A 56372-nucleotide genomic window follows, 5' to 3' on the forward strand; every position below is an offset into this window, starting at 1 on the left:
TCGTTCATCACGGGTTGCAACCGCCGGCCACGTTCCGCGCATTCCGCCGGCGCGCATTTTGGCGAGTCGCCAATTCCGTCGGTCCAGCACGCGCTTTGTGGCGAGTCGCCAAAATGCGCGGGGACTCACGTTCGGCGCCTCGGCCGGGGCGCATTTCGGCGAGTCGCCAGAATCCGTCGGTCCAGCACGCGCTTTGTGGCGAGTCGCCAAAATGCGCGGGGCGCGCGGCCGACCGCGCGGGGTCAGGGGAGGCGGTTGCCCTTCGCCAGGTTCTCGCGGAGCTCGGCCGCGGTCTGGCGTGCTGTGTACGCGGGCCGGTCGCGCTCGAGACGCCACGACTCGCTCAGCGGCCCGGCGCTGACGGTGTCGAACCCGAGGGCGTCGTAGATGCCGGTGACGAGCTCGACGGCGTCCTCATGGTCGCTCGCGGTGCCGAGCGCGCGCCGGTTCGGGTCGCCGGCCGGAAGCCCGGTGGTGTTGATCTCCGAGGCGAGAATCTGGTTGAACGCCTTCACCACCTTGGAGGCCGGCAGATGTGCCTGCACGAGCCCGGAGGTGGTGGCCTCGCCGCGGTCGAGCGCGTCGACATGCCCGTCGCGCTCGAAGTAGTAGTTGACGGTGTCGAGCACGGTCTTTCCGGCGAGGGGCTCGACGGGAACGTCCTTCAGAGCCTTCAGCGGCACGGTCACCACGGCGATGTCGCCGGCGGCTGCCGCGTCGACGGCCGTCGCGGCGGAGACCTTCGGTCCGAGCTCGGCCACCAGGTCAGCCAGGCTCTCGGGTCCGCGTGAGTTGGCGATCACGACGTCGTAGCCGAGTCCTGAGAAGGCGCGCGCAAGCGCGCTGCCGATGTGTCCTGCACCGATGATTCCGATCGTTGTCATGACGGTCGGCAACCGGGCGACCGCCCGGCGCATTCCTCACCCCGACACAGAAGGAGATCTTGACCTCGGCGCCGATCAGGCGCGGGCCGCGCGTTTGACGTGCTCGTACGCGGCGAGCGCGGCCTTCCGCGTCTCTCCGAGATCGACGACGGGTTCCGGGGAGTGCTCTCCGAGATGCTCCGGCGCCCACTCGCCCACGTAATGCCCGTCGGGGTCGAACTTCTTCGCCTGCAGCTGCGGGTTGAAGATGCGGAAGTACGGCGCCGCGTCGGCGCCCGACCCTGCGACCCACTGCCAGTTGAACGGGTTGTTGGCGCCGTCGGCATCGACCAGCGTGTCCCAGAACCACTCCTCGCCGCGCCGCCAGTCGATCAGCAGGTTCTTGACGAGGAAGGATGCCGCCACCATCCGCACGCGGTTGTGCATGTAGCCGGTGTGCCAGAGCTCCTTCATGCCCGCGTCGACGAGCGCGAATCCGGTGCGGCCGCGCCGCCAGGCCTCGAGGTGGGTGGGCTTCAGCCGGGGCCAGGGGAAAGCGTCGAACTCGGGTCGCAGATTGCGGCTCGCGAGATCGGGGTGGTGGAAGAGGACGTGCCACGCGAACTCCCGCCAGCCGAGTTCCGAGAGGAACCTGCCCCCGGCACCGGCCTCGACGGTCTCGTGCCAGACGGTGTGCGGACTGAGCTCTCCCCATCGCAGGCGGGGTGACAGCAGCGAGGTCGCGCCTGCCCCGGGCTCGTCGCGGGCCCGGTCGTAGTTCGCGAGGTCGTCGTGCAGGAACTCGCGCAGTCGCCGGCGCGCGGCCGGCTCGCCCGGCTCCCATGTTTCGCGCAGTCCGCCGGCCCAGTCCGGCCGGGTGGGGAGCAGCCCCCAATCATCGAGCGACTCGGATGCCGGAGCCCGGCGCGGCCCGTCGACCTCCCGCGGCTCGGCCAGAGGCGCGCGCGGCGCGGGGAGCGCAAGACATGCGCGCCAGAAGGGCGTGAACACCGAGAACGGAGTGCCGGCGCCGGTCCGCACCGTCCACGGCTCGAACAGCAGCGAGGCCGCGAACGACGTCACCCCGACGCCGTCGGCGCGCAGCGCCGCCTTGAGGCCCGCGTCGACGTCACGCTCGGGCCCGCCGTAGCGCCGGTTCCAGAAGACGGCGCCGGCTGCGGCATCCGTCACCGTCTCGCTCACGACGCGATCGGCCGGACCGCGCCGCAGCACCAGGGCGCCGCCGCGCTCGCGCAGCCGCTCGCCGAGCGATGCGAGCGAGTGGTGCAGCCACCAGCGCGCCGCCCCGCCGAGCGGGCGGATGCCGGGGCTCTCGTCGTCGAGCACGTAAAGCCCGATCACGGGCTCGCCGCGGTCGACGGCCGCTCGCAGCGCCGGGTTGTCAGCCAGGCGCAGGTCGTCGCGGAACCACACGATAGAGGGGCGAGACACGGCACCATCCTCTCCCCGGGGCTGCGGCCGCGTCAGGCATTGACAACGGGCCCGGTGTGCACTCGGGCGAGCGCTGCAGTTTCCTGCGACCGCTGCGCGGCGCGGCGCAGCGCTCGCAGGAAACTGCAGCAGTCGCGACATGGGATGTCGCGACCTTCGCTTGCGCATACTTGCGTGATCATGCAAGTTCTTGCGTACACTGAGCGCATGTCGAAGCGTCTCGCCGAGGTGGCGCGCAAGGTCGGGGTCAGTGAGGCCACCGTGAGCCGCGTGCTCAACGACAAGCCCGGGGTGTCGGACGCCACGCGCCAGGCGGTGCTGACCGCCCTCGACGTGCTCGGGTACGAGCGGCCCACCAAGCTCCGCGGCGAGCGGGCGCGTCTGGTCGGACTCGTGCTGCCCGAGCTGCAGAACCCGATCTTCCCGGCGCTCGCCGAGATCATCGGCGGCGGCCTGACGCAGAACGGCTACACGCCCCTGCTCTGCACGCAGAACGCCGGCGGCATCACCGAGTCCGACTACATCGATCTCCTGCTGCAGCAGCAGGTGTCGGGCGTCATCTTCCTCGGTGGCAATTACAGCCAGGCGGATGCCGCGCACGAGCACTACGAGCGGCTCCGGCAGGTGCACCTGCCCACTGTGCTGGTGAACGCCCGCATCGACGCCCTCGACTTCGCCACAGTGTCCACGGACGACGGTGCGGCCGCGGAGCAGGCGATCCAGCACCTGCACCAGCTCGGTCACCGCCGCATCGGGATGCTCCTCGGACCGCTCGACCACATCCCCTCGCAGCGCAAGCTCGCCGCCGCCCGCCCGCTGCTGGAGCGCCTGGGCGCACCCCTCGACGACGCCCTTGTGGTGCGCGGCCTGTACTCCCTGGAATCCGGCCAGGCCGGGGCATCCCGCCTCTTCGCCGCCGGTGCCACCGCCGTCGTGTGCGCAAGCGATCCGCTTGCGCTCGGCGCCGTGCGCGCGGCGCGACGGCACGGCCTGCGGGTGCCCGACGACGTCAGCGTCGTGGGCTTCGACGACTCGTTCCTCATGAGCTGCACCGAGCCGCCGCTGACCACCGTGCGCCAGCCCATCGAGTCGATGGGACGCACGGTGATCGACCTGCTGCTCTCGCAGATCGCGGGGACGACCGAGCCGGGCGACGAGCTGCTCTTCGAGCCCGAGCTCGTCCTGCGGGCCTCCACCGGTCCCGCCGCAGGCTGAGGGACGGGGTCGGGGCCGCGCTTCGTCTCGCTCGTTCCTCGCTCGCTCAGCGGCCGGGGGTCGAGGTCGGGGCGCTTCGTCTCGCTCGTTCCTCGCTCGCTCAGCGACCGGGTCCGAGGTGGGGGAGCTTCGTCTCGCTCGTTCCTCGCTCGCTCAGCGACCGGGGGTCGAGGGCGCGGGCTTCGTCTCGCTCGTTCCTCGCTCGCTCAGCGACCGGGAGTGCGGCCCGCACCCGGCGCAGAACTCCCTTCTTCCCTCCCATCCCACTCGGCGTCTTGCGCCGCGCCCCGCACCGGCGCATGCCAGCGGAGCGGGACGATCCGGAGAGCGCGGGCTCGGGAATGGCGTGATCCCGCGTGGCGGGACTGGTCGCCTGATGCACAATCGTGATCTTGCATGTTTCTGTCAAAGACTTGCAGAACGAGCAGCCCCGCAATACATTCGTCGCATCGAGTCCTTCCCCTTCATCGACGACGAGGAGTCACGTGGACACCGAGGTCCTCACCCGCGCGGAGCGAGTCGTTCCCACGAGCGACAACCCGCTGTGGTGGCGGTCCGCCGTCATCTACCAGGTCTACGTCCGCAGCTTCGCGGACGGGAACGGCGACGGCACGGGCGACCTCGCCGGCGTGCGGGCCCGCCTCGGCTACCTCAAGGATCTCGGTGTCGACGCCCTCTGGTTCAACCCGTGGTACCCGAGTCCGCTGGCCGACGGCGGCTACGACGTGCAGGACTACCGCGACATCGACCCCCGGTTCGGCACGCTCGAGGAGGCGGAGCTGCTGATCCGGGAGGCGCTGGCCCTCGGCATCCGCACCATCATCGACGTCGTGCCGAACCACATCTCGGATCAGCACCCGTGGTTCCAGGCGGCGCTCGCCGCGGGACCGGGCAGTCCGGAGCGCGAGCGCTTCTGGTTCCACCCGGGCAAGGGCGAGAACGGCGACGGGATCCCGACGCACTGGGTGTCGAGCTTCCAGGGCGAGACCTGGACCCGCACGACGAACCCCGACGGTACGCCGGGGGAGTGGTACCTCCACATGTTCACGCCGGAGCAGCCCGACCTCAATTGGAATCACCCCGACGTACGTCGGGAGCATGAAGAGATCCTGCGGTTCTGGTTCGACCGGGGCGTCGCCGGCGTGCGGATCGACTCGGCCGCGCTGCTGATCAAGGACCCCGAGCTGCCCGAGGTCGGCGAGAAGCAGGGGCCGGGACAGCACCCGACCGAGGACCGCGACGAGCTGCACGACGTGTACCGGTCCTGGCGCGAGATCGCCGACTCGTACCCGGGCACGCGCGTGCTCGTCGGCGAGATCTGGGTGCCCGACATCGTGCGCTTCACCAACTACCTGCGCCCCGACGAGATGCACACCGCGTTCAACTTCGACTTCCTCGCGCGGCCCTGGGGCGCGGCATCCTTCCGCGAGTCCATCACGGCGACGCTCGAGGCGCACGCACCCGTGGGCGCACCGAGCACCTGGGTGCTGAGCAACCACGACGTCACGCGTCCGGTCACCCGGTACGGGCGTGAGGACACCGGGTTCGCCTTCCTCAAGAAGCGTTTCGGCGTGCCCACCGACCCCGAGCTGGGCCTGCGCCGGGCGCGCGCGGCGGCGCTGCTGGTCGCGGCGCTCCCCGGCAGCCTCTACATCTACCAGGGCGATGAGCTGGGTCTGCCGGAGGTCGAGGACCTCCCGCGCGAGCTCATCGAGGACCCGATGCACTTCCGTTCGGGCGGAACCGATCCGGGACGGGACGGATGCCGCGTCCCGCTGCCGTGGACCGGTGACCGCGCGCCGTTCGGCTTCAGTCCTGACACCGTCTCCACCTGGCTGCCGCAGCCGGAGGGCTGGAGCGCTCTGACCGTCGCCGCGCAGGAGGCCGACCCGGCGTCGACGCTGAACCTGTACCGCGACCTGCTGCGGCTGCGACGCGAGCTCGACGAGCTCGGCGACGGTCCCCTCCAGTGGTGGGAGGACGCCGTGCCCACGGCCGCAGGCGGAATCGACGTTGCTCGCGGCCACGCCGACGTGCTCGCCTTCCGCCGAGGCGACCGCTTCGCGTGCGTCGTCAACACGGGCTCCGACCCGGTCGCGCTGCCCCCCGGCGCGGCCGTCCTCCTCGCGAGCAGTCCGCTTGAAGCCGGACTGCTGCCGGGCAACGCCGCCGCCTGGCTGCGTCTCGAGCCCGCGGCGGGGCCCACGCGCCCGGATGCTCCGCGAAGCGCGCCGGCGCTGCGTCTCGAACCCGCCGCAACCGTCTCCGATCCCCCACGCAACACCACCACCCACACGGAGCAGTCCGCGCCGAGAGGCTGACGCGGAACTCCCCCCAGAAAGGAAAGACGATGAAGTCACCAGCAAGGGTCCTGCTCGCCGGTGTCGCCACTCTGGCGACCGTCGGCGCCCTCGTCGGCTGCTCGGCAGCCGGTGGCGGCAGCGACGACAGCAGCGGAAAGACCGAACTCCGCGTCGCGACGTTCCCACCGGGCGCCGACGAGGCCGCCTACGAGGCGTTCGCCGAGCAGGAGAAGCAGTTCGAAGACAAGCACCCCGACATCGACATCATCGGTGTCGAGTACGAGTGGGAAGGACCCACGTTCGCCGTGCAGCTCGCAGGCGGCAGCCTTCCCGACGTGTTCACCGTGCCGTTCACCGACGCCAAGACACTGCTCGAGAACGACCAGCTGATGGACGTCACGGAGGAGATGGAGGACCTGGGCTACACCGACAGCTTCAACCCGATCATCCTCGACGCGGTCACGGGCGACGACGGCCACTACTACGGCTTCCCGCGGCAGGCCTACGCCAACGCGCTGTCGTACAACCGTCAGCTGTTCGAGGAGGCGGGGCTCGACCCCGACAGCCCGCCGACCACGTGGGACGAGGTGCGCGAGTACGCCCAGCAGATCACCGACGCGACGGGCAAGGCCGGCTATTCGCAGATGGCGGCCAACAACACGGGCGGCTGGCAGCTGACCGTCGGCACCGCCGCGCGCGGCGGCCGCACGCAGATCGACAACGGCGACGGCACGGCCGAGTCCACGATCGACAACGACGCCACCAAGGAGGTGCTGCAGTTCCTCCACGACCTGAAGTGGGAGGACGGCTCGTTCGGGTCGAAGGTGGACCTGGACTGGGGCACGATCAACCAGGAGTTCGCGGCCGGCAACGTGGGCATGTACACCACAGGCTCGGACATCTACACCGCGCTCGTGCGCGACTTCGGCCTCGACCCGGACGTGTACGGGATCACCGTGCTCCCGCTCGAGGGAGAGGACGCCGGTCCGCTGGGCGGCGGCGACATCGCCGTCATGAGCCCGACGATCGACGACGAGACCAAGGCCGCCGGCGTCGAGTGGATCGACTGGTATTACATGCAGAAGCTGCTGAACGAGGACGCCGCCGTCGCCGACGCGAAGGCGCTGAGCGAGTCCGACCAGGCGGTCGGCACGCCGCTGCTGCCCGTGCTGAGCCGGGAGCTGTACGACGAGTCGCTGACGTGGATCGAGCCCTACATCAACGTCCCGCGCGAGCAGATGACGCCGTTCACCGACAACATCTGGGACCAGACGCCGGTGGGTGAGGCGAAGGTCAAGACGCAGGAGGTCTACGCTCTCCTCGACGAGGTCGTCCAGACGGTCCTCACGGACGAGAACGCCGACATCGACGCCCTCCTCGCGCAGGCTCAGACCGACGCCCAGGCGCTGCTCGACGAGTAGCAGACGAGCGGATGCCGCGGCCCGGTCTCGCCGCCGGGCCGCGGCATCCGTCTCACCGCGTTTCGCCTCGTTCGTTCCTCGCTCGCTCAACGATCGGAAGTCTCGCTCGTTCGTCGGAAGTCTCGGTCGTTGAGCGAGCGAAGCGAGACGAAACGCGTCGGACGTCCGCACAACCTTCACAGCAAAGGCCAATGATGACCGCGACCCTCCCCGAGCGCCCGGCCGCCGCGGCGGCGCCCCCACCCGCCGCGCTGCCGGCCCGGCGCAGGACGAGACGCACCCCGCTCACCTGGTACCGCGGGGGCGGGCTGGCGAACCTGCTCTTCGTGCTGCCGATGGTGTTCGTGTTCTTCTTCTTCTCGTGGTCGCCGATCGTGCAGTCGGTGCTGATGAGCCTGCAGAAGACGAACCTCATCGTCTCGGAGTGGGTCGGGCTCGACAACTACGTCGCGGTGATCACCGACCCGGAGCTCGGGCGGGCGGTCATCAACACCGTCTACTTCGCGGTGCTGGCGCTGCTGTTCGGCTTCCCGCTGCCGCTGTTCATGGCGGTGCTGATGAGCGAGGTGCGCCGGGGGAAGGGGTTGTACTCGGCGCTCGCCTATCTGCCGGTGGTCATCCCGCCGGTGGTCGCGGTGCTGCTCTGGAAGTTCTTCTACAGCGCCGATCCGTCGGGCGTCTTCAACACGGTGCTCGGGTGGTTCGGCATCCCGCCGCAGCCGTGGCTCTCGTCGGCGGTGCAGGCGATGCCCTCGCTCGTCCTGGAGGCGACCTGGGCGGCCGCCGGCGGCTCGATCATCATCTACCTCGCCGCGCTGCTGTCGGTGCCGCCGGAACTGTACGACGCGGCCGAGGTCGACGGCGCCGCCATCTGGCGCAAGGTCTGGCATGTCACGCTGCCGCAGCTGCGCGGCATCCTCTTCATCATGCTGATCCTGCAGGTCATCGCGACCGCGCAGGTATTCCTCGAGCCGTTCCTCTTCACCGGCGGCGGTCCCGCGGGAGCGACCAAGACGATCCTGCTGTACATCTACGACAAGGCGTTCCGGAACAGCCTCGGCGGCGACTACGGCGAGGCCACCGCGGTGTCGGTGCTGCTGGCGGTCGTGCTCGCGATCCTGTCCTGGCTGTACTTCAAACTCACGAACCGCTGGAGCACCCGATGAGCGCCCCGATGTCCACCTCGCCGCTGCGCGAGGGCATGCGCGGCTTTCTGTCACGCCGCAACCGGTTCGGGCGGCGCAAGCGGGAGTCGATCGACGATCTCGCCGAGCGAACGATCGTGTCGGCATCGGAACGTCGTCGGCCCGGCACGCGATTCGGGATGGCGGTGACCCACGCCTTCCTGTTCGTCACGCTCGTGATCGCGGGCCTCGGCCCCATCCTGTGGCTCGCGAAGTCCGCCGTCACCCCCACGCAGGACACCCTGCAGCAGCCCTTCGCGCTGTGGCCCAACGGCATCGACTGGCAGAACCTGTCGACCGCGTGGAACGACATCCACATCGACCAGTACTTCTTCAACACCATCGTCATCGCGGCCGGGGCGTGGTTCGCACAGCTGTTCATCGCGACCACCGCCGGCTACGCGCTGTCGGTGCTGCGGCCGAGGTACGCGCCGGTGCTCAACGCGCTGGTGCTGGCGACGCTGTTCATCCCCGGCATCGTGCTGCTCGTACCGCTGTATCTGACCATCGTGCGGCCGCCGTTCCTCGGTGAGGACGCGAGCCTGCTGAACAACTACCTCGCGGTGTGGCTGCCGATGGCGGCGAACGCCTTCAACATCCTGCTCGTCAAGCGGTTCTTCGACAATCTGCCCAGCGAGGTGTTCGAAGCGGCGAAGACCGACGGAGCCGGACCCTTCCGGCTGTTCTGGTCGATCGTGCTGCCGATGTCGAAGCCGATCCTCGGGGTGGTGTCGGTGTTCGCGATCATCGCGGCCTGGAAGGACTACCTCTGGCCGATGCTGGTGCTTCCCGATCCGGCCGTGCAGCCGCTGTCGGTGCGGCTGCCGGCGGTGCAGTCGCAGACCGAGCTGGACGTGTTCCTCGCGGCGCTCGCCATCGCGACGCTCATCCCGATCGCGATGTTCCTGCTGTTCCAGTCCGTGTTCCTGCGGTCGGCCGGTCTGGGCGGAGCCGTGAAGGGCTGACGGATGCCGCGGTCCGGCTCGGCGCGGCCCGGCCCCGTTCCCGTCGGCGACGCCGGGGCCGGCCCTGCCGCGCGGGCGCCGCGCGCGACCGCTGCACTTTCCTGCGACCGCGGCGTCGTGCGACAGCGCGGTCGCAGGAAACTGCAGCGCTCGACGCCGCGGGCTCTGCTCAGAGGCCGTCGGTGGTGTGGCCCTTGGGCACCACCACGAGGAGTGCGGCCGGGGCGACGCGGGTCTTGACCGAGAGGGCCTCGCCGAACTCGTCGCCGTCGAGCTGCACGGGCTGGGCGTCGTGCGTCGCGAGCTCGATGCCGGCACCGCGGGAGTAGACCACCGCGTTGTCCTTGGTGCGCAGCGACAGCACGCGGCGGCCGGTGCGGAAGCGGCGCAGGAAGCTGTTGTCCCACGCCACCCGGCGCCAGACGAACAGCCAGCCGAACGGCCCCTTGGGCTGGAAGATGACGATGTCGAGCGCGCCGTCGGCGATCGAGGCCTCGGGGATGAGGTCGAGGCCGGCCGGCAGCTTGCCGCAGTTCGCGAACAGCACGCTCTGCACGCGTGACGAGTGCAGGCGGTGCCCGGGCAGCTCGTAGACGACGCGGAACGGCTTGGCGCTGGGAAGCGCCCGTGCCGCACCGTCGACGTAGGCAACCCATCCGACCGTCTTCTTCAGCTGCGGGTTGGTGTTGGCGATCATCGCCGCATCCAGTCCGATACCGCCCATGACGACGAACGCGTGCTCCGCGGTGGTGCCGTCGGGTCGCGCGAGCTCGGTCCAGCCGACGTCCATGGCGAGGGTCTCGCCGTCGAAGACGGCACGCACCATGGCGTCCGGCTCGGTCAGCGGCAGCCGCAGGTTGCGGGCGAGGAGGTTGCCCGTGCCGCTGGGAACGATGGCGAGCGGCACACCGCTGCCGCTCATCGCCTCCGACACCGCGCGCACGGTGCCGTCGCCGCCGGCCACGAGGACGGTGTCGACGCCCTCTTCGAGTGCCTGACGCGTCACGTCGTCGCCGAGGTCGTCGACCGTGGTCTCGTAGAAGAGCGGCTCCGCCCATCCGGCATCCGCCGAGAGGCGGGTGACGGTGGCGCGCAGGGCGTCGGCGTCCACCTTGATCGGGTTGTAGACGAGGGCGGCCTTGGGTGAGGGGCGCTCGCCCGCCGTCTGCAGGGGGCGTGTCCGTCCGGCCGGGTCGACCCGGCGCGCGTGACCGGACTCGCCGTCCGCCGTGTCGGGCTCGATGTCGTCCGGCTCCCGGATCACCTCATCGGGCTCGGCCGCCTCGGCCGGGTCGGGTGCCCCAGGCGCGGACGGTCCGGACGGCGTGGCCGTCTCGGCGGCAGGGGCCGTCTCCTCGATCTCCACCTCGGCGAGGTCGAGCTCGGCCGTGCTGGGGCCGTCGGCGTAGATCGCGTCGGCGGGATGCGGGATGAGGTCGTCCTCGCCTCGTGAGTCCTCGGGTCGTGCGTCGTCGCTCGATCCAGATGCCGCCATGTGCTCCAGAGTAGGACCCGAAACGCCGGTGGGGTGCATCCGGGGCGAACGGGTATGCATGGGTGTCCGGCGCTGACGCCCGGGGATCCGTCTCATCTGGCCTCGGGGAGGCGCCGACTAAGCTTGCAGGGTGATCGATCCCGTGCTGCTTCGCGACAATCCCGAGCTGGTCAAGCGCTCGCAGGTGGCGCGCGGCGAGTCGCCCGACACCGTCGACGTCGCCGTCGAGGCGGATCGGGCCCGACGTGCCGCCATCACGACCTTCGAAGAGCTCCGCGCGGCGCAGAACGCGCACGGCAAGCGGGTCGCGCAGGCGCCGAAGGAAGAGAAGGCCGCGCTCGTCGCCGAGGCGAAGCAGCTGAGCGAGCAGGTCAAGCAGGCCCAGCACGCGGTGACCGCGGCCGAGGAGGCATCCGCCGACGCTTTCGCCGCCCTCGAGAACATCGTCATCGAGGGTGTGCCGGCCGGCGGGGAGGACGACTTCATCACCCTCCGCACCCACGGCGAGGTCCCCGCGTTCAGCTTCGAACCGCGCGACCACCTCGAGATCGGTGAGCGGCTGGGAGCGATCGACATGGAGCGCGGCACCAAGGTGTCGGGCAGCCGGTTCTACTTCCTCACGGGCATCGGCGCGCGCCTCGAGATCGCGCTCATGAACCTGGGCCTCGATCGCGCCCTGCAGGCGGGCTTCACGCCGATCATCCCGCCGACGCTGGTGCGCCCCGAGGTCATGCGCGGCACCGGGTTCCTCGGCAAGCACGCCGCCGAGGTCTACCACCTCGACGACGAGGACCTCTACCTCGTCGGCACCAGCGAGGTGCCGCTCGCCGGGTACCACATGGATGAGATCCTCGATCTCTCGCGCGGACCGAAGCGCTACGCCGGATGGTCGACGTGCTATCGCAGCGAGGCCGGGTCGTACGGCAAGGACACCCGCGGCATCATCCGCGTCCACCAGTTCAACAAGCTCGAGATGTTCGTCTACACGACCCCCGAAGAGGCGGAGGCCGAGCATGTGCGCCTCGTCGAGCTGCAGGAGCGGATGCTGCAGGACCTGGGCCTCTCGTACCGTGTGATCGACGTCGCGGCGGGGGATCTCGGATCGAGCGCCGCCCGCAAGTACGACGTCGAGGCGTGGGTGCCGACGCAGAACGCCTACCGCGAGCTCACCTCGACGTCGAACTGCACCACCTACCAGGCCCGTCGGCTCGACATCCGCTACCGGCCCGAGGGCGGCAAGACTCAGCCGGTCGCGACGCTCAACGGCACGCTGGCGACCACCCGCTGGATCGTGGCGCTGCTCGAGACGCATCAGCGCGAGGACGGCTCGGTCACGGTGCCGGAGGTGCTGCGACCGTTCCTCGGCGGACTCGAGGTCATGGAGCCAATCGCGTGACCGACGCCCACCTGCCTGCGACCGGGTCGATCAAGGTCGTCGCGCCGAAGAAGGCGGCGAAGCTCGTCGAGCGGGTGGCACGCGACACCGAGAACCCCGCGGTCGCGACCGAGCAGCTGCTGATCGCCCTCGACATCGACGGCACGGTGCTGCTCGAGGACGAGTCGCTGAGCCCGGGAGTGGTCGACGCCGTCGAGCACGCCCACCGCGCCGGCCACGAGGTGATGGTCGCGACCGGCCGCAGCTGGGAGGGCACGCGCGGCATCGTCCGCGTGCTGGGCATCGCGCCGGAGTTCGTGGTGTGCTCCAACGGTGCGGTCGTCCTCAAGCGGTTGGAGGCAGACGAGCTGCAGTACGAGCGCTGGCACGTCGAGACGTTCGATCCGAGCGCCGTGCTCGAGCAGCTGCGCGAGCACCTGCCCGACGCCCGCTACCTCGTCGAGCTGCCCGACGGCCGGCGGCTCTACACGGAGTACCTCGAGGACTGGAATCTGACCAACGCGCGCCGGGTGCCGTTCGAAGAGCTGGGCGCGCAGGCCGTGTGCCGCATCGTCGTCGTCTCGCCCGACAAGCGCGAGCAGGACTTCGTCGACCTGGTAGCCCGCATCGGACTGAACCACGTCACCTACGCCGTCGGCTGGACCGCGTGGCTGGACATCGCGCCGCAGGGCGTCGACAAGAGCACCGGCCTCGAGCTGGTGCGCACCGCGCTCGGCATCGACCCGGCTCACGTTCTCGTGATGGGCGACGGCCGCAACGACGTCGGCATGTTCCGCTGGGCGCTCGACAACGGCGGCCGCGCGGTCGCGATGGCGCAGGGTCCGCAGGAGGTGCGGGATGCCGCGGGCGAGACCACCTCGTCGGTGCGCGAGGGCGGCGTCGCCGCGGTGCTCCGCGCGCTCTGACGTTTCGACCCGCTTCGCTCGCTCAACGCCCGATGCTCCGGGCTCCGGTCGCAGAGCTGACCCCCGGTCGCCGAGCCTCACCCACCGGTCGCTGAGCCTCACCCACCGGTCGCTGAGCTTGTCGAAGCGCCGTCGAAGAGCTCAGGGAAAACGGCATCCGTCGCGTCCTTCAGATGATTGCCAGGCGCCCTTGGAACAATGAGGCGACAGTGCTGTCGGCTAGACTCGACGCCTGTTCGACGGATGCCTCCCCTCGGGGTGGCATCGGTCGGGAGGGTTGTCCGAGCGGCCGATGGACCTGGTCTTGAAAACCAGTGGGCAGCAATGTCCCGTGGGTTCGAATCCCACACCCTCCGCAGACGATGTGACGGGGGCGAACCGTGAGAACGCAGCATCCCTGAGAGGAACCGAGTGAGCTCGACGCACAAGCCCACGAGGCGTGGCCGCCGCACGGTGGCCCGCCACGGTGAGCTGTCGTCTCCGAGTCCGTTCGCGTTCATCCTCAAGATCGTCGGAATCGTCGCCGCCGTGGTGCTCGTCTCGGGTGTCGGCGTTGCGGCGTATGCCGCCACCGACGTCGTCGCGAGCTTCGCCGACGGTGCCGTCGAGCTCGAGGGCCAGGATGCGGTTCCGCCCGACATCGGTGCGATCGAGGGCGGCGTCGACATCCTCCTCGTCGGCACCGACGAGTGCGAGGAGGAGTACGCCTACCTGTTCGGCGCGCGGTGCACGGGGGCGGATGCCGGCGGTCAGCTCAACGACGTCAACATGCTCGTTCACATCTCCGACAACCCCCGCCGTGTGACGGTGGTGTCGTTCCCTCGCGACCTGATGATCCCGATCCCGTCCTGCACGCGCGAGGACGGCTCGACCACGTCCGCGACGTCGAAGACGCAGATCAACGAGGCGTGGGGTTACGGCGGCCTGTCGTGCGTCGCCAAGACGGTCAGCGACCTCAGCGGTCAGAACATCCCCTTCGCGGCCAAGGTGAGCTTCGGCAACGTCATCAACATCACCGATGCGATCGGCGGCGTCGACGTGTGCATCGGCAACGGCGGGATCAAGGACAAGTACACCGGCATCAACTGGGGGCCCGGCCAGCGCACGATCCAGGGCGTCGAGGCGCTGCAGTTCCTCCGCACCCGGCACGGGCTCGAAAACGGCAGCGACCTGGCCCGTATCTCGAACCAGCAGCAGTACATGTCGAGTCTCGCCCGCAAGCTCGTGAGCAGCGAGGTGCTGTCGGATCCCGCCACGCTCTACAAGCTCGCCACCACCGCTGTCGACAACATCACGCCGAGCGAGTCGCTCGTCAACCCGATGACGCTCGTGCAGATCGCGCTCGCGATCAAGAACGTGCCGTTCGAAGACATCAACTTCGTCCAGTTCCCGGTGAACGAGGACCCCGCCGACCCGAACCGTGTCGTCCCCAACGAGCGCCTGGCGGCGGAGCTCTGGGCCGCGCTGGCAGCCAACGAGCCGATCGAGCTGACGAACGACCAGAACAACACCGGAGGCGTCGTCACCGTCGACCCGCAGCCGACGGACCCTCCCGTCGAGACCGCTCCGACGCCTGACGCCACCGGCACCCCCGCACCGACGGAGACCGCTGTGCCCCTGGATGACATCCCCGGTCAGTCCGCTGCCGACCAGACCTGCTCGGCCGGCAACGTCAGGGCCACCGACTGATGGCGGCTCCGAAGCGGTCCTCGTCAGGGGGCCGGACGCCCGTCGCGCGTCACGGCGTGCTGAAGTCGCGGCATCCGTTCGCCACGATCTTCGCCATGCTGGGTGTCGTGCTCGCCGTCTTCGGGGTGAGCGCGGCCGGCATCGCGGCCTACAACCTGTGGGACGCCACGCAGACGGTCACCGCCAACGCGGTCGTGCTCGACGAGGAGAAGCCGCTGCCCCCGTCGCTCGGGGCGATCGAGGGTGGCGTGAACATCCTGCTCGTGGGCACCGACTCGTGCGAGGGCGAGAACGCCAAGCTCTCGGGCGCCTGCATGAACGGCGACACCGAGGGCGAGCGCAACGACGTCACCATGCTCGTGCACATCTCGGACGAGCCGCGGCGCGTGACGGTCGTGTCGTTCCCGCGCGACATGCTCGTGCCGATCCCTGCGTGCGACAAGAGCGACGGCAGCGGCAAGAAGACCTCCGCGATGTCGTCGCAGATGATCAACGCGTCGTACTGGTACGGCGGACTCGGCTGCACGGTAGACACCGTCGAAGCGGTGATCGACAACGAGCAGATCAAGATCGACTTCGCCGCAGCGATCCGCTGGACCGGTGTGGTCAACGTCTCCAACGCCATCGGCGGCATCGACGTGTGCGTCTCGGGGGATATCAACGACAACTACACCGGACTGCACCTCACCGCCGGCACCCACACGCTGCAGGGAGTGCAGGCCTTGCAGTTCCTCCGCATCCGGCACGGCATCGGGGACGGGTCCGACCTCGGTCGCATCTCGAACCAGCAGCAGTTCATGAGCTCCATGGTGCGCAAGCTCCAGTCCGACGCCGTGCTCGCGAACCCCGCGACGCTGTTCAACCTCGCGACCACTGTGATCAGCCAGGCGAAGGAGGGCCAGCTCGTGCTGAGCTCGGGCCTCACGAACCCGACGCTGATGGTGCAGATCGCCATGGCGGTGAAGGACGTGCCGTTCGAGGACATCGTCTTCGTGCAGTACCCGACCGTCTACGCCCCCGGGCTGAACGGGAACGCGTCCAGTCGAGTGCTCCCGGTGAAGGCAGCGGCCGAAGAGCTGTTCACCGCACTCGCCGCCAACCAGCCGCTGACCCTCACCGGCGAGGCCAGCGGAGGCCACGCGATCGAGGTGACCGGCGAGGTCGAGCAGCCCGCCGTGACACCGACCCCCGCCGCGACCGACACGGGTGCGACTCCTGCAGCCGGCGACGGGACGGATGCCGCAGCCGCCCCCGCCGACCAGGCCCGCGTCGAGTTGCCGTCGGCCATCACCGGCCAGACGGCGAAGGACACCACCTGCACCCGTCCGCAGAAGTGACTTCGGTTCGGTGCAGCCGCCCCGACCGGTTATGATTGCTGGGCGCGTCCGGTTCGCTTTCGAGTGCCGGATGCCTGGAGACGTCGCATAGTCAGGCCTAGTGCACCACCCTGCTAAGGTGGAGTCCTCGTAAGGGGACCGAGGGTTCAAATCCCTCCGTCTCCGCCACATGAAGTCCTGGTCAATGCAATATTTCTGCCGGGGCCATGCCATCTGCGGACTCGACCGAGTAGTCATTCGCCGATGCCGCTCACGCCACCTACCGTGGTCGGGCGCTCGCGATCGTCCGCGGTAGCGACGTCCCTGGCGACGTTCGGTCGACTCCGCTCGCCGGGGATCCGCTTCGCTGATCCTCACCTGCAGCGGCATCATGCGCGAGGGTGCGCCCGCCTGAGGCGACCAGGCTTCAACGAGCTCGGGACTCAGCGCGGGTCGATTCGCGGCGTGGTGGTCTTTCCATTCGTCGATCCTGTGAGGGTGAAGGCGGCCTCGATCACCCGAGTTGTCCGGCGCGCATGGCGGCGATGACGCCACCGTCGATCAGGAGGTCGGAACCGGTGATGAAGCCGCCCTCCGGTCCCAGCAGGTAAGCGGCGATGTCGCCGACCTCGACGGGGGTGCCCATCCGCCCGGCTGCCGAGGTCTCGATCATTGCGGCGTACCCTGCGGCGTTCGGGCCGGACATCTCGTCCTGCGCGAGCGGAGTGGAGATGATGCCGGGGCTGAGGCAGTTCACGCGTGCGCCGCGGGCACCCCAGGTGACGGCGGCAGCCTGCACGCGCAGCGCGTTGGCGCGTTGGCGCGTTTCGCCAGCGTGTACGCCGCGCCGGAGTTCCCCACCGCAGCGGGGTCGAGGGCGTCGAGCTGAAGGAGCTCGGCGGCCGGCGTATAGGCCAGGGCGTGTTCGATGTCTTTCGGATACCCGTCGCCCATGTGCCCGGCCATGCTGGCGATCACGACGCCGGACCCGCCGGCGGCGATCACGCGGCCGAACTCTTCCAGCACGTAGGCAGTGCCGGCGAGGTCGACCTCCAGCACCCGCAGGGTGGTGGCCTGCACGGGCGAGACGCCGGCGGCGATGATCACACGGGTGACCTCGCCCAGTCCCGCGGCGGTATCGGCCAGGGCGGCGACGGAGCCGTGATCGGCGATGTCGATCTGCTGGGTGGTGACGTCATATCCTTCACCGTGCAGCTGTGCGGCCACGGCGGCCATGGTGTCCTCGTTGAAGTCGGCGAGCAGCAGCTTCCGGCCGATCGCGGCGCGACGGCCGATGGCCACGCCGATGCTTCCGGTACCGATCAGAACAGCGATCTCGGTCATGGTGGGTCTTCCTTCTTGGACGCCGGCAGTCTGTCGGCGGGTGGGCCAGTGGTTGACGACGCGCGTATGGGTGGCGGAGGAGGTCGGGCGTCTGGGGAGCGAGAGCCAGTCAACCGGGTCGGCCCCATGCCAGGTAGTTGCTGGTGTTCCGTGTAACGCCAATACCTCCCACGCCGCCGATGTGCGCGCGTAGCGTGGGTTCGTGACCAACAGCAAGGACGTGCAGGAGTTCCTGAAATCGCGCCGTGCTCGGCTCACGCCCGAGATGGCCGGCGTGCCGACCTACGGCGGCATCCGCCGTGTCCCGGGGCTGCGGCGCGAAGAGCTCGCGATGATCTCCGGGATGAGCGTCGACTACTACAACCGCCTCGAGCGCGGCAATCTCTCCGGCGTCTCGGACAGCATCCTGGAGTCCCTCGCCCGTGCTTTGAAGCTCGACGACGCCGAGCGCACGTATCTCTTCGACCTGGCTCGTGCGGCGAACGCCTCCCCACCGCGCCAGCGTCGCCGGGTCACGCAGAAGGTGCGGCCCAGCATCCAGCACCTGCTCGACGGGATGACGGGGATTCCGGCGTTCGTGCAGAATGGGCGCCTCGACGTGCTCGCGATGAACGATCTGGCCCGTGCCTTGTACCACTCGGACGACGACCGGGACGAGCCGGTCAACTTCGCCCGCTTCGTGTTCCTCGACGAGAGCTCCGTCACTCAACTGACCGCGTGGGATGCGATGGCGGAGGACACCGTGGCGATCCTGCGACAGGAGGCCGCACGAGACCCGCACAACCGCGACCTGTCGGATCTGATCGGTGAGCTCTCGACGAAGAGCGAGAAGTTCCGCAAAATGTGGGCGCAACATAATGTGCGCTTCCACCGCACCGGCACCAAGTCCTTCCGCCATCCCGCCGTCGGCCAGTTCGAGCTCACCTTCCAGGCCATGCAGCTGCCCGGAGACGAGGGACTGACCCTCTTCGCGTACACCGCGGAACCGGGCAGCCGCGGCGCCGACGCCCTGAAGCTGCTCGCCACCTGGAGTGCCACAGAGCGGGCGAACCATGCCGACATCCGGAGCTCGGGTCGCAGCGCGAATTGAGAAGACGTGCCGCAGGGACCTGTGTCACGCCTCCGGAATGGTGAAGAACACGTACCGGTCGGCCAGTTCCGCCGACGAGCGCCCCGTGCTCGTGCCCGTGTCGAGGGCGCCGATCCTGCATCTGCGCCGGTCTGCCGTCGCACGTACGATCGAGGGATGACCGAACCCACCTTTGTCCTCGTGGCCAATGCCGGTGACGGCAGCATCAGTACGTTTCGTCTGTCGGACGGCGCACTCGAACGGCTCGCGGTGACGGAAGGGCTCGACGGATGCTCCTGCTTCGCGGTCGACACCTCGCGCGACCTCGTCTACGCCGGCGTCAAGGGCGAGCCCGCCGGGATTGTGACGCTGCAGCTCGATCGCGGCACCGGTCGTCTGGAGCAGCTCTCGCGGCAGGACCTTCCGGACGGCGGGATGAACTACCTCGCCCTCACCCGCGAAGGCACGGGTCTGCTCGGTGTTTCGTACGGCGGCGGCTACGGGATCTCTGCTCCGGTGGCGGACGGGGTCGTGGGGCAGCCGGTCTCGCGGATCGCGTTCCCCAACCTCCATTCGGTGCTGCCGAGTGCCGATGGCCGGTTCGCGTACTTCGTCTCGCTCGGCGCCGACCTCGTGGCGCAGTACGCCATCGACGACGGCTTGGGTCTTGCACCGCTCGATCCGGAGACCGTTGGCGCACCGGAGGGCAGTGGCCCGCGGCATCTCGTACTCAACGGGGCGCAGGACGCCGTGTACGTGCTCACCGAGTTCTCGGGCGAAGTGCTGCACTACGCGCGCGACGTGCGGACCGGCTTGCTCGAGCTGAAGGACGCCGCTCCGGCGTACGACCCGTCCAGAGGGCTCACCCATAGCCGGTTCGGCGCGGATCCGCGGGCCGAGCACCTGATCTGGGGCGCCGACCTGCACTTCGGCGCACAAGAGCGCTGGCTGTGGGCCACCGAGCGCACCGAGAGCACGCTGGCGGCGGCATCCGTCGCCGAGGACGGCTCGGTCTCGGCGCCTACGGAGTTCATCGTGACCGAGACGCAGCCGCGAGGCTTCGCGATCAGCCCGGACGGGGCCCATCTCGTCGCGGCGGGTGAGCAGTCGACCGACGTCGCGCTGTACGCGGTGGATGAGAATCGCCTCGAGCTGCTGCAGCGCGCCGAGACGGGGCACGGCGCGAACTGGGTGCGCTTCGCCTGAACCTCGGTGGCCCGATCGAGCGTGAGCCGCGATACCGCGGGCGCTGGTCGGAATCAGAGCAGTTGCATCGGGGCGAGGTAAGTCGGCTCCACGACGCGGGTGCGCGGCGAGATCCGCTTGATGTCTGCCGTGAGGGCCGCCATCCGGAGACGAGTCTTCTCATCGGTCTTCGGTGAAGTGCCGAGCGGGGATTCGAAGTCGTCCCAGTGCACGAGGATGATCGTTCGAGGATTGTCGAGCGCGCGGAGCAGTCGGCCCGCGTAGTCCGCGGTGAAACCGTTGCTCGGCACCGGCAGCGCTACGGTGTCGACCTCGAGTCCCTGCAGCTCCTGATCGTCGTAGTCGCTTCCACCGAGCAGGAGCACCCCCGGCCGGCCAACGGCTGGTCGGATGACGAACCCGATCGTGTCGCCTTCGAGCAGGTCTGCGATCGTCGCGGGCGGCGGGGGAACCTGCGTGCGCACACCAGGGAACGTCAGACCTCCGGCGCCGTTGCGACTGTGCAACGACCGGACCACTCGTACGACGGCATCGCCGATGTTGAGCTCCTCGCCACCCTTGACGACGGCGAGCTGGGCGGAGGGCAGTCCCATGGCGATTCCGAGCTGGTACCCCGTCAGCGTTGTGTAAACGGTCGACTTCCACCTCGCGGCGATGTGGGGAACGTCTGCGAAATGGTCCCAATGGGTATGTGTGACCAGGATGGCCGACACGCCGGGGCGCCCGTCCCCCGGCGAGCCGAGGGCCGAGGCGATCGCTGTGGGGTCGAGCGTCAGGGGAGTGGTCTCTTTGAACGCTCCCGCAGCCAGGCCGGTGTCGAATCGGCTGAGATACGGGTCCAGCAGGAGGGTCGTCGTCGGGGTGGAGATCCTCCACCCCGCGTTGCCGAGCCATTCGAATGCGGCGAATCCGTGTCCTCCCGTCGGCTGCTGCCCGTCAAGACCTTGTGCGGACGCGAGCTGGGGCGCGGCCGTCTGCATGACGACACCCGCGAGTGCCGCGGCGCCGGCGCCGGTCAGAACGGCGCGGCGGCCCATCTGCGGACCGATGGCCTTCTTCTTCATCGTGTGTGCGGAATCCATCCCCGCAGTTTTCAAGGTCGACATAGTGAGAGTCAAAGACTCTCATTGACCCGACTCGATATGGTTTCGATATCGTCGATTCATGGATCTGCTTCGCCATCTGCATTTCTTCGCCGCGGTGGCCGATACCCGGCATTTCGGCGATGCCGCCCGTGACCTCGGCATGACCCAACCGCCCCTGTCCCAGGGCATCCAGCGGCTGGAGATGCGTCTCGGCATCCGCCTCTTCGATCGGGACGCGCGGGGGGTCCGCATCACTCCCGCGGGGCAGTCTCTCCTTCCGCACGCGCGCGAGCTCCTCCGGCTGGAATGCGAATTCGACGACCTTGCTGCCGGCTTCGCCGTGCCGACGCAGATCAGGCTCGGGCTCGCGGGTGACATCGACGATCTCATCGACGATGTGGTCGGCGCTCTCGCATCGACGGGGCAGCAGGTCGCACCGACGGTGGCCGGGAGCGTGGAGCTGGTGGACCTGCTTCGTGACGGGGCGCTCGACGTCGCGGTGCTGCGCCACCCCGGCATCGTCGACGGCCTCGAGGCGGGACCGGTTCTGGTGGTGCCCACCCGATGGGAGCCTTCGGGGGCGAACGGCATGAGCTCGCTTCCTGTCGCGGTCCCGCCCCGTCACCACCAGCCGCCCGCGCACGACCAGCTGGTCGATGCGCTGCGCCGGACAGGCCACAGCGGCAGCGTTGTCGAAGCCCACGACATCGCCCAACGCCGCGCCATGACGGCAGCACGCAACACGGTTCGCCTCGCGGCGGTGGCAGCCGGGGCGTCTGCCGACGTCGACGCGCCCCCGCTGCGCCTGCGGATCGCCACTCCCCTTCCCAAGAATCAGCGGTCCGATATCGATCACCCGGTCGCCGTGGCGGTCTTGACCGCGGCGCTCGCCCGATGACGCCCGACCATGGGAGGCACGAGGCCGATCTCGCCGAGATCGCCCGGGACGCGGGGTTGTCCGCCTGGGTTTATGCGAGCCGGCTGGATGGTCCACCGGGTGAGGTCGGGCTCTCTGCGGCGGAGCCGGTCGCCATCGCGTCGGTGTACAAGCTCCCGCTTGCTCTCGTGTGGGCGTGCCTCGTCGACGCCGGACAACTCGATCCACGCGAGAGAGTGCGTGTGCCGGCAGAAGGCCGTGTCGGAGGCCCGACCGGAATCGCAATGCTGCTCGACGACGTGGAGATCAGCCAGCGCGACGCCGTCCGGCTCATGCTGGCAGTGTCGGACAACGCCGCCGGCGACGCGATCCTGTCCCTGATCGGCCTCGACCGAGTGCACCGCCTTCTGCAGCATCTCGGTTTGCCGGTCACCCTCATCCGTCACGGCTCGGCCGAAGAGACAGCGTCAGTCATGCGAGATACAGGCGCGGACAGCTGGGCTTCCGCGCAGGCGGCCCTCGCCGACCCAGATCGTATGACCGGCACGTCTCAGTACGATCCGGCATACGCGAGCGCAGGGTCGGCCGCCGACCTCACCGCCGCGTGCCACATTCTCTGGCGGCGAACGGGCGATTCCTACGCGCTCGTCCGCGATGCGATGGCCCATCAGGCTTGGCGGCACCGCATCGGATCCGGTTTTCCGCACGACGATGTGACCGTGCACGGCAAGACGGGGTCACTCGGCAGCCTTCGCCATGAGGCAGCTGTCGTGCGATTTCCCGACGAGCACCCTGTCGCTGTCACCGTGCTCACGCGAGCCGTCCGATCGGAGCGTCATCAGCCGCGCGCCGACGCAGCGATCGGCGTACTCGCTCGGCGGGCCGTATCGCCGTTGCGACTGCCGATGTCCTGAGATCGTCCCCAGTGGCGGCGGCCACGGAGCGCACGTCCGGCGCCGACCCCGCGGGACCTCACCGCCGCGTCGGAGGTAGGGTCTACCGGGATGCGAGCAGGGGCAGCAGGAGCTCTCGGAGGGCGATCTCGGTCTGCGCGGGGTCGAGTGCCCCGTCGAACCGGAGAATGCGCCACGTCATGGCATCGCAGATCGCGATGATCTCGGCAGTCCGTCGGGCGGCCTCCGGCTCCGAGAGCGACGGGTCGAGGGTGAACGCCCGTCGACACCAGTCCACATGGAAAGCGCGACCCCGCGCGGCGATCTCGGGAAGGCCCGGCACGAGCGGAGCCTCCGAATAGGTCTTCAGGATCAGCGCGCCGTAGCGCTCGTAGTGCGTGACGAGGGCGCCGATCGTCTCGACCGGCGATGCCTGCGCGGCGGCTTCGCGAGCGGCAGCGATCCGTCCGAGCTCGCGTTCCACTGTCGCATTCATGAGAGCGGGCTTGCTGCCGAATCGGCGAAGCACCGTCTGCCCCGTCACGCCGGCATCGGCGGCGATGTCCTCGATGCGGATGCGCTCGTAGGGGGTCGTCTCGAACCTCCCGAGCATGGCATCGACGATCCGCTCGCCCGTGAGCTCGGCATCCTTCGCTCGTGCGGTCATGCGATACGGCCTTGAATTCATGTTACTTAAGCTAACATCAATTATGAACACTCTCACGGAACACACCGAGCGGATCAACACCCGCCTCGGCGAACTGCACGCTCGTGTCTACGGGGACGGGCGCCTGACGATCCTCTGGTCGTCGATGTTCGTCGACAGTCATACCTGGGATCGCATCCTTCCCCGCCTGAACGAGGGCAGTGCCATCCCCAGGCGGTTCGTCCTGATCGACCCGCCGGGCCTGGGGCTGACTGCCGCGTTGCGTCGTCGTTCCACGATCGCTGAGGCGGCGGATGCTGCGCGCGATGCCCTCGCGGTGCTCGGCGCTGGCGAACCCGTCGACTGGCTGGGCAACGCCTTCGGTGGTCATGTCGGACTCGACCTCGCGACGGACCCCCACACGCTGCGCAGTCTGGTCGCCGTCAGTTCGCCGACCGAGCCCATCGCAGCCGGCCTGCGCCGCAAGATCGGGATTTTGAAGCCCCTTCTCCGCCTCGCCGGCCCGGTGGGACCCGTCCGGCGCGCCATCGTCGAGGCCATGCTGACGGAGGAGTCCGCCTCCACGCCCGCCACGCGCCAGGTCGTGCTCGACAGTCTGCGGCGCCCGACGAAAGCCAGCATGAGCCGCGCGTTGCGCTCGTTCATCATCGACCGGACCGATGTGACCCACAGGCTCGCCGACATCCGTGTGCCGAGTCTTTTCGTCGCCTCCGACGACCGTGGCGACTGGAGCCCCGCAGACGCGGAGCACGCGGCATCCCTCGCACCCGGTGCCGAGGCAGTCACGATCTCAGCCGCACGTACCCTGGTCCCCCTCGAGCAACCCGAGAGGCTCGCCGCGGTGATCCTCCAGTTCTGGGCTGACCTCCCGGAATGAAGCCCGTGCGGCAGTGCCGGCGATGGTCCTGCCTCGATCGGCGTCGGCCGCCGAGCAGCCGGCCCTGCGGCATGAACGCCAGACTGGGAACATGGCGGTGATCGACGATGTCCGCGCCCTGGGCACGGAACTGGAGCGCTCCTACCCGGTGTACGTCCGCGGGCGGTTGAAATTCCGCGTCGGCCAGATCGTGTACGTCGCGTTCTCGCTCGACGAGCGCGTGATGGGATTCGCCTTCCCGAAGGAGGAGCGGGCGGCGCTGGTCGGCGGTGATCCTCTCAAATTCCGGATGCCGGCGGCATCCGATCTGCGCTTCAACTGGGTCGACGCGGATCTCGCATCCCTGGAGCCCGCCGAGGCTCGTGAGTTCGTCGTCGACGCGTGGCGCATGGTCGTCCCCCAGAAGCTCGCCCGTGCCTACGATCTCGCGCATCCCGACGGCCCCGGCTAGTCAGCCGCGCCGTGGTTGCTGGACATTCGTCGATCTCGGCGAAGAACCGGGCCGAAGCTGTCCGATCACGGCGGTGGTGTTCGTAGCACTGGTGAGGCCGTCCGCACGGCGCCACCAGAGAGGATCTTCATGCAGTACCTGATCTCCGTCATCGACGACAAGACCAATCCGGGCAGCACCGACCGGCGGTCCGCCATCAGCGCGTTCAACGAACGACTGGTCTCCGAGGGCTACTGGGTCTTCGCAGGCGGACTTGCCGACCCCGACTCGGCGACGGTGGTCGACAACAGGGGCGAGGAGTCGGTGTTCAGCGACGGTCCCTTCATCGAGTCGAAGGAGTACCTCGCCGGCGTCTGGGTGTGGGAGGCTCCCGACCTCGACGTGGCCCTCACGCTCGCCGCCGAGGCATCCACGGTCTGCGACCGGAAGATCGAGGTGCGGCCCTTCGTGTGAAGGACGTCGAGGACGCGATCACCCGTGCACACTCCTCGGGGTGGGCACGGGTGGTCGTGCTTCGCGCTCGCCGCATCACCAGGTCCGCCCGTCGCACGTGAGTCTCTGAAACCAGAACCCCCGTGATCCGCAGGTCGGTCACCCCACGAGCTGGTCGCGGCGGCGGGTGAGGTAGGCCCGCTCGGCGGAGTTGCCGGCGAGTTCGATGGCTCTGTCGTACGCCGTTCGCGCCTCCGCGCTGCGACCGACCCGCCGCAGCAAGTCGGCGCGCGCCGCGTGGTACGCGTGGTACCCATCGAGGGCATCGCGGAGTCGGTCTATGTCGGCCAGGCCGACCTCGGGACCATCGAGCTCGGCGACCGCGATGGCGCGGTTGAGGCGCACGATCGGCGAGGGATCCAGCCGCATCAGGCGGTCGTAGAGCACGACGATCTGCGACCAGTCGGTGTCGCGTGAGGACGGGGCATCCGTATGCACGGCGTTGATCGCGGCCAGGAGCTGGTAGCGGCCCGGCGGCTCGGCACCGGCGGCGACGGCCGCGATCCGTTCGCGGACGAGGGTGTGGCCCTCGATGATCAGGTCCCGATTCCACGCGCTGCGGTCCTGCTCGTCGAGGGTCACCAGTTCACCGGCGTGGGAGACTCGGGCCGTGCGTCGCGCATCGGCCAGCAGCATCAGCGCGAGGAGGCCGATCACCTCGCCGTCGTCGGGAAGGAGCACGCGCAGCAAGCGGGCCAGACGGATCGCCTCGTCGGTCAGATCGGCGCGCACCGGGTCGTCGCCGGCGGTGGCCAGGTAGCCCTCGTTGAAGATGAGGTAGATCACCGCGAGCACACCGGCGACCCGCTGCCGGATGTCGGTCGTCGACGGCACCCGGTACGGGATGCGGGCTGCCGCGATCTTCGCCTTCGCGCGGGTGATGCGTCGTGCCATCGTGGTCTCCGGCACGAGGAAGGCGCGGGCGATCTCTGCGACGGTGAGCCCGCCGAGCAGGCGCAGAGTCAGGGCGATCCGGGCCTCCATCGCAAGGGCCGGATGACAGCAGATGAAGACGAGCCGCAGCCGGTCGTCCTCGACCGGCCCGGTCGGCTCGTGCGGGGTGTGGTCGGACAGCATGTGTGCCGCCTGGTGCTTGTGGTCGCGATGGGACTCGCGGCGCAGTCGGTCGATCGCCTTCCGCGTCGCGGTGGTGGTGAGCCATGCTCCCGGGTTGGGCGGTACTCCCTCGCGCGGCCACCGCTCCACCGCGGCGACGAAGGCCTCGGCCGCGGCGTCCTCGGCGAGATCGAGATCGCCGAACCGACGGGCGAGGCCGGCGACCACCCGCGCCCACTCCTCGCGGTGGACGCGGGCGATCGCCTCGTCGACGGGGGAGTCACTCACTCCGGCGCAGCGTGCCGTTCGACGATCTCATCGAGATCCGAGGGGAACCGGTGCACCTCCTGGGGCCAGTCGAGCGCGACGGCCACTCGCCCTGCCCAGTACCGTGCGGCTTCATCGTCCGGCACGTCGATGACGGTGAACCCGCCGAGGTGCTCTTTGGACTCGACGAACGGGCCGTCGGTGAACACCGGCTTCCCGTCGTTGTTGACGACGCTGAAGACGGCGGTCGAGGCATCGATACCGCCGTCTGCATAGAGGAAGACGCCTGCCGCCTTCATGTCATCGAGCACGGCCAGCGAAGCCTCACTCTTGCTGCGCAATTCTTCGGCGGTGTGCAGCGGCACCCACTCGTCGTTGAATGCGATCAGATACTTCGTCACTGTCGTCTCCTCTCATCGGGACGAGAGCCATGTCGTGGCTCCTCGGTCGCAGCGACCCGGACGGGTCGCACACCTGATCCACGAACGGCGACGCTCGGATACGACAATATCCACACCGTTCGACGGAATCTCGCCCGAATTCTGTTGCGAGGCCGGTGCGCGAGCGGTGAGACCCTGGCGGTGGGTTCAGAGCCGTCGCGAGCCACGGGCGAGCCTGCGGAGCGGCCCTTTCACGATGTCGGACTAGTATGCCGATAGTCGGATCGAGGGAGTGCTGTGGTCGCTACGGATGCCGCTGCTGAAGATGCGCGCGTCGTCGGATCGGACAGGGTGCTCGCGGTACTCGTCGAACTCGGCGCGCATCCGCGCGGAGTAAGCCTCGACGACCTCGCAGCGGCGATGCGCAGCCCGAAGTCGACGGTGCACCGCGCTCTCGCGTCGCTGCGCAGGGCCGGCTTGGCGGCGCAGATCGGTCGCGGCACGTACGTGCTGGGCGATGAGTTCTTCCGGCTGGCGTTCCACAACTACGCCGAGCGGCCCGAGGCGGTGCGCATCACGCCCCTCCTCGAGCAGCTCGCTGCGCGGTTCGGTGAAACGACGCACTACGCCGTCCTCGACGGGGCCGAGGTCGTCTACCGTGCCAAAGTCGACCCTCCTGGCGGAGCGGTGCGCCTGACGTCGGTGGTGGGCGGCCGCAACCCGGCGTACCGGACGGCCGTCGGCAAGCTCCTGCTCGGCTATCAGGTGAACGACCGCGAGGGAATGCGCGAGTTGCTCGGCGATGGTCCGCTGGAGCAGCGGACGCCCGGCACCATCACCGATCTCGATCGGCTCTGGGACGAGGTGCAGCGCTCCAGAGAGCGCGGCTACGCCGTCGACGACCAGGAGAACGAGGTCGGCGTCAACTGCGTCGCCGTTCCCGTTCCCACGGAGGACCTCAGCTCGCCCCCCGGAGCGATCAGCGTCAGCGCACTGGCGTTCCGCCTGCCGCTGCCGCACCTGATCGCCGAGTTGCCCACCATCCGCGCGATCGTCCGGCGCGAGCCGGTGGCCGCGGCTCAGCCCGCGCCCGCCGTTCAGTAGGTGGCGCGGCCGCCGCTGATGTCGTAGACCGCGCCCGTCGAGAAGCTCACCCTCTCCGAGCCGAGCCAGGCGACGAGCTCTGCGACTTCGGATGCCTCACCCACGCGCTTCATCGGAATCAGGCTGGTGATGTGCGCGAGCACGTCCGGGGCGGTGGAGTCGTTCATCGGCGTCGCGATGACCGCGGGTGCGATGGCGTTGACGAGCACCCCGGTCGTGGCGAGCTCCTTGCCCGCGGACTTCGTCAGCGCGATGACGGCGGCCTTGGAGGCGGAGTAGGCGGCGAGATTGGGATTTCCGTCCTTGCCTGCCATGCTCGCGAAGTTCACCACGCGCCCCCAGCCGCGCTCCACCATGCCCGGGATGAAGGCGCGCATCATGCCCACGGTGCCGAGCACGTTCACCTCGAGGGTGACGCGCCAGTCATCGGTGGTGGTGTCGAGGAGCGGCATGTTCGGGCCGACGATGCCGGCGGAGTTGATGAGGATGTCGACGGTGCCCACGCGCGTGGCAAGCGCCGTGATGGCCCGCTCGTCGGTGATGTCGACGACTTCGTCGACGTCGCCGGCACGGTCCACGGTGATCACTTCGACACCGTCGGCGCGAAGACGTGTGGCGGTGGCGGCTCCGAGGCCGCGGGCCCCGCCGGTGATGAGTGCGCGCTTCATGATCGTTCCTGTCGAGGTGTGCCCGAGGGACGTGGGCTGTGCCGAGAGATCTCGACGTGGATCTTGGGTCCGGCCCCGGCCCGTGGCGGGCGGGAGCCGGCGAGGATGCCGGCGAGCTCATCGAGCTGGACGGTCGCTGCCACGAGCGGTCGAGGATCGACCGAGCCGTCGGCGTAGGCCGCGATCGTCGGATCGAGCCCGGCGGAAGCGCCGAGGATGCCGACGGCGGTGATGTCGCCGAGCGCGAGCATCCGGGTGTCGATCAGGCTCGGACTGCCCGCGAGGCCGACGTGGACGATGCGCCGGCCTGGCTCCACGAGCTCGAGCGCCCGTGCGGGGAGATGCGGCGCGTTGGACGAGTCGATCACCGCGTGCCAGGCGAGATCGGGCAGGTCTGACTCCGTCCATACGCCGTCGAAGCCGAACGACGTGGCGAACTCGAGCGACCGGCCGGGTCGGCCCAGGAGGTGCACCTCCGCTCCCGCCGCACGGGCGAACAGCGCGCAGAGCAGGCCGATCGTTCCCGGACCGAGGATCAGCGCCCGGTCGCCGGTGCTCAGGGCTGCGGCATCCACCGACCGCCAGGCATTGCCGCCGGGCTCGACCATCGCGCCGGAGGCGTCGTCGACCGCGTCGGGGAGTGCGTGCAGCGCCCACGCGGGCACGGCGACCTGCTCGGCCAACGCGCCTGGGCGACCGTTGCGCACTCCGATCTCGTCGCGGAAGGCGCACACGTGGTGATAGCCGGCTCGGCAGCGTACGCATCTCTGACAACCCAGCATGGTGTCGCCGGTCACGCGGCGGCCGACCCAGGCGGGGTCCACACCCTCGCCGACGGCCGACACGGTGCCCATCCATTCGTGGCCGATGCGCATCGGGTACTGAGCGTGTCCCTCATGGAGGTACTGCATCTCGCCGGTGTAGAACTCGATGTCGGTGCCGCAGATGCCCGCTCGCGCCACGTCGACGACGACTTCGTCGGGCGCAGCCGTGGGCGGCTCGACGTCCTGGACCCCTGCCTCGCCGGGAGCCGTGATCACGAACGCCTTCATCGTGGTGCGAGCACTGTCTGTCGCTGCGAGCCGAGCCCGTCGATCTCGAGTTCCATGACGTCGCCGGGCTGCAGCCAGATCGGCGGCTGGAAGCCCATGCCGACGCCCGGGGGAGTGCCGGTGTTGATGAGGTCGCCCGGCTCGAGCACGAGGAACTGGCTGATGTAGTGCACGATGAACGCCGGATCGAACACCATCGTCGATGTCGAGCCGTCCTGCCGGCGGATGCCGTTGACGTCCAGCCGCATGCCGAGGTCGAGCACGTCGGACACCTCGTCCGGCGTCACCAGCCACGGCCCGGTGGGGTTGAACGTCTCGGCGGACTTGCCCTTCAGCCATTGGCCGCCCCGCTCCAGCTGGAACGCCCGCTCGCTGACGTCGTTCACCACGACCCAGCCCGCGATGTGGTCGAGCGCCTGCTCGGGCGAGTCGAGGTAGCTCGCGCGTCGACCGATGACGATGCCGAGCTCGATCTCCCAGTCCGGCTTGGTGGACCCGCGCGGAATCCGCACGTCGTCGTACGGACCGGCGAGCGTGTTGGGCGACTTGGTGAAGAGGATCGGCTCGTCGGGCACCGCCTGACCCGTCTCGGCCGCATGGTCGCGGTAGTTGAGTCCGACGCAGATGATCTGGTGCGGCCGTGCTATCGGCGCGCCGATCCGCTGATCGAGGAGGGGACGGATGCCGCCGGCCGAGGCGCGTTCGGCCACCACCGGTCGGATGCGGTCGATGCCGCCACCGGCGAAGAACGCCTCGTCGAAGTCGGCGACGACGTCCGACAGATCTACGTAGGTGTCGTCGGTGACGAAGGCGACGGGCTTCTCTTCTCCGGCGACTCCGATGCGGGCAAGCTTCATGGGTATGTCCTCCACGGTGCTCGATTCGACTCCGGTCGCGCGAGGGCTCGCCGCATGCCGGTGCGGCTACTATAGTCATATTCCGTCAATCTGACGCAAATTCCGAAAGTTGGTAAACAATGGCGACCGACCTCAGGAGCTCGGAGTGGTACTCGGGCGACGATCGGAACGCCTACATCCACCGCGCGTGGATGCGGCGCGGACTTCCCGACACCGCGTTCCGCGGCCGCCCGCAGATCGCCATCGCCAACACCGCGTCGGATCTCACTCCCTGCAACGCGCACCTCGACGAGGTGGCGCAGTCGGTCAAGAACGGGATCTACGAAGCGGGCGGGATCCCGTTGGAGTTGCCGGTGGTGTCGCTGGGTGAGACGCAGGTGCGTCCGACGGCGATGCTGTGGCGCAACATGGCGGCGATGGCCACCGAAGAGATGCTGCGCGCGAACCCGATCGACGGCGTGGTGCTCCTGGGGGGATGCGACAAGACCATTCCCGCGCTGCTCATGGCCGCGGCATCCGTCGATCTTCCTGCCGTCGTGATCCCCGGCGGCCCCATGCTCACCGGTCACTTCCGTGGCGAGGCGCTCGGCTGCGGCACGGATGTCTGGCGCCTCAGCGAAGAGGTGCGCGCGGGCACGCTCAGCGAGGCGCTGTTCGAGAAGTCCGAGTCGTCGATGATCCGGTCGAAGGGCCATTGCAACACGATGGGGACCGCCTCGACGATGGCGCTCGTCGCCGAGGCCCTGGGAACGATCGTCCCGGGGCTCGCCGGGACGCCGGCACCTGACAGCAGGCTGCTGGCGGCCTCGCACGAGACCGGGCGGCTGGCGGTGGAGCTGGTCGCGGCGGATCGCCGCCCGTCCACGTTCCTCACGAAGGGGAGCTTCCACAACGCGATCGTGGCGCTGGCCGCTATCGGGGGTTCGACGAATGCGGTGGTGCATCTGCTCGCGGTCGCCGGACGGCTCGGGATCGACCTGACCATCGACGACTTCGACCGCATCGGCGCCGAGGTACCGCTGCTGGTGAACCTGCAGCCCGCGGGCCGCTACCTGATGGACGACCTCTACCGGGCGGGCGGCTTCCTCGCCGTGCTCCGCGAGGTGAAGGACCTGCTCGACCCCACGGCGCTCACCATCACCGGTCGCCCGCTCGTGGACTACCTCGACGACGCGCGGATCTGGGATGCCGACGTCATCGCCCCGCGCACGCAGCCGCTCATCCGCGCCGCCGGCATCAGCGTGCTGCGCGGTTCTCTCGCCCCGGGTGGCGCGATCATCAAGCCCGCTGCGGCATCTCCTCACCTCTTGAAGCATCGCGGCCGCGCCGTCGTCTTCGATTCGATCGAGGACTTCCACGCCCGCATCGACGACCCCGACCTCGACATCGACGAGGACTCCGTCATGATCCTCCGCGGCTGCGGCCCGATGGGCTACCCGGGCATGCCGGAGGTGTCGAACATGCCGCTGCCGAAGAAGCTGCTCGAGAAGGGCGTGCGCGACATGGTGCGCATCTGCGACGGACGGATGTCGGGCACCGCGTATGGCACCGTCATCCTGCATGTGACTCCTGAGGCCGCTGCGGGTGGCCCGCTCGCGCGGGTGCAGACGGGTGACTGGATCAGCCTCGACGTGCGCAACCGCCGGCTCGACGTCGAGGTTCCTGCCGAGGAGTTCGCCGCGCGCGGTGTCAGCGATGCCACGGTCAAGGGCTTCGCCGACCCGCGGCGAGGGTGGGAGCGGCTGTACGTCGACCACGTCATGCAGGCCGACACCGGAGCCGACCTCGACTTCCTCGTCGGATCCAGCGGTTCGAAGGTCTCGCGCGAGTCCCACTGACGCTCGGCGATGGTCACCTGCACGACGTTGTCCACCTCTTCGCGCGGTGGTCCGGGCGCAGCGCACGTCATCCCTTGTGCTGCGCCCGGTACTGCGTCGGACTGACGCCGTGCATCCGCCGGAAATGGCGGGAGAAATACAACGGGTCGGCGTAGCCGACGGCGGAAGCGATCTCGCCGATGCTCGCAGTGGTCGTGTCGAGCAGGCTCCGAGCGCGCGCCATCTTCACTGAGGTGTGGAAGGCGCCGGGACCGCTCCCGGTCGCCCGGCGGAACAGGGCGCTCAGGTGAGACGGCGACATGCCCACCATTGCGGCCAGCTCGCTCACCTGGATGTTGCTGTCGACGCGCGCCTCGAGGAAGCGCATCGCTCGTTCGATCGGCGAACCTTCGGCCGGAAGGATGCTGTCGGCGACGACCCGCGTCAGCAGCTGCCACGCGACGCCCGATGCCGCGAGCAGGTGCACGGGGGAGTGGCGGCGCTCGAGCAGGCTCACGAGCTCGTCGAACAGTGCAGCGACGCCGTCGATCGCGCGCAGGCTGGTGAGCGGGCGCGGGATGCCGAGCAGCGGCCCGGTCAGCTCGGAGACGTCGGTGCCCCGAAGATGCATCCACCAGATCGTCCATGGATCGTCGGAAGACGCCTGGTACTCGTGCGACTGGTGGGCGGGGATGGTGATGCAGGTGCCCCGCGTCAGTGCATAGGCAGCGCCCGCGATGCGCACGACGCCGCTGCCGGCGACGCACAGGATCACGATCGTCTCGGCCGCACCGTTCGGACGAGTCCGCCGGTGCCCGACCGCAACGGGGAAGTATCCGGCATCCGTCACGGTCATGCGCCGGGTCCCGGCACGCGCGAGCGCCGCTTCGATCTGAGGCCGGGGGACGACGCAGAGCCGTTGGTTGTCGAAGCCGTCCTTGCGGTAGAAAGGTTCGCCGTTGATCGGTGTTTCGTCCATGAAGTCCCTCGTTGTGACCATACCTGGGTGTCCTGACACCTCGTAGCGTCGAATCAGCTCGCAACGTTCCGCGAGAGATCCCGCAGCCCGGCACTCCGCCGCAATCTCCCCGAGGAGGTCAGCGATGACCGCTGAACGGACGGACATCGCCGAGAACGGACACACGGTTCTCGGCGCATCGCACGATCCCCATGAGAAGCTCCGGCTTCCCGACGTGCCCGCCGACCTCGAGGGCGCGCTCGCGCATGGAGAGGCCGTCGCCTGGCGCGAGTCGCTGACCATCCGCACCTACGAGCCGGGCGAGCCGAGCCGCTACCCGATGTTCCTCGACCACCGCGTGTACCAGGGGTCCAGCGGGAAGGTGTATCCGCTGCCGTTCACCGAGAGCGTCTCCGACGAGGCGACGCTGCGCGACTGGGATGCGATCCATCTCGAGAACGAGTACATCCGCCTCGTGGTGCTTCCGGAGCTGGGCGGTCGCATCCATGTCGGCTACGACAAGACGACGGGGTACGACTTCTTCTACCGGAACAACGTGATCAAGCCGGCCCTGGTCGGGCTCGCCGGCCCGTGGATCAGCGGGGGCGTCGAGTTCAATTGGCCGCAACACCATCGTCCGGCGACGTACCTCCCCGTCGAGGCGTCCATCGAGTACGACGACGACGGCACGGTGACCGTGTGGTGTCACGACCACGATCCGTTCGCCCGCATGTCGGCTCAGCACGGTGTGCGCCTGCGCGCGGGGAGCTCGGTCGTCGAGCTCGCGGTCCGCCTGCACAATCGGACGGACGAGCGTCAGAGCTTCCTCTGGTGGGCGAACGTCGCCGCCGCGGTCCACGACGACTACCAGTCCTTCTTCCCGGAGGACGTGCGCTACGTCGCCGATCATGCCCGGCGGGGGCTCACCGCGTTCCCTCAGGCGGACCGGCCGTACTACGGCGTCGATTATCCGGCGCTCGCGCAGACCGACCCCGACGCCGACCGCATCGACTGGTACAAGAACATCCCCGTGCCGACGTCGTACATGATCGTCGACTCGGGCCAGGATTTCTTCGGCGGGTACGACCACGCGGCAGGCGCCGGTTTCGTGCACTGGGCCGAGCGGCGGCTCTCGCCGGGCAAGAAGCAGTGGACGTGGGGGACCGGGCCGCTCGGGCAGGCGTGGGATGCGCAGCTCACCGATGGCGACGGTCCCTACGTCGAGCTCATGGCCGGCGTCTACACCGACAACCAGCCGGACTTCAGCTGGCTGCTCCCCGGCGAGACCAAGGTGTTCACGCAGTACTGGTATCCGATCCCCGCGATCGGGACCGCGCACCAGGCCACGCCCGACGCGGCGGTGCACGTGGACCGTGACGCGGCGTTGGCGGCGACCTTCGCGGTGACACGACCGCACCGAGGCGCCCTCGCGCGCATCGTCCGCGGCGGCGAGGTGCTCGCCTCGCAGATCGTCGACATCGATCCCGGGGTGCCGTTCCGACTCGAGGCCGACGTGCGATCCGACGCTGACGAGGCGGTCATGGCGGAGCTGCTGACCTCGGCGGGACAGCTTCTGGTGCGATGGAGCCCGACCGTCGTCGGCGACGAAGAACCCTGGGTCGCCGAGGAACCCGCCGCTCCAGATGCGATCGAGTCCGTTGAGGAGCTCTACCTCACGGGCCTCCACCTCAGCCAGTACCGTCACCCGACGCGCTCGCCGCTGGCGTACTGGAACGCCGGCCTCGAGCGCGATCCCGGTGACGTCCGCATCAACCTCGCGCTCGCAGACCGGGACTATCGCGCCGGGGACTACGCCACGGCACTCGGGCGGGTGGAGACGGCGCTGGCGCGGCTCACTCGCCGCAACGCGAACCCGATGGACGCCGAGGCGTTCTACCTGCAGGGGCTGGTACTGCGCCGGCTCGGGCGGATCGCCGAGGCGGAGCAGGCCTTCGGCAAGGCAGGCTGGGACGGCACCTTGGCCGCCGCAGCGGGGTTCGCCCTCGCCCAGTCGCTGGCGTACCGCGGCCAGAACCGCGCCGCCCTGCGCGTCCTCGACACGCTCGACGGGGTGGTCGGCCACGACGTGCGCCGCGTCGCCCTCCGCGCGATCCTGCTCCGCCGTTCCGGAGCGGACACGGATGCCGAAGCCGTCCTGCTGCGGGCACTCGAGGCCGATCCTCTCGACGCCACCATCAGGGCGCTCGCGGGTCGGCCACTCACGGACGAGGCCGGGCTCTTGCTCGACGTGGCGTTGGACCTGCGCAACGCCGGAGCGCTGGACGAGGCGCTCCAGGTTCTCGAGTGGACGGCCACGGCCGCGGCCGCCTGGTCGGGGAACGTCCGGCCGCTCGCGCACTACATCGCCGCCGCTGTCCACGAGGTGCGCGGGGACTCCGCCCGGGCAGCGGGGGAGCGCGTGCGCGCGCAGGCAGCGGACCTCACGCGGTGCTTCCCGTTCGGGCTCGATGCGCTCGACGCACTCGAGACGGCGCTCGCGGCAGACCCGGATGACGCCGTGGCGCATTCGCTGATCGGGATGCTGCTCTATGCGCACGGACGTCGCCCCGACGCGCGCGTGCACTGGGACCGGGCGATCGCGCTCGGACGGACCGACGCCGTCCTCTTCCGCAATGCCGCGCTCGCCGCTTACAACGTCGACCACGACGACGCTCGCGCGTGGGACTTGTATGAGCGAGCTGTCACGGTCGCGCCCGACGACGCCCGCCTCCGGTATGAGCAGGACCAGCTGGCGATCCGGCTCGGACGGACCACCTCGGAGCGACTGCTCCGGCTGCGGCAGGTGGAGCCTCTCGTACTCTCACGCGATGACCTGACGATCGAGTACGTGAAGCTGCTGGTCGACGCCGGGGAGGCGGGGCGGGCGCTCGAGATCCTGCTGACCCGATCCTTCCACCCCTGGGAAGGTGGCGAAGGCCAGGCGATCGCGGCGTGGGACGCGGTGCTCGCGGCGAACGGCCTCCCGCAGACCGACCCGCCCGCAACGCTCGGCGAGGCGCGCCTGCAGTACGTTCCCCCCGTGGCCCGCCACGCGAGCGGGGAGACCGACTACTTCGCCACGAGTCTTCCGGAGCTGCTGCTGTTCGCGCGCGAGAGCGCTGAGGACTGATCCGCCCCGCCATCGCAACCGGACACCGCGGCGCCCGTAGGCTGGGCGTAACGGGGAGGAACCCACAGTGATCGAGGTGGCTCGACTGACGCGACACTTCGGTTCGCGCGTCGCCGTGGACGACGTCAGTTTCACGGTGCGCCCCGGCAGCGTCACCGGATTGCTCGGTCCGAACGGGGCCGGCAAATCGACGACGATGCGCATGATCTTGGGCTTGGATCAGCCGACCTCGGGCACGGCGCTGGTCGACGGTGCCCCGTTCTCGCGCTCGCCGGCACCGATGTCGACGGTGGGAGCGCTGCTGGATGCGACCGCCGTGCACCCGGGCCGGACGGGCCGGACGCACCTGCGCGGGCTGGCGGCGACCAACGGCATCGGCGACGGCCGCGTCGACGCGGTGCTGACGATGACCGGATTGACGGATGCCGCGTCCCGGCGCATCGGCACCTACTCGCTGGGGATGCGTCAGCGGCTCGGCATCGCCGCTGCGCTGCTGGGCGACCCGGCGACGCTGGTGCTCGACGAGCCGGTGAACGGGCTGGATCCCGACGGAGTGCACTGGGTGCGAGAACTCGCCCGATCCCTGGCGGCGGAGGGTCGGACGATCCTGATCTCGAGCCACCTGATGAGCGAGATGGCGTTGACCGCGGACCGGGTCATCGTCATGGGGCGAGGGCGCGTCATCACGGACGGGCCCATCGCGGACGTCATCGCGCAGGCCACCCGCTCCTCGGTCCTCGTCCGCTCACCGCGCGGCACTGACCTGGCCGGCATCATCACCGCGAACGGAGGCCGGGTGGACAGCACCGCCGCCGACGGCGCGCTGGTGCTCACCGGCATCAGCGCTGAGGCCATCGGAGACCTCGCCGCAGCCCACGCGATCCCCCTGCACCAGCTCGTTTCGCAGCAGGGCTCGCTCGAAGACGCGTTCCTGTCGTTGACCGAGGGGGAACAGCAGTTCGCCGCGGGCGAGCCGGCCGGCAAGGAGTCGCGATGAGTGTCGCCCAGACCGCCCGCGACCATCGCGTGACGCTCGCGCGCGCGCTTCGGTCGGAGGGCATCAAGCTCGCCGGACTGCGCACCACGAAGTGGCTGATCGGCGCCGCTCTTGTGGCACCGTTCCTGATCACCCTCATCTGGGCGTCAGCGGCGTCCGGACCCGTCGACGCGGCCGCGGTGCTGGACACCGCGACGCCGTCCTCGTTCGCGACGTTCATCATCCTGATCCTCGTCGGCATCGTGACGGCGACCTCCGACTATGAGAGCAACGCCGCGGTCCAGACATACAGCGTCGTTCCCTCGCGCACCCCCGTGGTGCTCGCGAAGTACACGCTCGTGGCGGCGATCGCCCTTGCCGTGTCGCTGGTCACCTCCGTCGGCACGTTCGCCCTTGCCGACATCCTGAGAGGCGGAGGACTGGGCGCGTGGTCACCGGAGGTGGTCCGGGTGCTGCTCGATCTCGCCCTCGCGGAGACGTGCGGCGCGGTGATCGGCGTCGCGGTCGGCCTGATCGTGCGCTCCTCGATCGGGGCCCTCGGAGTCGTTCTCGGCTTCTTCTACCTCGTCCCCTTGATCCTCGGCCTCATCCCCGTCGATGCCGTGAACCTGATCGGCAAGTCCATCCCCGGATCCTCCCTCACCACGCTCGCCTCCCTCACGATCGAGGAGGGCCAGCTCGACCCGCTCACGCTCACCGTCACCACGGTGCTGTGGACGGCCGTCTGGCTGGTGGCGGCGGTTATCGCCGTCAAGCGACGCAACGTCTGACGCCCACGGCATCGGGCTCCGCGTGGACGCGCGTCACCGATGTCGGCCCACCGGGTGGATCAGCGGATCCACCCGGCGTCGCGGGCGATGCGAGCGGCGTCGTGCGAGCTCGCCGCATCCAGTTTCAGGCGGACCGAGATGAGCAGGTTGCGGACGGTGCCCGGGCAAGGTGCAGGCGTGCCGCGACGCCGCCGACGTCGAGGCCGTCTCCGGTGAGCTGAAGAACCTCGGTCTCGCGCTCGGTCAGCGGTGACGCCGGGATCGTGAGCGCCTCAGCGGCGAGCGCGGGGTCCACGTAGCGCCCGCCCTCGTGGATGCGCCGGATCACATCCGCAAGGGTCGAGGCCGGAGCACCCTTCACGACGAAGGCGCGCGACTTCGAGGACAATCTGGCGGCGCTCGGGTCGGAGTACCGCCTGCTCCTGCTCGACCGGCGCGGACATGGCCACACGGCGGATGTCGACGGGCCGCTGACCCTCGAGGTCATGGCAGACGACTCGATCCGCTTCATCGAGGCGGTCGCGCGCGGTCCGGTGGCCGTCGTCGGATACAGTGCCGGCGCTGCAGTGGCGCTGCGGGTCGCCGCGCGCCGACCGGAGCTCGTGACCGCGCTCGTGCTCTTCAGCGGGTGGTTCGATGCGGACGGACTTCTCGTCCGGCCTGTTGCGACGGCTGACTGGCCGGCCGAGATCGTGCACGCCTACGGCGAGGTCTCGCCGGATGGAATCGACCACTTCCCCGTCTTCTCCGCCAAGATCGCGGCTGCCGCCCGTGACGAAGAGCCGTTGACGGCGAGCGACCTCGGTCGCATCAGCTGCCCGACTCTGGCGGTCGCCGCCGACGACGACCTCATCACCCTGGAGCACACGATCGAGCTGTACCGCGCGCTCCCGGACGGCTACCTCGCGGTGCTGCCGGGCGCCACGCACCTCCTGCTGCACGAGCATCCGCAGACCTGTACCCGCCTCGCCGCCGACTTCCTCGCCGGCCGCGCGGGTCCTCCGCGGATGCCGGTGTCCCGTTCCGGTCCGGCAGGAGACCACAGCTGACGCGACGCACCTCGAGCTCCCGGCGTGGTCGGGGCCGAGCCGCGCGGTCACGTCAGCAGGCCCCGCTGGAATCCCACCGCCACTGCGGCTGCGCGATCGTTGACGCCGAGCTTTTCGTACACGTGGAGGAGATGCGTCTTGACGGTCGCCTCGCTGATGAAGAGCTCGGCAGCCACCTCTCTGTTGGATCGGCCCTGGGCGATGAGCGCGAGGACCTCCCGCTCGCGATCGCTGATCGGCGATCCGGGGTCCCTCACCTGGTGCATGAGCCGCGTCGCGATAGTGGGTGAGAGCACCGACTCACCTCGGGCCGACGCTTCGACGGCCCGCTTCAAGTCGTCGATCGGTGCGTCCTTGAGGAGGTACCCCGTTGCTCCCGCCTCGACGGCGGGCAGCACCTCACTGTCGGTGTCGAAGGTTGTCAGCACCAGGACGCGGGCAGCGATACCCAGCTCGCGCAGGCGCCGGATCGCACTGACACCGTCGAGGCGCGGCATCCGCAGGTCCATCAGGACGACGTCGGGGCGAAGCGCACGAGCGAGTTCGACGGCATGAGCCCCGTCGCTCGCTTCACCGACCACGTCGAATCGCGGATCACCCGCGAACATGCCCCGGAGCCCGTCCCGCACGACCGGATGGTCGTCGGCGATCAGCAGGCGGATGGCGTCGTCAGGCATGCGGGCCTCCGTCCGCTGCGCGCACGCCGACCGCGGGCAGCGTGGCCGAGATCGCCGTGCCGGAACCGATCGCGGACTCGACCTCGAGGTCGCCGCCCAGCCGAGCGACCCGCTGCCGCATGGATGTCAGGCCGAAGCGCCCGTCGCCGGCATCCTGCGCGGCGTCGAATCCCACGCCGTCGTCGCGGATGTCGAGCGCGACCTGATCGTCCATGTACGAGAGGGTGACTCCCACGCGGCTGGCGCCCGCGTGCTTGGCCGAGTTCGACAGCGCCTCCTGGGCGATGCGGACGACCGTGGCCTCGACCTCCGGATGCAGGGGGCGCGTGTCGCCCGTCACCGACACCGTCGCGCGGACGCCGTTCCGATCACTCCACTCCGCCGCGATCGCCGCCACGGCGTCGGGCAGCAGCGTCGCGTCGAGCTGCGCGGGACCGATGCCGCGGACCGAGCGGCGCGCTTCCTCCAGTCCGTCGCGCGTGAGCCGGATCGCGTGATCGAGATGGTGACGCCAGGCGAGGTCGTCGCCCGCAAGTCCGGCGCGCTGCGCCGCCTGCAGCTGTGTGGCGATGCCGGCGAACCCCTGGGCGAGCGTGTCGTGGATCTCACGCGCCATGCGCTGCCTCTCCTCGCGGACGCCGGCCTCGCGGGCCTGCATGATGAGCCGCTCATGCAGCTCGGCGTTCTCGGCGATCACGTCCTGGAGCTGCGTGACCGTCTGCTGGTAGGCGGCGCTGCGTTCTGCCGTCACGTCGCCCAGCATGCTGAAGAGGATCACGAGCGCCACCGTCAGCACCACGAACGACAGATAGGCGGCGAACTCGAGCGGGCTGCCGAGAGCCCCGCCCATCAGCGCGGCGACGTTGATCATGGCCGTGAGGGCAACGCCCACGTAGCGCCACGGCCCCCGGAGCACCGTCCACGCGTAGAGGTAGCCGGTGAAGCCGAACAGCCCGGCGAACCATGGGCTGCGCGAGCCGAGTATCGCGATCAGCACGAGGAGCCCGGCGAAGAAGATCAGGCCGGGCTCGCGCCGTGTCGCCATGAGCCACAGCCAGACGGCCGCGGCGGCCGCGATGCTCAGGGTGATGAGCGCGTCCGGCCACTCGGCGCCGAGCACCGTGGTCACGACCGTCGGCACGAGCAGCAGCCCATAGGGCGCCACGACCAGCATCCGTTCGATGCGGTTGTGGCGCTCTTCGAGCTTGCTCGACTGCGGGATCGCGATCACTCCCAGCGGAACAGCCTGACGGCGGCGAGGCTGACGCAGACAGCGTACGCGGCCATCACCCCGAGCGACAACGCACTTGCCCCGCCGTCCCAGGCCGCGGCCAGCGCCTCACGAAGGGCCCCGAGCGGAGTGAACGCCCCGATCGCCAGAACGGTGGGCGGCATGAGCGGTGGAGGAAGGATCAGGCCTCCGAGGTACGCCAGCGGGAAGTAGAGCAGCACGCCGATGCCGTTCGCCGCGCGGCCATTCGGCGCCACGGCCCCGATGAGCAGGCCGCAGGAGAGGAGACACGCGAGCCCCAGCACGACGGCCGCCGCGAACGCGGCGACGTCGACCGGAAGCACCGCGCCCATGGCCGCTCCCACTGCGACGAGAAGAATGCAGCTCGCGAGCGCGAGGATCGTCTGGAGCAGCAGCTGTACGGCGAGCAGTCGCGTGGGCGAAAGGGGAGTCACCGAGAGTCGACGGAGGATGCCGCGCTCCCGGTACGTCGCGAGCGTGGTCGGCACGAGATACAGGCCGAACAGGCCGATCGCCGTGGCCAGCGTCGTCGGCAGCACTGCCGTCGCTCCGGCTCCACTGGACGCGCCGAAGACGACGAGAAGGAAGACCGGGATCGCTACGGTGAAGAGGGAACCCGGATCCCGCAGGAGCAGCCTCGCCTCGATCGCTGCGAGAGTCGTCGTCGCGGACAGGTGAGAACCGGCGCCTGGACGCGCCACCGTGGACATCACGAAGCACCACCTTCGCTCGATCGCTCGGCCAGCGACATGAACGCATCCTCGAGCGTCGTATCGGAGACACGGACGTCCGTGATCGACATGTGGTGCTCGGCGAGCGCAGCCTCCACACCCGCGGGAACGTCGCGGGCTCCGGTCACGGTCACCGATCGGCCGAGACGGCGCACGTTCATCACACCCGGCAGGTCGTGGAGGAACTCGATGTCAGCGCTGGTCGACGCGCCACCGGCGAGAACGAAGCGCATGGTCCTCTCGCCGCCGAGTCGAGCGGTGAGCACCGCCGGGGAGTCGACCGCGACGATCGCGCCACCGTCGAGGATGGCGACGCGATCGCACAGATACTCGACCTCGTCCATGAGATGCGACACCAGCACGACGGTCACGCCGCTCTCGCGCAGGCGGCGCACGAGCTCCCACGTCGCGCGGCGCGCGTTCGGATCGAGCCCCGTGGTGAGCTCGTCGAGGAACACGACCTCGGGCTGTCCCACGAGCGCCAGCGCGATCATCAATCGCTGGCGCTCGCCTCCGGAGAGCTTCGCATAACGCACTGCGCGGAGGCGGGCGAGATCCCATTCCTCGAGTAGCACGCGCCAGTCCGCCGGGCGGGCGTAGAACGAGGCGTACAACCGCAGCGCCTCTCCGACCTTGAGGTTGTCGGGCAACTGGGAGCTCTGCAGCTGCACGCCGATGGATTCGCTCAGCCGGCGTCGCTCCTTCCACGGGTTCATGCCGAGCACGCGCACGGAGCCCGCATCGGGTCGCCGAAGTCCTTCCAGGATCTCGACGACCGTCGTCTTGCCGGCTCCGTTCGGACCCAGGATGCCGAACACCTCGCCGCGTTCGACGGCGAACGTCACACCGTCGAGCACGGTGCGTCCTCCATACCCTTTGCGGAGTCCCGCGACCTCGGCGACTGGCATGATCCCAGGCTGGCGCGTCCTCCCCGCCCGGGCGTCGCCAGGTCGGCTGAGAGAGCGCACTTCGCCGGATGATTCGGCCATCAACCGTTCGGTGGATGACGGGCCACCCTGCGAGAGCCGGCGGCTCATCGCAGGGTTCCCAACGTCGTCGCCAGAAGCCGCATCAGCGCTGTGTACTCGCGTTCGCGCTGCTCGTTCTCAGCGAGCCGCCGCCGATGGTGCTCTTCGTTGGTCAGCTCCGGTGTGCGCCGTCGACGGGCGAACGCCTTCGTGAATCGGTCGAGGAATGCCGCACGGCGGCCGGGGAAGGGGGCCGTGCCGGGAGGTGCGGCGTGGCCCTCCCACGGCGAGAGGTATTCGTCCTGTGCCATGCTTCGACGCTCTCGCGATGAAGACGCAGGCACATCGAGCGATCGGCTCCCTCTCGGTACGCGCCAGCTGTGCCGGTGATCGATCGATCGGCTGACGGCGGGATCCGCCGAGGCGGATCCCGCCGTGGTGGTGGGGGATCAGGAGAGGTGCGCGAGCGCCTCCGCGATCAGGTCGGCGACCGCCTCGGGGTTCGACACCATCACCGAGTGGGACGCACCGTCGATCTCGACGGTCTTGAGCGAACCCGCGCGGTCGGCCATGAATCGAAGCCCCTCGGCCGGGATGTTCTTGTCGCCGGTGCCGAAGATGAACCACGACGGCAGGTTCTTCCACGCCGGCGTCTCGGCAGGCTGCGGCTCGCCGAGGGCGAAGTCGCGGATGGGTCGCTGGGTGGCGGCGGCGATCTTGGCGTCCTCGAGGGGAACATCGCCGGCGAACTGGTTCGGGAACAGGTCCCGGTCGACGATCAGGTCGTTGGTGCCGTCGCCCAGCGGGTACGGGCGGACGGTCTCGCCCAGCGTGCTCCCGGGGAACTGGCCGGTCAGACCCAGGGCGGTCTCGCCGTGGTCGGGGGCGAACGCGGCGACGTAGACGAGACCCGCGACCGCGTCGCTGCCGACAGCGGCCTCCGTGATGACGGCGCCACCGTAGGAGTGGCCGACGAGCAGCACAGGACCGCCGATCGACTCGACGGCGCTGCGCACGTTCGCGGCGTCGGTTGTGACGCTGCGCAGCTGGTTCGGGGTCGCGATCGCGTTGACGCCGCGGCTCTGCAGGGCGGCGATGACGCCGCTCCAGCTGGCCGATTCGGCGAAGGCTCCGTGGACGAGGACGACGGTGGGTGCGGTCATGGGTTCTCTTCTCTCGGGGTGGGGGGTCGCGTCGCCGGGCCCGGATGGGTCGTACGCGAGCTACCGATCTTCGCACCGCTGATCGCAATGGATTGACCACTCCCGCCGGGCCGCATCACCGGGCCGTGTCGATGTCATGCCCCGGTCGAGGCATCCGCCGCCGGCCGATCGTGTGCGCCCGGCGGCGGCGCGGATAGGCGGACGGGCGTTGTCGTGGCATGTCAACCCGCCCGGCCTGAGGGCGCGGCCCCGCTAGGTTGATGCCCGTGACTGCGGAGAAGAGCGCCGATCTGGCGCAGAAGGTGGCTCGGTGCGCGAGCGACCGCGACCTCACCGTCGCGGTGGCGGAGTCTTTGACCTGCGGGCTGCTCGTGAATGCCCTGGGTGCAGCCGAAAATGCGTCGGAGTGGCTGCGCGGCGGCGTGGTCGCGTATGCCACGGCGGTGAAGGAGAAGGTTCTCGCGGTGTCGCCCGGGCCCGTGGTGAGTGCTCGGTGCGCGGAGGAGATGGCGGCCGGTGTGGCAGCGCAGCTGGACGCCGACGTGGCGGTTGCGACGACCGGCGTCGGCGGACCCGACAGCGAGGAAGGTCGTGAACCCGGGACGGTCTACATCGGATGGTGGGTCAGTGGGCGAGCCGGCAGCAGGCTGTACAACTTCGAAGGCGCGCCGGAAGAAGTCCTGGACGACACGGTCGCTGCGGCGCTCACAGAACTCCTCCGAGCGATGGATGCCGCCGACCGCCGCGACTCGTGACGGCAGACGCCGTCCGGCGCTCGGTCTCTTCCGGTGACCGGAGCCGTCAGAACCGGTAGCGCAGCAGCTGCATGTCGGTGGTGCCGGGCTCCAGGCCCTCATCGAGGAAGCCGGCGCGCTCGGCGACGTGACGTGCGACCGCGTTCGCCGGACGCGTGCGCACCACGACATCCGTGCCCGGCGCGACGAGGGGTGCGAGCGCGAGCGATTGCTCCACGACGATGCGGGCGAGACCTCGCCCCTGTGCGGCCGGCGCGAAGCGGTAGTACACGTTGAGCACGGGCCGGCCTGCCAAGGTGTGAGTCCGGATGCCACCCAGACCGGCGAACACCCGCGCGCCGTCCTCGGCGTGGGCGCCCGGCAGGCCCTCCTGCCATTCGCCGGCGGGGAGAAGCACCGCCCAGTAGCCGAAGCCGTGCTCGGCCCAGTGGTCGAGTATCGGTGCCAGGAACCGCGCGGAGTACTCGACGTCGGCGTGCGTCTCCTGTGGGTCGTAGCGGTAGACGGAAGGGTCGCCGTGGACGGCGAAGACCCCCGCCGCGTCGGCTTCGAAAGGCCGGCGCAGCAGCACTCCGGTATCGGTGGTGATCCGGTGCGCCCGTCGGCGCGCCGCCCCTGCGGTCGTCATGCGGCGAGTGTAATGGTGCCGACGAGGATCGCGACGAGGACGTCGAGCACCGCGCAGAAGCGGGCGAGCGTGCGGTCGACGACGCGTCCGGTGCGATGGTGATGGACGTCCCACGCGGCGTGACCGAGGAGCGCGGCTGCGATCAGCAGTCCGCCGACGGTCGGGTCGAGCTCGAGGGCGAGCACCGCGGTCGCGCCGAGCACCAGCATCGCGGCGGTCTGCAGCGGCAGCGCCCACCGGGGATGGGTGCGGCGCGAGGCCGGGCCCGCGACGACCAGCGCTCCGGCCAGCGCCAGCAGCCACGGCATCGCGTCCAGGCCCGCGAACTTGTCCAGCGTGACGAGGGCGAAGGCGACGCCGAAGGCGACCCACGCCGCCCACCGCTGATCGGTTGCGGCCGCCGCGAGATACACCAGACCGGATGCCGCAACCACCGGAGCGACGTCGCGTCCGTCGGCGAGACCGTAGGCGGTCGCCGCTGCGACCAGCACGGCGAGCGCGGTGGGCCAGACGATCGGCCACCAGTCGCCGCCACGTCGGCGCGGGAGCGGGCGGTCAGGCGATTCCTGTCTGAGGACGGCATCCATTTCCCACCTCTTTTCTTGAACGCCGGTGTGCGAGTTTAAACTGTACATCAGTGTCCGAGTTAAGGGAACCGATCCGCCCGTCGCCGCGCACGCGAGCGCGTGGGCGGTGCGAGGCAGGCTAAGGTGCACATGACTGTCCTATTTAGGAGGCGCGGGTGGGCGGAGCGGGCAGGAAGCCGGAGCCTGCGGGCGCGTCGCAGGATCGCGCGAAGCGGGCCGACGCCGTCCGCAACATCGAGTCGATAATCGCCGCTGCCACGCGACTTCTCGCCATCGACCCCGACGCCAGCATCAACGACATCGCCAAGGCCGCGAATGTCGGACGGGTGACGCTGTACGGTCACTTCGACTCTCGCGCGACGCTCATCCGCGAGGTTGTCGACCGTGCGATCGCCCAGACCGACGCGGCGCTGGCGAGCCTCGATCTCGACGGTGACCCCCGAGAGGCCCTCGGCCGTCTGCTCGAGGCCACGTGGCATCTGACGCATCGGTTCGGTGCCGTCGTCGTCGCGGCTTCGCAAGCGCTGCCCCCCGACCAGATCCGCCGTGCTCACGACGAACCCGCGGTCCGGGTCCGCGCGCTGCTCGAACGCGGACGCGACGCCGGCGAGTTCAACCGCGACATGCCCATCGACTGGCAGATCAGCGTCATCCAGGCGATCGTGCACGGAGCCTCGGCTGCGGTGCATCGTGGCGAGATCGCGGCCGACGAGGCACCCGTCCTGGTGCGCGACACGAGCCTCGCAGCGCTCGCCGCCTGACCTCAGGGCTCTTCTGGTCGAGACCGCCGGGCGGCTCCCGCGTCGCCTCGGTGTGGGCACCCGTGACGGTCTATCGGTGCCCCGGCGCGCGCAGCGCTCGCCTGATGTGAGGCTGCGACCACGCCTCTTGTTGAACACGTGTGTACGGTTTATCGTACTCGTACATCACTGTTCAACTTGCGAAGGGTCACGTCATGCACACTCCAGATCCCACGGCCGCGAAGGCCCCCCCCACCGCCGATCCGCGCCGCTGGCGCATCCTGGCCCTCCTGGGGGTCGCGCAGCTGATGCTGATCGTGGATGTGACCGTCGTCGCGATCGCGTTGCCCGACATGCAGGCCGATCTCGGATTGGACAGGACGACGGTCGCGTGGGTCGCGAGCATCTACGCTCTGGTCTTCGGCGGCTTGATGCTGCTGGGCGGCAAGGCCGCCGACATCCTGGGTCCGCGACGCGTCGTGCTCGCCGGCCTGACGGTCTTCATCGCCGCCTCGCTGCTGGCGGGGCTGGCGGGCAGCGGCGAGATGCTCCTGCTCGCACGCGCGCTCCAGGGCGTGGGCGCGGCCGCCATGTCACCCGCCGCATTGTCGGTGATCGTGCGGACGTTCGCGGGCCCCGAGCTCACCCGCGCCCTCGGCGTGTGGTCTGCTCTCGGCGGCGCGGGTGCCGCGATCGGCGTCCTGCTCGGCGGCCTGCTGACTGCCGGGCCGGGGTGGCCGTGGGTGTTCTTCATCAACGTGCCCGTCGGCATCCTTCTGCTGATCGGTCTGGTGAGATCGGTCCGCCCGCTGCCGGGATCGGGTGGGCGCGTCGACGTGGTCGGCGCGGCACTGGTGACGGCGGCGACGGGCGCCGCGGTGTACGGACTCGCTGCGGCCGGCGACGACGGCTGGTTGAGCGCCTCCACCCTCATCGCCTTCTGCGCCGCGCTCGTGGGGTACGCCCTCTTCGCTTGGCGGATCCGCTCGGCCGCCGATCCGCTGATCCAACCGGCGATGCTGAGGCGAGGACCGGTGGTGCGGGGGCTGGGGCTGATCTTCGTCGCGGCCGCCCTGATGATCTCGGTCTTCTTCCTCGGCTCTTTCTCGCTCCAGCAGCTTCATGGATTCACCGCGCTGGAGACCGGGCTGTCGTTCCTGCCCGTCGCGGCCGGTTCCATCCTCGGCGCCACTCTCGGCGGCCGCATCATTCCGCGATGGGGCGTGCGTGCGGTGTCGGTGACGGGGCTGCTCATCACGGCCGCAGGACTCGCGGCAGCGGCGGGAGTCTTCTCGATGACGGTGCTGATCGTCGGCACGAGCGTCGCGGGCTTCGGCGTCGGGGCGGTGTTCGTCGCGGCCGCCGGCAGCATGTTCTCTGCTGTCGAGCCGACCGAAGCAGGTGTCGCGTCGGGCGCGCTGAGCACCTTCCACGAGTTCGGTGCCGCTGCGGGCGTCTCCGCCGTGTCGAGCGTGGCGGCGGTGGCCCTCGTGAGTCCGGGCTTCGCCGCCTTCGCCCCGGGCTACTGGTTCGCCGCGGCCGTGGCGCTCCTGGCCGGCCTGGCCTCGCTGCTGTGGCGACCCCGGGTGGGTTGACGCTCCGGCGGGCTGGTGCGCACGGCGGTCGATCTCACCCCGTCGTGCGCACGGCCCGGCTCGTCATGCGATCGAACCTCCGGTCACGCCATGCTCACGACGGTCTTTCCGCGCCCGCCGCCGGCCGCCACGAGCCGTAGCGCCTCGGGGGTCTCGCCGAAGGGCAGCACGCGGCCGACGACGGGCTGCAGCACTCCGTCGTCGACGAGGCGGGTGATCTGGCGCAGTTGCTCGCCGCTGGCGCGCATGAAGAGGAACTCGTACTCGACACCCAGCTTTCGCGCCTGCCGCCGCACCTTCGCACTGAGTCCGCGGATCGCGAGCCGCACGACGGGGTTGAGTCCGGCATCCCGGGCGAATTGCGGGTCGGGCGGGCCCGCGATGCCGATCGCGCGCCCGCCGGGCTTCAGGATGCGCAGCGACTTCTCGAGGTTCTCGCCGCCGATGCCGTCCAGCACGAGATCGAAGCCGCTGAGCTGCTGCTCGAAGTCCTCGGTCCGGTAGTCGATGACGATGTCGGCGCCGAGCTCGCGCACGAACTGCGCGTTGGCGCTGCCGGCGGTCGTGGCCACCGTCGCGCCCAGATGCTTCGCAAGCTGGATCGCGAGGGACCCGACCCCGCCCGCACCGCCGTGAATCAGGACCTTCTGGCCCGCCTGGACCCGCCCTCGCTCCACCAGTGCCTGCCAGGCGGTCAGCGCGACCAGCGGCAACGACGCCGCCGCCTCGATGTCGACCGAGGCGGGGGCGATCGCGAGGTCGGACTCGGGCACCGCGATGCGCTCGGCGAACGTGCCGATGTGATCGTCGTCCGGGCGGCCGTAGACGGTGTCGCCCGGCTTGAGGCCCCTCACGTCGGCGCCGACCCGGATCACCGTTCCGGCCAGATCGTGGCCGAGCACGAGCGGGAAGGCGTGCGGCAGGATCTGCCGGAACTCGCCGAGCCGGATCTTCTCGTCGAGGACGTTGACTCCGGCGGCCTGTACGCGCACGAGGACGTCGGAGCGCCCCACGCGCGGTTCGGCAGCATCGATCTCCTCGAGCGGGCCCTTGAATGCCGAAACGGCGTACGCCTTCATCTGTCTGTCGTGCTCCTTCTCGTGGGCGAGGCGACGCGTTCCGCCTCAGTATCACCAACTGTACTCAATAATGAGCGTACTCGCTATTCCTGCAGCGAGCAGACGACCGAGACAGCTGGGATTCGCGCAGCCGGACATCGCGCCGCGGGGCGCCCGAGCGCCGGCAGCTGCCCGCCCGACACGGCGGCTCCCTTCGGCTGACGCGATCTCGGCCGCGCACCTCGTGGGGGCGTTAGCATCGCACCGATGGAACGCGCCGGACGAGAGGCAGGCCCGATGAGCCTGGATGACATCGACCCCACCGTGCCGCCTTCGGGCGAGGGCTGTGCCGACTGCGACGCGGTCGGCGGTTGGTGGGTGCACCTGCGGCGGTGCGCCGTGTGCGGACACGTCGGATGCTGCGACACATCGCCGGCGCAGCACGCGACGGCGCATTTCCACACCAGCGGGCACCGCTACGTGCGCAGCTTCGAGCCGGGCGAGGACTGGTTCTGGGACTACGTCGCCGACGACTACGTGGATGGGCCCGACCTCGCACCGCCCGTCTCGCGACCGGTCGCGCAGCCGTCGCCCGGTCCCGCCGGCAGGCTGCCCGCCGACTGGCGGGAGCTGATCCACCGATGAGGTCGCACGAGATCTCGCCGGCGAAGCAGCGCGAGATCGAACGCATGATGAAGCCGGCGCTGACGGACGCCCAGTGGCAGCGGCTGGTCGCCTTCGGCGAGCCGCAGGAGGTCGCGGAGGGCGACTACCTCTTCCAGGCCGGCGATCTGGACTACGACCTGATCCTGGTCGACACGGGCGAGGTCGAGATCGTCCGTGTCGCGTTCGGCTGGGTCGACGAGACGGTGGTCGGAACGATGGGGCCGCGCAGCTTCGTCGGCGAGCTGGGCCTGCTGAACGGGCAGGGTGCGTTCCTGACGGCTCGCGCCTCGCGCGCCGGCCGGATGCTGCGCGTCAGCCGGGCGCGCCTGCGCCTGCTGATGGCGGAGGACGACGAGCTCTGCGACATCGTCCTGCACGCGCTGTGGGCCCGGCGCGAGATGCTCCGCCGCGGACCGGCGGCGCTCACCCTCAAGCTCGTCGGCCCGCGGTCGTCGCGCGACTTCCTCACCCTTCGCCGATTCGCGGAGCGGCTCGACCTGGTCCACACGGCGGTCGAGCTGGTCCCGGGCGAGCTCCGTGCCCTCGCCGAGCACGGGATCACGCTCGACGACCTCCCGGTCGCCTTCATCCAGGGCGAGCCGATGCCGCGGGCGACGCCCGGCCTGGTCGCCGAGCGCCTCGGGCTCAGCTACCAGGCGCGCGCCGACGAGGTGGTCGATCTCGTCGTCGTCGGCGGCGGACCGGCTGGACTGGCCGCGGCGATCTACGGGGCATCCGAAGGCCTCGACACGGTGCTGCTGGATGCGGTCGCGCCGGGAGGGCAGGCCGCGGCGACGTCGCGGATCGAGAACTTCCTGGGCTTCCCGTTCGGAGTGAGCGGGGGCGATCTCATCGACCAGGCCTCGCTGCAGGCGCTGAAGTTCGGGGTCCGCGTCTATGCGCCCTGCGAGGCCGTCGACCTCAGGCCCGTCGGCGACGACATCGACATCGCGCTCACCGACGGGCGCCTGATCCGCACGCGGACGGTGATCGTCACCTCCGGCGCCGCCTACCGCACCCTCGACCTGGAGCGGTGGAGCGAGTTCGAGGGCGCCGGCATCTACTACGCGGCGACGCCGCTCGAGCTGCGCCAGGTGCTCGAGTCGCCGGTGGTGGTCGTGGGCGGTGCCAACTCCGCCGGCCAGGCGTCGTTGTATCTGGCGGCCAACGGATGCCCCGTGCACCTCGTGGTGCGCGGCTCCGACCTCGGCACCCGGATGTCGTCGTACCTGGTCGATCGCCTGCTCGAGGACCCGCGCATCGACGTCCACACCGGGTCTCGCATCGTGGGGCTCGACGGCGGTTCCGCGCTCGAGCGCGTGAACATCGATTCGGTCGGGGATGTCGCGGCCCGCGGCCTCTTCTGCTTCATCGGCGCCGAGCCCGCCACGTCCTGGCTCGCCGAGCTCGACCGCGACGCCGACGGGTTCCTGCGTACCGGCACGGACGTCTCGGTCCAGTCGCTCCAGCGCTGGCAGGGGCTGGGGAGGGAGCCCCTGCCGTTCGAGACGTCGGTGCCGCGGATCTTCGCCGCGGGCGACGTGCGCCGTGGGTCGATGAAGCGCGTCGCCGCCGCGGTCGGCGAAGGCTCCAGCGCCGTCGCGTCGGTGCACCGCGCGCTCGCCGACTTCCGCTGAGGCCCGCCGGGTGAGCTAGGGCCGGCGTCGCGGGCGGCCGCGTCAGATCACCCCGGCCGCCACCAGCCGGGAGCGGACGCCGGCCAGCGGGATCGCGTGCGCGCGGTTGCCGTCGGCGTGCACCTGCGTGGTCGCCATCAGGATCGAGTTGACCAGTGCCTCCTCGACGGCGTCCAGGGTCGCATGCAGCAGCGGGGAGAGGGTGGCATCGGCCGGCGGCATCCCGCTTCCGACCGAGAAGGCGATCGCGTAGTCCCCGCTGCCCTGCGAGAAGTCCGAGCCGACGCCGCGCAGCGCGAAGATGGCCCGGCGCGCGCATCGTGCGAGCTGCCGTGCATCGACGGGCGCATCCGTCGCGACGACGATCATGCACGAGTTGCCGACGGTCTCGGCCGGCGGCGCGGAGACGAGCTCGTCCGCGGGCATCGGCACCCCGGCGATCGACAGTGTGCCGCTGAAGTTCGACTGCACGAGCGCGCCGATCGTGTGCTCGCCATCGCCCACGGGCACCTCACGGGATGACGTGCCGATGCCGCCCTTGAAGCCGAGGGCGACCGTTCCGGCGCCCGCGCCGACGCTGCCCTCGGCAACGGGGCCATCAGCGGCGGCGGTCAGGGAGTCTCTGACATGCGCGTCGCCGAGCGGACGGGAACGGATGTCGGACAGGAAGCCGTCGTTGGTCTCGCCCACGACCGGATTGAGCGTGGTGGTCCGCTCGTAGCCCGGCTGCTCGAGCACGTATCCCAGCAGTGCGTCTGCGACGCGGTAGACCGACAGCGTGCTCGTCAGCAGCACGGGCGTCTCGAGGGCGCCGAGCTCTTGAAGCTGGGTGACTCCGACGAGCTTGCCGTAGCCGTTTCCGACGGCCAGGCCCGCCGGCAGCCAGCGCCGGTCGGCACGCAGCTCGGTGGGGACGATCGCGGTCACTCCGGTGTGGAGCCGATCGGTGTGCACCGTGGAGTGCCCGACGAGCACGCCGGGAACGTCGGTGATCGCGTTGTGCCGACCTCGGGCGAAGGCGCCGGGCCCGACTCCGAGGTCGGCCAGACGTGAGCGGGGCTCGTCGGCGGTCATCGGCACACCCTCTCCAGGTATCTCATGCTGTCGTTCTCGGGAATCGTCGGCGCGCCTCGTCGCGGTCACCGCTCATCAGAGCCGAAGGCCGGTACCCCGCCGACGACGGTCGCGAGGGGGCGGATGCCCACGATGTCGGCCGGATGGACGCGGAATGGGTCGCCGTCGAGCACGACGAAGTCGGCGAGCATCCCGACGGCGAGGCGTCCGAGGCGGTCGTCGAGCCCTGCCGCGTAGGCGGGGGCCGCCGTGTAGGCGAGCAGCGCCTCTTCGGTCCGCAGCGGGCGCACTCCGCGTTCCGCGCCGATCGGCGAGGCGGCCGTGCTGCGCACGAGAGCATCGCGGATGCCGCGCAGCGGCGCGGACGGCTCGACGGGGGCATCGGAGCCGAAGGCGACGACCGCGCCGGCATCGCGCAGTGCGGACCACGCGTAGCTGTCGAGATCACGGCCGTGCAGCAGCCGCGACACCAGGGGGATGTCGCTCGCCCAGTGGGTCGGCTGCTGTGAGGCGATGACGCCGAGTGTCGCGAACCGTGCGGCGTCGCCGCGGGCGAGGTGCTGCGCGTGCTCGACCCGCAACCGCAGCCCGGCGCGCTGCGCCGCCATGTGGGCGGTGGCGTACGCGTCCAGCACGAGGGCGTTCGCCCTGTCGCCGATCGCGTGCGTGGCGACGGCGATGCCCGCGCCGACGGCCATCGTCACCAGGCGCGTGAGCTCGTGCGGATCGAGCACCTCGATGCCGTGATTGCCGGGCTCACCGGCGAAGTCCTCGCCCATGTGCGCGGTGTGCGAGCCGAGTGCGCCGTCCGAGAACAGCTTGACCGGCCCGTCGGTGAACCAGTCGTCGCCGGCGCCGGTACGGCGGCCCGACGCGATGGCCTCCTCCAGTGCGTCGGCGGGCGTGCCCTTGTGCACCCGCACACGCAGCCGGCCGGCATCCTTCAGCCGCAGGTAGGCATCGCGTGCGTCCTCGCCGTCGAAGTCCGTGATTTGCGTGACGCCCTGAGACAGCAGCACCTGCTGTGTGCGTTCCAGCAGGCCGGCCAAGTCCATGGGCGATACCCGCTCGGCGTGCGCGAGGACGGCGCCGACCGCCGTCTCGCGAAGGAGCCCCGTCGCCCTGCCGGCCGCGTCCCGCTCGATGCGTCCGCCGACCGGGTCGGCAGTGGCGTCGTCGATGCCGGCGCGACGCAGGGCCTCGGCGTTCGCCCACGCCGAATGGCCGTCCACGCTCGACAGGCACACCGGTCGGTGCGGCGCCACGGCGTCGAGCGCGGCGAGGGTGGGCTGCCCGTCGGACCACGCGTTCGCGTCCCATCGCCCGCCGACGACCCAGCCGTCGCCCGGCAGCGCCCGCACGTGCGCATCGATGCGGGCGAGGGCGTCTGCAAGGCTGCGCGTGTCGCGCACGTCGAGTTCGTCCAGACTGCGCGCCAGGCTCGCGGTGTGGATGTGCGCGTCGTGGAATCCGGCGATGACGGCCTCGCCCGGGAGGTGGCGCACGACGGTGCCGCTCGGAGCGCTGCTCGCTACGGCATCCGCTTCGCCGATCGCTGCGATCACGCCGTCGACGACCAGCATCGCCTGGGCGATGCCGCCGCGGCCGTCGAGCAGGTGGATTCTCGGGTGGCGGTACAGCGTCGTTGCCATCAGCATCTCTCGCAGGTCTGTCGTGGGCGGCGGTGCGTGATCACGCGAGGTGACGGCTGATCACGGCGCGACGCGGTAGTGGTCGGCGGCGCGGGCGCTCTCGCCCTGCGGCTTCAGGCCGGCCGCGTCGGCGACCTGCACCGTGAACTCCTGCACGAGCGGCTCGCGAAGACCGATCATGCGCACGTCGCACACGAGCGCCCCCCTCTCGCATGGAACCACCCACCGCAGCGTGGAGCGATCCGACGCCGAGAGCACGCGTCCCGCGAACGGTGCGGCATCCGTTCGCATCGGCCCCACCTCGGCGAGCACCTGCAAGATGTGCCGCGACCGCACCTCGTCGGGGACGTCGCGCAGGACGTTGCGGGCGAGCAGGTCCGACGCCGCCGAGAGCGGCTGCCCCTCCGCCAGGAGCGCGTCGATCCGGGCGGCTGCGGCGAGGGTCGCCGTCCATGGCCGCACGATCGCGGCGGGGGCGTCGACACGGGTGAGGACGCCGTGCAGCACGTCACCGGCGATGGCGCCGGCACCGTACGCGTCCGAGTTGCCGAACACGACCACGCCGATCCCGGTGGTGGGGTGCCACCGCATGTGGGACGAGAACCCGGGCAGGCCGCCGGCGTGGAGCACGACGCGACCGAACCTGCGGTCGTGCTCCACGACGAGTCCGTACCCGTACCCCGCGCCCTCGAGCTCTCGGCCGGGTGACGACCGCTCGCTCGTCGGGATGAGCGTGCGGACCGTCTGCATCTCGCGACGGGATGCCGCGGCCAGCACGTGCCCGTCCGCCGGTGCCTCGTCGAACGCCGAGCCGAGGAAGTGCATCCAGGTCGCGACGTCGTCGACGGTGCTGAAGAGGCTGCCGATGCATGCCAGCGCACCGGAGCCGACGTACGGTTCGGGGGTGAACGTGAGTCCGTCGTCGAACGTGCGGAAGCCCGCGGCAAGGTCGTCATCGTCGTCGTAGAGCTGTGCGTCGGGGCGGGTGTCACGCAGACCGAGGGGGTCGAGCACGCGCTCGCGCACGACGTCTTCGACGTCGCGGCCGGTGACGGCCTCGATCGCGCGGCCGACGAACGAGATGCCCAGATTGGAGTAGTGGTACTCGGTCGCGGGCTGCGCGGCCAGCGGCACTCCCGCCGCAACGAGCGCGGCGATCTCGGTCCGCGAGGAGCCGAGGTTCTCGTCGCCCCACGGGTTGTCTTCGGCAAGGCCGCCCCGGTTCGACAGCAGCGCGTCGAGGGTGAGCCGCGCGTCGTGATCGCCGAAGCGCGTGCCCGCCAGTTCAGGCACGTAGTCGGCGGCGGGCGCGTGCAGGTCGAGCAGCCCTTCGTCGCGGAGCGCGAGGGCCGTCGCAGCCAGGAAGCTCTTCGACATCGACGCGATCCGGAACACGGTGCCGTGCCGAGTGGGCGAGCCGTCACGGCGCGGCTCGCCGTGCGCGGACACCGCGACCACTCGGCCGCTCTGCACGACCGCGGCGACGGATGCCGGCGCCCGCCGCACAGTCGCGTCGTCCAGTCGCTCGTCCAGGGCGTCGCGCGCGTGGCCGGTCAGCGCACCGGTGCCGGTCTCGGCAGCCGTCGTGCTCACGCCGGCCGCCGCTCCGTGGCGAACGACCGCACGTGCTCCGCGAAGCCGGCGACGAACGCCCGCGCCGAACGCGTGTTCTGATCGTCCACCGCCCGCGCCTCGGCGACCAGCTCGGCGACCGGCCGATCACCCGGGCCGGGCGAGACCGGCTCCTGCCACCGCGCGAGATCATCGGCGCATACCTCGGGGTGGAACTGCACGCCGTAGACGCGCTCGCCGAGCCGGAACGCCTGGTGGGGAACGGCGGCGCTCGATGCGAGCAGGACGGCATCCGGTGGCAACGCCGTGATCATGTCCTGGTGGTTCTCGATCATCGGGGCGCCGTC

At 70.0% G+C, this 56372-nt stretch carries 54 protein-coding genes and 2 tRNA genes (1 of these 56 running past the window's edge); 29 read left to right on the plus strand and 27 right to left on the minus strand.

What is annotated here, in order from left to right:
* Positions 1-242 precede the first annotated feature (242 nt).
* Positions 243-884, minus strand: a complete 642-nt coding sequence (locus tag ACI3KY_RS10895) for an NADPH-dependent F420 reductase (protein WP_404930193.1) — start codon at positions 882-884, stop codon at positions 243-245.
* A 75-nt stretch (positions 885-959) separates the two neighbouring features.
* Positions 960-2315 (minus strand): cryptochrome/photolyase family protein, encoded by a 1356-nt coding sequence (locus tag ACI3KY_RS10900; RefSeq protein ID WP_404930194.1) that lies wholly within the window; start codon positions 2313-2315, stop codon positions 960-962.
* Positions 2316-2522: 207 nt separating this feature from the next.
* Here ACI3KY_RS10900 and ACI3KY_RS10905 point away from each other — a divergent pair, with 207 nt between their 5' ends.
* From ACI3KY_RS10905 to ACI3KY_RS10925, 5 genes are all read left to right on the plus strand, one after another.
* Positions 2523-3530 carry a LacI family DNA-binding transcriptional regulator gene (locus ACI3KY_RS10905; RefSeq protein ID WP_404930195.1) on the plus strand — a complete coding sequence of 336 codons (1008 nt, stop codon included), beginning with the start codon at positions 2523-2525 and terminating at the stop codon, positions 3528-3530.
* 485 nt (positions 3531-4015) lie between these two features.
* Positions 4016-5851 (plus strand): glycoside hydrolase family 13 protein, encoded by a 1836-nt coding sequence (locus ACI3KY_RS10910; RefSeq protein ID WP_404930196.1) that lies wholly within the window; start codon positions 4016-4018, stop codon positions 5849-5851.
* Between the two features lie 29 nt (positions 5852-5880).
* Positions 5881-7254, plus strand: a complete 1374-nt coding sequence (locus ACI3KY_RS10915) for an ABC transporter substrate-binding protein (protein WP_404930197.1) — start codon at positions 5881-5883, stop codon at positions 7252-7254.
* Between the two features lie 194 nt (positions 7255-7448).
* Complete coding sequence (locus tag ACI3KY_RS10920) at positions 7449-8420, plus strand: carbohydrate ABC transporter permease (protein ID WP_404930198.1); 972 nt, start codon at positions 7449-7451, stop codon at positions 8418-8420.
* Between the two features lie 8 nt (positions 8421-8428).
* Positions 8429-9403, plus strand: a complete 975-nt coding sequence (locus ACI3KY_RS10925) for a carbohydrate ABC transporter permease (RefSeq protein WP_404930199.1) — start codon at positions 8429-8431, stop codon at positions 9401-9403.
* Between the two features lie 169 nt (positions 9404-9572).
* Here the strand turns inward: ACI3KY_RS10925 and ACI3KY_RS10930 are convergent, their stop codons facing one another.
* The gene (locus ACI3KY_RS10930) at positions 9573-10898 is read right to left on the minus strand and encodes a diacylglycerol/lipid kinase family protein (protein ID WP_404930200.1); all 1326 of its coding nucleotides are present in this window, start codon (positions 10896-10898) and stop codon (positions 9573-9575) included.
* A 130-nt stretch (positions 10899-11028) separates the two neighbouring features.
* Here ACI3KY_RS10930 and serS point away from each other — a divergent pair, with 130 nt between their 5' ends.
* From serS to ACI3KY_RS10960, 6 genes are all read left to right on the plus strand, one after another.
* Positions 11029-12294: a serine--tRNA ligase gene (serS, locus tag ACI3KY_RS10935; protein WP_404930201.1), complete on the plus strand. Its 1266-nt coding sequence runs from the start codon at positions 11029-11031 to the stop codon at positions 12292-12294.
* On the plus strand, positions 12291-13199 hold the full coding sequence (locus tag ACI3KY_RS10940; protein ID WP_404930202.1) for an HAD family hydrolase: 909 nt from the start codon (positions 12291-12293) through the stop codon (positions 13197-13199). The genes serS and ACI3KY_RS10940 overlap by 4 nt, the downstream gene beginning before the upstream one ends.
* Positions 13200-13470: 271 nt before the next feature.
* Positions 13471-13555: transfer RNA gene (locus ACI3KY_RS10945), tRNA-Ser, on the plus strand.
* 55 nt (positions 13556-13610) lie between these two features.
* Positions 13611-14888 (plus strand): LCP family protein, encoded by a 1278-nt coding sequence (locus tag ACI3KY_RS10950; protein ID WP_404930203.1) that lies wholly within the window; start codon positions 13611-13613, stop codon positions 14886-14888.
* 56 nt (positions 14889-14944) lie between these two features.
* Positions 14945-16225: an LCP family protein gene (locus ACI3KY_RS10955; protein WP_404930204.1), complete on the plus strand. Its 1281-nt coding sequence runs from the start codon at positions 14945-14947 to the stop codon at positions 16223-16225.
* 76 nt (positions 16226-16301) lie between these two features.
* Positions 16302-16393 (plus strand) — tRNA-Ser (locus tag ACI3KY_RS10960).
* A gap of 325 nt (positions 16394-16718) precedes the next feature.
* Here ACI3KY_RS10960 and ACI3KY_RS10965 read toward each other — a convergent pair.
* A complete protein-coding gene (locus ACI3KY_RS10965) occupies positions 16719-17003 on the minus strand; it encodes an SDR family oxidoreductase (protein WP_404930205.1) in 285 nt (94 codons plus the stop codon).
* On the minus strand, positions 16958-17548 hold the full coding sequence (locus ACI3KY_RS10970; RefSeq protein ID WP_404930206.1) for an SDR family NAD(P)-dependent oxidoreductase: 591 nt from the start codon (positions 17546-17548) through the stop codon (positions 16958-16960). Before ACI3KY_RS10970 ends, ACI3KY_RS10965 begins: the two co-directional genes overlap by 46 nt.
* A gap of 202 nt (positions 17549-17750) precedes the next feature.
* Between ACI3KY_RS10970 and ACI3KY_RS10975 the strand changes: the two genes are divergently transcribed.
* Positions 17751-18638, plus strand: a complete 888-nt coding sequence (locus tag ACI3KY_RS10975) for a helix-turn-helix domain-containing protein (protein WP_404930207.1) — start codon at positions 17751-17753, stop codon at positions 18636-18638.
* 156 nt (positions 18639-18794) lie between these two features.
* Positions 18795-19823, plus strand: coding sequence for a lactonase family protein (locus tag ACI3KY_RS10980; RefSeq protein ID WP_404930208.1), 1029 nt, complete (start codon positions 18795-18797; stop codon positions 19821-19823).
* A 53-nt stretch (positions 19824-19876) separates the two neighbouring features.
* Here ACI3KY_RS10980 and ACI3KY_RS10985 read toward each other — a convergent pair whose 3' ends face one another.
* Positions 19877-20905, minus strand: a complete 1029-nt coding sequence (locus ACI3KY_RS10985; protein ID WP_404930209.1) for an MBL fold metallo-hydrolase — start codon at positions 20903-20905, stop codon at positions 19877-19879.
* Positions 20906-20987: 82 nt separating this feature from the next.
* Between ACI3KY_RS10985 and ACI3KY_RS10990 the strand changes: the two genes are divergently transcribed.
* On the plus strand, positions 20988-21806 hold the full coding sequence (locus ACI3KY_RS10990; protein ID WP_404930210.1) for a LysR family transcriptional regulator: 819 nt from the start codon (positions 20988-20990) through the stop codon (positions 21804-21806).
* A complete protein-coding gene (locus tag ACI3KY_RS10995; RefSeq protein WP_404930211.1) occupies positions 21803-22699 on the plus strand; it encodes a serine hydrolase in 897 nt (298 codons plus the stop codon). The genes ACI3KY_RS10990 and ACI3KY_RS10995 overlap by 4 nt, the downstream gene beginning before the upstream one ends.
* A gap of 82 nt (positions 22700-22781) precedes the next feature.
* Here ACI3KY_RS10995 and ACI3KY_RS11000 read toward each other — a convergent pair whose 3' ends face one another.
* Positions 22782-23345, minus strand: a complete 564-nt coding sequence (locus ACI3KY_RS11000; protein ID WP_404930212.1) for a TetR/AcrR family transcriptional regulator — start codon at positions 23343-23345, stop codon at positions 22782-22784.
* Positions 23346-23388: 43 nt separating this feature from the next.
* Here ACI3KY_RS11000 and ACI3KY_RS11005 point away from each other — a divergent pair, with 43 nt between their 5' ends.
* The 3 genes from ACI3KY_RS11005 (at position 23389) to ACI3KY_RS11015 (ending at position 25126) form a co-directional block, all read left to right on the plus strand.
* Positions 23389-24222, plus strand: a complete 834-nt coding sequence (locus ACI3KY_RS11005) for an alpha/beta fold hydrolase (protein WP_404930213.1) — start codon at positions 23389-23391, stop codon at positions 24220-24222.
* Between the two features lie 91 nt (positions 24223-24313).
* Positions 24314-24673 carry an MmcQ/YjbR family DNA-binding protein gene (locus ACI3KY_RS11010; protein WP_404930214.1) on the plus strand — a complete coding sequence of 120 codons (360 nt, stop codon included), beginning with the start codon at positions 24314-24316 and terminating at the stop codon, positions 24671-24673.
* Between the two features lie 129 nt (positions 24674-24802).
* The gene (locus tag ACI3KY_RS11015; RefSeq protein WP_404930215.1) at positions 24803-25126 is read left to right on the plus strand and encodes a YciI family protein; all 324 of its coding nucleotides are present in this window, start codon (positions 24803-24805) and stop codon (positions 25124-25126) included.
* Between the two features lie 138 nt (positions 25127-25264).
* Here ACI3KY_RS11015 and ACI3KY_RS11020 read toward each other — a convergent pair whose 3' ends face one another.
* The gene (locus ACI3KY_RS11020; RefSeq protein WP_404930216.1) at positions 25265-26509 is read right to left on the minus strand and encodes an RNA polymerase sigma factor; all 1245 of its coding nucleotides are present in this window, start codon (positions 26507-26509) and stop codon (positions 25265-25267) included.
* Positions 26506-26889 carry a YciI family protein gene (locus ACI3KY_RS11025; RefSeq protein WP_404930217.1) on the minus strand — a complete coding sequence of 128 codons (384 nt, stop codon included), beginning with the start codon at positions 26887-26889 and terminating at the stop codon, positions 26506-26508. The genes ACI3KY_RS11020 and ACI3KY_RS11025 overlap by 4 nt, the downstream gene beginning before the upstream one ends.
* A gap of 330 nt (positions 26890-27219) precedes the next feature.
* On the opposite strand from ACI3KY_RS11025, the gene ACI3KY_RS11030 reads away from it, so the two are divergent.
* Positions 27220-27972: an IclR family transcriptional regulator gene (locus ACI3KY_RS11030; RefSeq protein WP_404930218.1), complete on the plus strand. Its 753-nt coding sequence runs from the start codon at positions 27220-27222 to the stop codon at positions 27970-27972.
* Here ACI3KY_RS11030 and ACI3KY_RS11035 read toward each other — a convergent pair.
* Genes ACI3KY_RS11035 through ACI3KY_RS11045 form a run of 3 tightly spaced genes read right to left on the minus strand, consistent with a single transcriptional unit; the run spans position 27966 to position 30549 of the window.
* Complete coding sequence (locus ACI3KY_RS11035) at positions 27966-28640, minus strand: SDR family NAD(P)-dependent oxidoreductase (protein ID WP_404930219.1); 675 nt, start codon at positions 28638-28640, stop codon at positions 27966-27968. The genes ACI3KY_RS11030 and ACI3KY_RS11035 overlap by 7 nt on opposite strands.
* Positions 28637-29680: a zinc-binding dehydrogenase gene (locus ACI3KY_RS11040; RefSeq protein WP_404930220.1), complete on the minus strand. Its 1044-nt coding sequence runs from the start codon at positions 29678-29680 to the stop codon at positions 28637-28639. Before ACI3KY_RS11040 ends, ACI3KY_RS11035 begins: the two co-directional genes overlap by 4 nt.
* Positions 29681-29688: 8 nt before the next feature.
* On the minus strand, positions 29689-30549 hold the full coding sequence (locus ACI3KY_RS11045) for a fumarylacetoacetate hydrolase family protein (RefSeq protein WP_404930221.1): 861 nt from the start codon (positions 30547-30549) through the stop codon (positions 29689-29691).
* Positions 30550-30668: 119 nt separating this feature from the next.
* On the opposite strand from ACI3KY_RS11045, the gene ACI3KY_RS11050 reads away from it, so the two are divergent.
* Positions 30669-32387 carry an IlvD/Edd family dehydratase gene (locus ACI3KY_RS11050; protein ID WP_404930222.1) on the plus strand — a complete coding sequence of 573 codons (1719 nt, stop codon included), beginning with the start codon at positions 30669-30671 and terminating at the stop codon, positions 32385-32387.
* Positions 32388-32454: 67 nt separating this feature from the next.
* On the opposite strand, the gene ACI3KY_RS11055 is transcribed toward ACI3KY_RS11050, so the two are convergent.
* The gene (locus ACI3KY_RS11055; RefSeq protein WP_404930223.1) at positions 32455-33345 is read right to left on the minus strand and encodes a helix-turn-helix domain-containing protein; all 891 of its coding nucleotides are present in this window, start codon (positions 33343-33345) and stop codon (positions 32455-32457) included.
* A gap of 124 nt (positions 33346-33469) precedes the next feature.
* Between ACI3KY_RS11055 and ACI3KY_RS11060 the strand changes: the two genes are divergently transcribed.
* The 3 genes from ACI3KY_RS11060 to ACI3KY_RS11070 all read left to right on the plus strand — a co-directional run bounded on the left by ACI3KY_RS11060 (position 33470) and on the right by ACI3KY_RS11070 (position 38221).
* Positions 33470-36454 carry a DUF5107 domain-containing protein gene (locus ACI3KY_RS11060; protein ID WP_404930224.1) on the plus strand — a complete coding sequence of 995 codons (2985 nt, stop codon included), beginning with the start codon at positions 33470-33472 and terminating at the stop codon, positions 36452-36454.
* Positions 36455-36521: 67 nt separating this feature from the next.
* The gene (locus tag ACI3KY_RS11065; RefSeq protein ID WP_404930225.1) at positions 36522-37451 is read left to right on the plus strand and encodes an ABC transporter ATP-binding protein; all 930 of its coding nucleotides are present in this window, start codon (positions 36522-36524) and stop codon (positions 37449-37451) included.
* Positions 37448-38221, plus strand: coding sequence for an ABC transporter permease (locus ACI3KY_RS11070; RefSeq protein ID WP_404930226.1), 774 nt, complete (start codon positions 37448-37450; stop codon positions 38219-38221). Before ACI3KY_RS11065 ends, ACI3KY_RS11070 begins: the two co-directional genes overlap by 4 nt.
* Positions 38222-38345: 124 nt before the next feature.
* Here ACI3KY_RS11070 and ACI3KY_RS11075 read toward each other — a convergent pair whose 3' ends face one another.
* Positions 38346-38549, minus strand: coding sequence for a hypothetical protein (locus ACI3KY_RS11075; protein ID WP_404930227.1), 204 nt, complete (start codon positions 38547-38549; stop codon positions 38346-38348).
* Here ACI3KY_RS11075 and ACI3KY_RS11080 point away from each other — a divergent pair.
* The gene (locus tag ACI3KY_RS11080; protein WP_404930228.1) at positions 38536-39270 is read left to right on the plus strand and encodes an alpha/beta fold hydrolase; all 735 of its coding nucleotides are present in this window, start codon (positions 38536-38538) and stop codon (positions 39268-39270) included. The genes ACI3KY_RS11075 and ACI3KY_RS11080 overlap by 14 nt on opposite strands.
* Positions 39271-39317: 47 nt before the next feature.
* Here ACI3KY_RS11080 and ACI3KY_RS11085 read toward each other — a convergent pair whose 3' ends face one another.
* The 6 genes from ACI3KY_RS11085 to ACI3KY_RS11110 all read right to left on the minus strand — a co-directional run bounded on the left by ACI3KY_RS11085 (position 39318) and on the right by ACI3KY_RS11110 (position 44061).
* The gene (locus ACI3KY_RS11085; protein ID WP_404930229.1) at positions 39318-39947 is read right to left on the minus strand and encodes a response regulator; all 630 of its coding nucleotides are present in this window, start codon (positions 39945-39947) and stop codon (positions 39318-39320) included.
* The gene (locus ACI3KY_RS11090; protein ID WP_404930230.1) at positions 39940-41178 is read right to left on the minus strand and encodes a sensor histidine kinase; all 1239 of its coding nucleotides are present in this window, start codon (positions 41176-41178) and stop codon (positions 39940-39942) included. The genes ACI3KY_RS11085 and ACI3KY_RS11090 overlap by 8 nt, the downstream gene beginning before the upstream one ends.
* Positions 41175-41909: an ABC transporter permease gene (locus ACI3KY_RS11095; protein ID WP_404930248.1), complete on the minus strand. Its 735-nt coding sequence runs from the start codon at positions 41907-41909 to the stop codon at positions 41175-41177. Before ACI3KY_RS11095 ends, ACI3KY_RS11090 begins: the two co-directional genes overlap by 4 nt.
* Complete coding sequence (locus ACI3KY_RS11100) at positions 41909-42838, minus strand: ABC transporter ATP-binding protein (protein WP_404930231.1); 930 nt, start codon at positions 42836-42838, stop codon at positions 41909-41911. The genes ACI3KY_RS11095 and ACI3KY_RS11100 overlap by 1 nt, the downstream gene beginning before the upstream one ends.
* 125 nt (positions 42839-42963) lie before the next feature.
* Positions 42964-43209, minus strand: a complete 246-nt coding sequence (locus ACI3KY_RS11105) for a hypothetical protein (RefSeq protein WP_404930232.1) — start codon at positions 43207-43209, stop codon at positions 42964-42966.
* Between the two features lie 138 nt (positions 43210-43347).
* A complete protein-coding gene (locus ACI3KY_RS11110; RefSeq protein ID WP_404930233.1) occupies positions 43348-44061 on the minus strand; it encodes an alpha/beta fold hydrolase in 714 nt (237 codons plus the stop codon).
* A gap of 266 nt (positions 44062-44327) precedes the next feature.
* Here ACI3KY_RS11110 and ACI3KY_RS11115 point away from each other — a divergent pair, with 266 nt between their 5' ends.
* Positions 44328-44816, plus strand: a complete 489-nt coding sequence (locus ACI3KY_RS11115; protein WP_404930234.1) for a CinA family protein — start codon at positions 44328-44330, stop codon at positions 44814-44816.
* A gap of 46 nt (positions 44817-44862) precedes the next feature.
* Here ACI3KY_RS11115 and ACI3KY_RS11120 read toward each other — a convergent pair whose 3' ends face one another.
* On the minus strand, positions 44863-45444 hold the full coding sequence (locus ACI3KY_RS11120; RefSeq protein ID WP_404930235.1) for a GNAT family N-acetyltransferase: 582 nt from the start codon (positions 45442-45444) through the stop codon (positions 44863-44865).
* Entirely contained in the window at positions 45441-46031 is a 591-nt protein-coding gene (locus tag ACI3KY_RS11125; RefSeq protein WP_404930236.1) for a hypothetical protein, read from the minus strand. Before ACI3KY_RS11125 ends, ACI3KY_RS11120 begins: the two co-directional genes overlap by 4 nt.
* 155 nt (positions 46032-46186) lie before the next feature.
* Between ACI3KY_RS11125 and ACI3KY_RS11130 the strand changes: the two genes are divergently transcribed.
* Entirely contained in the window at positions 46187-46792 is a 606-nt protein-coding gene (locus ACI3KY_RS11130) for a TetR/AcrR family transcriptional regulator (protein ID WP_404930237.1), read from the plus strand.
* Positions 46793-46986: 194 nt separating this feature from the next.
* Entirely contained in the window at positions 46987-48366 is a 1380-nt protein-coding gene (locus tag ACI3KY_RS11135; RefSeq protein WP_404930238.1) for an MFS transporter, read from the plus strand.
* An 83-nt stretch (positions 48367-48449) separates the two neighbouring features.
* On the opposite strand, the gene ACI3KY_RS11140 is transcribed toward ACI3KY_RS11135, so the two are convergent.
* Positions 48450-49445, minus strand: coding sequence for an NADP-dependent oxidoreductase (locus ACI3KY_RS11140; protein ID WP_404930239.1), 996 nt, complete (start codon positions 49443-49445; stop codon positions 48450-48452).
* Between the two features lie 276 nt (positions 49446-49721).
* Between ACI3KY_RS11140 and ACI3KY_RS11145 the strand changes: the two genes are divergently transcribed.
* Both ACI3KY_RS11145 and ACI3KY_RS11150 read left to right on the plus strand, forming a co-directional pair.
* Positions 49722-50069, plus strand: coding sequence for a UBP-type zinc finger domain-containing protein (locus ACI3KY_RS11145; RefSeq protein ID WP_404930240.1), 348 nt, complete (start codon positions 49722-49724; stop codon positions 50067-50069).
* On the plus strand, positions 50066-51727 hold the full coding sequence (locus ACI3KY_RS11150; protein WP_404930241.1) for an FAD-dependent oxidoreductase: 1662 nt from the start codon (positions 50066-50068) through the stop codon (positions 51725-51727). The genes ACI3KY_RS11145 and ACI3KY_RS11150 overlap by 4 nt, the downstream gene beginning before the upstream one ends.
* 42 nt (positions 51728-51769) lie before the next feature.
* On the opposite strand, the gene ACI3KY_RS11155 is transcribed toward ACI3KY_RS11150, so the two are convergent.
* The 4 genes from ACI3KY_RS11155 to ACI3KY_RS11170 form a co-directional block, all read right to left on the minus strand.
* Positions 51770-52801, minus strand: coding sequence for a P1 family peptidase (locus ACI3KY_RS11155; protein ID WP_404930242.1), 1032 nt, complete (start codon positions 52799-52801; stop codon positions 51770-51772).
* Positions 52802-52866: 65 nt separating this feature from the next.
* The gene (locus ACI3KY_RS11160; RefSeq protein ID WP_404930243.1) at positions 52867-54453 is read right to left on the minus strand and encodes an amidohydrolase; all 1587 of its coding nucleotides are present in this window, start codon (positions 54451-54453) and stop codon (positions 52867-52869) included.
* Between the two features lie 60 nt (positions 54454-54513).
* The gene (locus ACI3KY_RS11165; protein WP_404930244.1) at positions 54514-56046 is read right to left on the minus strand and encodes a serine hydrolase domain-containing protein; all 1533 of its coding nucleotides are present in this window, start codon (positions 56044-56046) and stop codon (positions 54514-54516) included.
* A protein-coding gene (locus tag ACI3KY_RS11170; RefSeq protein ID WP_404930245.1) for a membrane dipeptidase crosses the window boundary here: on the minus strand, positions 56043-56372 show its 3' end. It continues 1491 nt past the right edge of the window; the window shows 330 of its 1821 coding nt (coding positions 1492-1821); its start codon lies off the right edge, out of view — the gene reads right to left on this strand; the stop codon is at positions 56043-56045. Before ACI3KY_RS11170 ends, ACI3KY_RS11165 begins: the two co-directional genes overlap by 4 nt.

This window comes from Microbacterium sp. ZW T2_14 (assembly GCF_044987405.1).
Lineage (GTDB): Bacteria > Actinomycetota > Actinomycetes > Actinomycetales > Microbacteriaceae > Microbacterium.

Bases quoted from the DNA above. Each gene is read 5' to 3' on its own strand.
- ACI3KY_RS10985 (WP_404930209.1), bottom strand. From the start codon at position 20,905: ATGGATTCCGCACACACGATGAAGAAGAAGGCCATCGGTCCGCAGATG.
- ACI3KY_RS11050 (WP_404930222.1), top strand. From the start codon at position 30,669: ATGGCGACCGACCTCAGGAGCTCGGAGTGGTACTCGGGCGACGATCGG.
- ACI3KY_RS10970 (WP_404930206.1), bottom strand. From the start codon at position 17,548: ATGACCGAGATCGCTGTTCTGATCGGTACCGGAAGCATCGGCGTGGCC.
- ACI3KY_RS11145 (WP_404930240.1), top strand. From the start codon at position 49,722: ATGAGCCTGGATGACATCGACCCCACCGTGCCGCCTTCGGGCGAGGGC.
- ACI3KY_RS10930 (WP_404930200.1), bottom strand. From the start codon at position 10,898: ATGGCGGCATCTGGATCGAGCGACGACGCACGACCCGAGGACTCACGA.
- ACI3KY_RS11060 (WP_404930224.1), top strand. From the start codon at position 33,470: ATGACCGCTGAACGGACGGACATCGCCGAGAACGGACACACGGTTCTC.
- ACI3KY_RS11105 (WP_404930232.1), bottom strand. From the start codon at position 43,209: ATGGCACAGGACGAATACCTCTCGCCGTGGGAGGGCCACGCCGCACCT.
- ACI3KY_RS10915 (WP_404930197.1), top strand. From the start codon at position 5,881: ATGAAGTCACCAGCAAGGGTCCTGCTCGCCGGTGTCGCCACTCTGGCG.
- ACI3KY_RS11120 (WP_404930235.1), bottom strand. From the start codon at position 45,444: ATGACGACCGCAGGGGCGGCGCGCCGACGGGCGCACCGGATCACCACC.
- ACI3KY_RS11095 (WP_404930248.1), bottom strand. From the start codon at position 41,909: ATGTCCACGGTGGCGCGTCCAGGCGCCGGTTCTCACCTGTCCGCGACG.
- ACI3KY_RS11155 (WP_404930242.1), bottom strand. From the start codon at position 52,801: ATGACCGCCGACGAGCCCCGCTCACGTCTGGCCGACCTCGGAGTCGGG.
- ACI3KY_RS10905 (WP_404930195.1), top strand. From the start codon at position 2,523: ATGTCGAAGCGTCTCGCCGAGGTGGCGCGCAAGGTCGGGGTCAGTGAG.
- ACI3KY_RS11140 (WP_404930239.1), bottom strand. From the start codon at position 49,445: ATGAAGGCGTACGCCGTTTCGGCATTCAAGGGCCCGCTCGAGGAGATC.
- ACI3KY_RS11160 (WP_404930243.1), bottom strand. From the start codon at position 54,453: ATGGCAACGACGCTGTACCGCCACCCGAGAATCCACCTGCTCGACGGC.
- ACI3KY_RS10925 (WP_404930199.1), top strand. From the start codon at position 8,429: ATGTCCACCTCGCCGCTGCGCGAGGGCATGCGCGGCTTTCTGTCACGC.
- ACI3KY_RS11055 (WP_404930223.1), bottom strand. From the start codon at position 33,345: ATGGACGAAACACCGATCAACGGCGAACCTTTCTACCGCAAGGACGGC.
- ACI3KY_RS10920 (WP_404930198.1), top strand. From the start codon at position 7,449: ATGACCGCGACCCTCCCCGAGCGCCCGGCCGCCGCGGCGGCGCCCCCA.
- ACI3KY_RS11010 (WP_404930214.1), top strand. From the start codon at position 24,314: ATGGCGGTGATCGACGATGTCCGCGCCCTGGGCACGGAACTGGAGCGC.
- ACI3KY_RS10990 (WP_404930210.1), top strand. From the start codon at position 20,988: ATGGATCTGCTTCGCCATCTGCATTTCTTCGCCGCGGTGGCCGATACC.
- ACI3KY_RS11135 (WP_404930238.1), top strand. From the start codon at position 46,987: ATGCACACTCCAGATCCCACGGCCGCGAAGGCCCCCCCCACCGCCGAT.
- ACI3KY_RS11150 (WP_404930241.1), top strand. From the start codon at position 50,066: ATGAGGTCGCACGAGATCTCGCCGGCGAAGCAGCGCGAGATCGAACGC.
- ACI3KY_RS11100 (WP_404930231.1), bottom strand. From the start codon at position 42,838: ATGCCAGTCGCCGAGGTCGCGGGACTCCGCAAAGGGTATGGAGGACGC.
- ACI3KY_RS11080 (WP_404930228.1), top strand. From the start codon at position 38,536: ATGCGCCGGATCACATCCGCAAGGGTCGAGGCCGGAGCACCCTTCACG.
- ACI3KY_RS10895 (WP_404930193.1), bottom strand. From the start codon at position 884: ATGACAACGATCGGAATCATCGGTGCAGGACACATCGGCAGCGCGCTT.
- ACI3KY_RS10995 (WP_404930211.1), top strand. From the start codon at position 21,803: ATGACGCCCGACCATGGGAGGCACGAGGCCGATCTCGCCGAGATCGCC.
- ACI3KY_RS11085 (WP_404930229.1), bottom strand. From the start codon at position 39,947: ATGCCTGACGACGCCATCCGCCTGCTGATCGCCGACGACCATCCGGTC.
- ACI3KY_RS11005 (WP_404930213.1), top strand. From the start codon at position 23,389: ATGAACACTCTCACGGAACACACCGAGCGGATCAACACCCGCCTCGGC.
- ACI3KY_RS11125 (WP_404930236.1), bottom strand. From the start codon at position 46,031: ATGGATGCCGTCCTCAGACAGGAATCGCCTGACCGCCCGCTCCCGCGC.
- ACI3KY_RS11110 (WP_404930233.1), bottom strand. From the start codon at position 44,061: ATGACCGCACCCACCGTCGTCCTCGTCCACGGAGCCTTCGCCGAATCG.
- ACI3KY_RS11015 (WP_404930215.1), top strand. From the start codon at position 24,803: ATGCAGTACCTGATCTCCGTCATCGACGACAAGACCAATCCGGGCAGC.
- ACI3KY_RS10980 (WP_404930208.1), top strand. From the start codon at position 18,795: ATGACCGAACCCACCTTTGTCCTCGTGGCCAATGCCGGTGACGGCAGC.
- ACI3KY_RS11000 (WP_404930212.1), bottom strand. From the start codon at position 23,345: ATGACCGCACGAGCGAAGGATGCCGAGCTCACGGGCGAGCGGATCGTC.
- ACI3KY_RS11045 (WP_404930221.1), bottom strand. From the start codon at position 30,549: ATGAAGCTTGCCCGCATCGGAGTCGCCGGAGAAGAGAAGCCCGTCGCC.
- ACI3KY_RS11070 (WP_404930226.1), top strand. From the start codon at position 37,448: ATGAGTGTCGCCCAGACCGCCCGCGACCATCGCGTGACGCTCGCGCGC.
- ACI3KY_RS11035 (WP_404930219.1), bottom strand. From the start codon at position 28,640: ATGAAGCGCGCACTCATCACCGGCGGGGCCCGCGGCCTCGGAGCCGCC.